The organism is Alteromonas marina (genome assembly GCF_000808575.1).
GTDB lineage: Bacteria > Pseudomonadota > Gammaproteobacteria > Enterobacterales > Alteromonadaceae > Alteromonas > Alteromonas marina_A.
The window spans coordinates 288358-346028 of the sequence record NZ_JWLW01000066.1 but is presented as its reverse complement, the minus strand read 5'-3'; the positions used below and the strand labels follow the sequence as shown (position 1 = coordinate 346028).

Annotated in this window: 52 protein-coding genes (1 of these 52 running past the window's edge); 23 read left to right on the top strand and 29 right to left on the bottom strand. The window is 44.7% G+C overall.

Translation table 11 applies throughout. The annotated features are described in order from the left end of the window. Positions 1 to 418, bottom strand: partial view of an ATP-dependent RNA helicase SrmB gene (gene srmB / locus RJ41_RS17220; protein WP_014997505.1) — the 5' end (the start) only. It extends 809 nt beyond the left edge of the window; only the first 418 of its 1227 coding nucleotides appear in the window; it begins with the start codon at positions 416 to 418; its stop codon lies beyond the left edge, outside the window. Between the two features lie 150 nt (positions 419 to 568). Then, a complete protein-coding gene (locus RJ41_RS17215; protein WP_039223352.1) occupies positions 569 to 1747 on the bottom strand; it encodes a tRNA nucleotidyltransferase/poly(A) polymerase-related protein in 1179 nt (392 codons plus the stop codon). Between the two features lie 219 nt (positions 1748 to 1966). On the opposite strand from RJ41_RS17215, the gene RJ41_RS17210 reads away from it, so the two are divergent. Beyond that, positions 1967 to 2878 (top strand): ExeA family protein, encoded by a 912-nt coding sequence (locus RJ41_RS17210; protein WP_039223349.1) that lies wholly within the window; start codon positions 1967 to 1969, stop codon positions 2876 to 2878. Further along, the gene (locus RJ41_RS17205) at positions 2871 to 4154 is read left to right on the top strand and encodes a general secretion pathway protein GspB (RefSeq protein WP_039223346.1); all 1284 of its coding nucleotides are present in this window, start codon (positions 2871 to 2873) and stop codon (positions 4152 to 4154) included. Before RJ41_RS17210 ends, RJ41_RS17205 begins: the two co-directional genes overlap by 8 nt. Before the next feature lie 90 nt (positions 4155 to 4244). Here the strand turns inward: RJ41_RS17205 and RJ41_RS17200 are convergent, their stop codons facing one another. The 9 genes from RJ41_RS17200 to mutS all read right to left on the bottom strand — a co-directional run bounded on the left by RJ41_RS17200 (position 4245) and on the right by mutS (position 17554). After that, positions 4245 to 5441 (bottom strand): HD-GYP domain-containing protein, encoded by a 1197-nt coding sequence (locus RJ41_RS17200; RefSeq protein WP_039223344.1) that lies wholly within the window; start codon positions 5439 to 5441, stop codon positions 4245 to 4247. A 346-nt stretch (positions 5442 to 5787) separates the two neighbouring features. Continuing rightward, a complete protein-coding gene (leuD, locus tag RJ41_RS17195) occupies positions 5788 to 6393 on the bottom strand; it encodes a 3-isopropylmalate dehydratase small subunit (protein WP_014948483.1) in 606 nt (201 codons plus the stop codon). Positions 6394 to 6396: 3 nt separating this feature from the next. Further along, positions 6397 to 7797, bottom strand: coding sequence for a 3-isopropylmalate dehydratase large subunit (gene leuC, locus RJ41_RS17190; protein WP_039223342.1), 1401 nt, complete (start codon positions 7795 to 7797; stop codon positions 6397 to 6399). Positions 7798 to 7806: 9 nt separating this feature from the next. Next, positions 7807 to 8904, bottom strand: a complete 1098-nt coding sequence (leuB, locus tag RJ41_RS17185; RefSeq protein ID WP_039223340.1) for a 3-isopropylmalate dehydrogenase — start codon at positions 8902 to 8904, stop codon at positions 7807 to 7809. After that, a complete protein-coding gene (gene leuA / locus RJ41_RS17180) occupies positions 8905 to 10464 on the bottom strand; it encodes a 2-isopropylmalate synthase (RefSeq protein ID WP_039223338.1) in 1560 nt (519 codons plus the stop codon). Positions 10465 to 10911: 447 nt separating this feature from the next. Beyond that, entirely contained in the window at positions 10912 to 11646 is a 735-nt protein-coding gene (locus RJ41_RS17175) for a hypothetical protein (protein WP_039223335.1), read from the bottom strand. Positions 11647 to 11793: 147 nt separating this feature from the next. Then, positions 11794 to 13086: a phosphopyruvate hydratase gene (eno, locus tag RJ41_RS17170; protein WP_014948502.1), complete on the bottom strand. Its 1293-nt coding sequence runs from the start codon at positions 13084 to 13086 to the stop codon at positions 11794 to 11796. 58 nt (positions 13087 to 13144) lie between these two features. Then, positions 13145 to 14776, bottom strand: a complete 1632-nt coding sequence (locus RJ41_RS17165; RefSeq protein WP_014975824.1) for a CTP synthase — start codon at positions 14774 to 14776, stop codon at positions 13145 to 13147. A 156-nt stretch (positions 14777 to 14932) separates the two neighbouring features. Next, positions 14933 to 17554, bottom strand: coding sequence for a DNA mismatch repair protein MutS (mutS, locus tag RJ41_RS17160; protein WP_039223329.1), 2622 nt, complete (start codon positions 17552 to 17554; stop codon positions 14933 to 14935). A gap of 143 nt (positions 17555 to 17697) precedes the next feature. Between mutS and RJ41_RS17155 the strand changes: the two genes are divergently transcribed. The 4 genes from RJ41_RS17155 to RJ41_RS17140 all read left to right on the top strand — a co-directional run bounded on the left by RJ41_RS17155 (position 17698) and on the right by RJ41_RS17140 (position 21723). Continuing rightward, complete coding sequence (locus RJ41_RS17155) at positions 17698 to 18237, top strand: CinA family protein (protein ID WP_039223327.1); 540 nt, start codon at positions 17698 to 17700, stop codon at positions 18235 to 18237. 120 nt (positions 18238 to 18357) lie between these two features. Next, complete coding sequence (recA, locus tag RJ41_RS17150; RefSeq protein ID WP_039223325.1) at positions 18358 to 19404, top strand: recombinase RecA; 1047 nt, start codon at positions 18358 to 18360, stop codon at positions 19402 to 19404. Positions 19405 to 19721: 317 nt separating this feature from the next. Next, complete coding sequence (locus RJ41_RS17145; RefSeq protein ID WP_039223322.1) at positions 19722 to 20543, top strand: ABC transporter ATP-binding protein; 822 nt, start codon at positions 19722 to 19724, stop codon at positions 20541 to 20543. Next, on the top strand, positions 20527 to 21723 hold the full coding sequence (locus tag RJ41_RS17140) for an ABC transporter permease (protein ID WP_014997519.1): 1197 nt from the start codon (positions 20527 to 20529) through the stop codon (positions 21721 to 21723). The genes RJ41_RS17145 and RJ41_RS17140 overlap by 17 nt, the downstream gene beginning before the upstream one ends. A gap of 135 nt (positions 21724 to 21858) precedes the next feature. Here RJ41_RS17140 and RJ41_RS17135 read toward each other — a convergent pair whose 3' ends face one another. Next, positions 21859 to 22176, bottom strand: a complete 318-nt coding sequence (locus tag RJ41_RS17135) for an EscU/YscU/HrcU family type III secretion system export apparatus switch protein (protein ID WP_014948509.1) — start codon at positions 22174 to 22176, stop codon at positions 21859 to 21861. A gap of 11 nt (positions 22177 to 22187) precedes the next feature. Continuing rightward, on the bottom strand, positions 22188 to 24770 hold the full coding sequence (locus RJ41_RS17130) for a flagellar hook-length control protein FliK (protein ID WP_205622719.1): 2583 nt from the start codon (positions 24768 to 24770) through the stop codon (positions 22188 to 22190). 280 nt (positions 24771 to 25050) lie between these two features. Here RJ41_RS17130 and ccmA point away from each other — a divergent pair, with 280 nt between their 5' ends. The 10 genes from ccmA (at position 25051) to RJ41_RS17080 (ending at position 33399) form a co-directional block, all read left to right on the top strand. Continuing rightward, positions 25051 to 25674: a cytochrome c biogenesis heme-transporting ATPase CcmA gene (ccmA, locus tag RJ41_RS17125; protein ID WP_039223320.1), complete on the top strand. Its 624-nt coding sequence runs from the start codon at positions 25051 to 25053 to the stop codon at positions 25672 to 25674. Beyond that, complete coding sequence (gene ccmB, locus RJ41_RS17120; protein ID WP_039223319.1) at positions 25674 to 26339, top strand: heme exporter protein CcmB; 666 nt, start codon at positions 25674 to 25676, stop codon at positions 26337 to 26339. Before ccmA ends, ccmB begins: the two co-directional genes overlap by 1 nt. Then, positions 26339 to 27130: a heme ABC transporter permease gene (locus tag RJ41_RS17115; protein WP_039223318.1), complete on the top strand. Its 792-nt coding sequence runs from the start codon at positions 26339 to 26341 to the stop codon at positions 27128 to 27130. Before ccmB ends, RJ41_RS17115 begins: the two co-directional genes overlap by 1 nt. Position 27131: 1 nt before the next feature. Next, positions 27132 to 27341, top strand: coding sequence for a heme exporter protein CcmD (ccmD, locus tag RJ41_RS17110; RefSeq protein ID WP_014975830.1), 210 nt, complete (start codon positions 27132 to 27134; stop codon positions 27339 to 27341). A gap of 74 nt (positions 27342 to 27415) precedes the next feature. Further along, complete coding sequence (gene ccmE / locus RJ41_RS17105) at positions 27416 to 27910, top strand: cytochrome c maturation protein CcmE (protein ID WP_039223316.1); 495 nt, start codon at positions 27416 to 27418, stop codon at positions 27908 to 27910. A gap of 3 nt (positions 27911 to 27913) precedes the next feature. Continuing rightward, the gene (locus RJ41_RS17100; protein WP_039223314.1) at positions 27914 to 29971 is read left to right on the top strand and encodes a heme lyase CcmF/NrfE family subunit; all 2058 of its coding nucleotides are present in this window, start codon (positions 27914 to 27916) and stop codon (positions 29969 to 29971) included. Beyond that, complete coding sequence (locus RJ41_RS17095; protein WP_039223313.1) at positions 29971 to 30672, top strand: redoxin family protein; 702 nt, start codon at positions 29971 to 29973, stop codon at positions 30670 to 30672. Before RJ41_RS17100 ends, RJ41_RS17095 begins: the two co-directional genes overlap by 1 nt. Continuing rightward, positions 30669 to 31166 carry a cytochrome c-type biogenesis protein gene (locus RJ41_RS17090; RefSeq protein ID WP_052235501.1) on the top strand — a complete coding sequence of 166 codons (498 nt, stop codon included), beginning with the start codon at positions 30669 to 30671 and terminating at the stop codon, positions 31164 to 31166. Before RJ41_RS17095 ends, RJ41_RS17090 begins: the two co-directional genes overlap by 4 nt. Next, entirely contained in the window at positions 31163 to 32452 is a 1290-nt protein-coding gene (gene ccmI, locus RJ41_RS17085) for a c-type cytochrome biogenesis protein CcmI (RefSeq protein ID WP_039223312.1), read from the top strand. The genes RJ41_RS17090 and ccmI overlap by 4 nt, the downstream gene beginning before the upstream one ends. Positions 32453 to 32454: 2 nt before the next feature. Beyond that, entirely contained in the window at positions 32455 to 33399 is a 945-nt protein-coding gene (locus RJ41_RS17080) for an MlaA family lipoprotein (RefSeq protein WP_039223311.1), read from the top strand. A 192-nt stretch (positions 33400 to 33591) separates the two neighbouring features. On the opposite strand, the gene galE is transcribed toward RJ41_RS17080, so the two are convergent. From galE to RJ41_RS17040, 8 genes are all read right to left on the bottom strand, one after another. Beyond that, the gene (galE, locus tag RJ41_RS17075; RefSeq protein ID WP_039223309.1) at positions 33592 to 34614 is read right to left on the bottom strand and encodes a UDP-glucose 4-epimerase GalE; all 1023 of its coding nucleotides are present in this window, start codon (positions 34612 to 34614) and stop codon (positions 33592 to 33594) included. After that, positions 34611 to 34913, bottom strand: a complete 303-nt coding sequence (locus RJ41_RS17070) for a DUF6170 family protein (protein ID WP_039223307.1) — start codon at positions 34911 to 34913, stop codon at positions 34611 to 34613. Before RJ41_RS17070 ends, galE begins: the two co-directional genes overlap by 4 nt. Positions 34914 to 35014: 101 nt before the next feature. After that, positions 35015 to 36535, bottom strand: coding sequence for a peptide MFS transporter (locus RJ41_RS17065; RefSeq protein ID WP_039223306.1), 1521 nt, complete (start codon positions 36533 to 36535; stop codon positions 35015 to 35017). 217 nt (positions 36536 to 36752) lie between these two features. Beyond that, the gene (locus RJ41_RS17060; RefSeq protein ID WP_039223304.1) at positions 36753 to 37871 is read right to left on the bottom strand and encodes a KpsE/RkpR family capsule polysaccharide export protein; all 1119 of its coding nucleotides are present in this window, start codon (positions 37869 to 37871) and stop codon (positions 36753 to 36755) included. 12 nt (positions 37872 to 37883) lie between these two features. After that, entirely contained in the window at positions 37884 to 38558 is a 675-nt protein-coding gene (locus tag RJ41_RS17055) for an ABC transporter ATP-binding protein (protein ID WP_039223302.1), read from the bottom strand. Next, complete coding sequence (locus tag RJ41_RS17050) at positions 38555 to 39334, bottom strand: ABC transporter permease (RefSeq protein ID WP_039223301.1); 780 nt, start codon at positions 39332 to 39334, stop codon at positions 38555 to 38557. The genes RJ41_RS17055 and RJ41_RS17050 overlap by 4 nt, the downstream gene beginning before the upstream one ends. 2 nt (positions 39335 to 39336) lie before the next feature. Then, the gene (locus RJ41_RS17045; RefSeq protein WP_039223299.1) at positions 39337 to 41166 is read right to left on the bottom strand and encodes a polysaccharide biosynthesis/export family protein; all 1830 of its coding nucleotides are present in this window, start codon (positions 41164 to 41166) and stop codon (positions 39337 to 39339) included. A 4-nt stretch (positions 41167 to 41170) separates the two neighbouring features. Then, complete coding sequence (locus tag RJ41_RS17040; protein ID WP_039223297.1) at positions 41171 to 41569, bottom strand: hypothetical protein; 399 nt, start codon at positions 41567 to 41569, stop codon at positions 41171 to 41173. 491 nt (positions 41570 to 42060) lie between these two features. Here RJ41_RS17040 and wecA point away from each other — a divergent pair, with 491 nt between their 5' ends. The 4 genes from wecA (at position 42061) to galU (ending at position 46180) form a co-directional block, all read left to right on the top strand. Next, positions 42061 to 43122: a UDP-N-acetylglucosamine--undecaprenyl-phosphate N-acetylglucosaminephosphotransferase gene (gene wecA, locus RJ41_RS17035; protein ID WP_039223295.1), complete on the top strand. Its 1062-nt coding sequence runs from the start codon at positions 42061 to 42063 to the stop codon at positions 43120 to 43122. A gap of 114 nt (positions 43123 to 43236) precedes the next feature. After that, complete coding sequence (locus RJ41_RS17030; RefSeq protein WP_039223293.1) at positions 43237 to 44124, top strand: glycosyltransferase; 888 nt, start codon at positions 43237 to 43239, stop codon at positions 44122 to 44124. Next, a complete protein-coding gene (locus RJ41_RS17025) occupies positions 44121 to 44993 on the top strand; it encodes a glycosyltransferase family 2 protein (RefSeq protein WP_039223291.1) in 873 nt (290 codons plus the stop codon). The genes RJ41_RS17030 and RJ41_RS17025 overlap by 4 nt, the downstream gene beginning before the upstream one ends. 293 nt (positions 44994 to 45286) lie before the next feature. After that, positions 45287 to 46180 (top strand): UTP--glucose-1-phosphate uridylyltransferase GalU, encoded by an 894-nt coding sequence (galU, locus tag RJ41_RS17020; protein ID WP_039223290.1) that lies wholly within the window; start codon positions 45287 to 45289, stop codon positions 46178 to 46180. 144 nt (positions 46181 to 46324) lie between these two features. Here the strand turns inward: galU and RJ41_RS17015 are convergent, their stop codons facing one another. From RJ41_RS17015 to queF, 7 genes are all read right to left on the bottom strand, one after another. Continuing rightward, positions 46325 to 46639, bottom strand: coding sequence for a ComEA family DNA-binding protein (locus RJ41_RS17015; protein WP_039223288.1), 315 nt, complete (start codon positions 46637 to 46639; stop codon positions 46325 to 46327). A gap of 328 nt (positions 46640 to 46967) precedes the next feature. Further along, positions 46968 to 47975, bottom strand: coding sequence for an isocitrate dehydrogenase (locus RJ41_RS17010; RefSeq protein WP_039223286.1), 1008 nt, complete (start codon positions 47973 to 47975; stop codon positions 46968 to 46970). Positions 47976 to 48233: 258 nt separating this feature from the next. Further along, positions 48234 to 49844 carry a hypothetical protein gene (locus RJ41_RS17005; RefSeq protein ID WP_039223285.1) on the bottom strand — a complete coding sequence of 537 codons (1611 nt, stop codon included), beginning with the start codon at positions 49842 to 49844 and terminating at the stop codon, positions 48234 to 48236. An 11-nt stretch (positions 49845 to 49855) separates the two neighbouring features. Next, on the bottom strand, positions 49856 to 50230 hold the full coding sequence (locus RJ41_RS17000; protein WP_039223283.1) for a DUF3192 domain-containing protein: 375 nt from the start codon (positions 50228 to 50230) through the stop codon (positions 49856 to 49858). A 195-nt stretch (positions 50231 to 50425) separates the two neighbouring features. Next, the gene (gene ppnN / locus RJ41_RS16995) at positions 50426 to 51787 is read right to left on the bottom strand and encodes a nucleotide 5'-monophosphate nucleosidase PpnN (RefSeq protein WP_039223281.1); all 1362 of its coding nucleotides are present in this window, start codon (positions 51785 to 51787) and stop codon (positions 50426 to 50428) included. 11 nt (positions 51788 to 51798) lie between these two features. Further along, on the bottom strand, positions 51799 to 53355 hold the full coding sequence (locus tag RJ41_RS16990; RefSeq protein WP_039223278.1) for a diguanylate cyclase: 1557 nt from the start codon (positions 53353 to 53355) through the stop codon (positions 51799 to 51801). Between the two features lie 72 nt (positions 53356 to 53427). Then, positions 53428 to 54288, bottom strand: a complete 861-nt coding sequence (queF, locus tag RJ41_RS16985) for an NADPH-dependent 7-cyano-7-deazaguanine reductase QueF (RefSeq protein ID WP_052235500.1) — start codon at positions 54286 to 54288, stop codon at positions 53428 to 53430. A 145-nt stretch (positions 54289 to 54433) separates the two neighbouring features. On the opposite strand from queF, the gene syd reads away from it, so the two are divergent. After that, positions 54434 to 54976, top strand: a complete 543-nt coding sequence (syd, locus tag RJ41_RS16980; RefSeq protein WP_039223276.1) for a SecY-interacting protein — start codon at positions 54434 to 54436, stop codon at positions 54974 to 54976. Between the two features lie 59 nt (positions 54977 to 55035). Here the strand turns inward: syd and RJ41_RS16975 are convergent, their stop codons facing one another. After that, the gene (locus RJ41_RS16975) at positions 55036 to 55371 is read right to left on the bottom strand and encodes a hypothetical protein (protein WP_039223273.1); all 336 of its coding nucleotides are present in this window, start codon (positions 55369 to 55371) and stop codon (positions 55036 to 55038) included. A gap of 274 nt (positions 55372 to 55645) precedes the next feature. Here RJ41_RS16975 and RJ41_RS16970 point away from each other — a divergent pair, with 274 nt between their 5' ends. Together RJ41_RS16970 and RJ41_RS16965 are read left to right on the top strand one after the other, a co-directional pair. Next, complete coding sequence (locus tag RJ41_RS16970; RefSeq protein ID WP_014948542.1) at positions 55646 to 56011, top strand: DUF3192 domain-containing protein; 366 nt, start codon at positions 55646 to 55648, stop codon at positions 56009 to 56011. A gap of 220 nt (positions 56012 to 56231) precedes the next feature. Next, positions 56232 to 56879, top strand: coding sequence for a GNAT family N-acetyltransferase (locus tag RJ41_RS16965; protein WP_039223267.1), 648 nt, complete (start codon positions 56232 to 56234; stop codon positions 56877 to 56879). Positions 56880 to 57671: the final 792 nt, after the last annotated feature.

Below are 57671 nucleotides of genomic sequence, written 5' to 3'. Positions count from 1 at the left end.
TTTCGATATGCTCAAGCAAACGACCTGGCGTGGCCACAAGAATATCGAGATTCTTGCTTAAGGTTTCTTTATCGGTACCATAGTTAATACCACCGGTTATTACGCCGCACACAATTTGTGTATGCTTGGTAATAGCAAGCGCTTGTTCGTATACCTGTAACGCTAACTCGCGGGTAGGCGTTAGGATCAAAATGCGTGTGGCACCAGGCTGTCTACGCGGGTAATCAAGTAAAAACTGGCACGCAGGCAATAAGAATGCGGCAGTTTTACCGGTACCCGTAGGAGCAGAGGCCAAGATATCTCGTCCATCCAACGCATGCGGGATAACCAGTTCTTGAATGCTAGTTGGAGTATCAAACCCCATGTCGGCAACTGCGTGACACAGTGCTTCGTCTAATTCGAGTTCTTCGAAAGTCATAGTATAAAAAACGCTCTAAATGAATGGGGCGTATTGTAGCATTGCTATACCAAAACATTGAGAAAAACTGGCGTTAAATTCACACACCGTAGGTAAATACACATTGTGGTATGGAGTTACCTACCATATCAGGGAAAGAGGACGTCTAATCTAATCAGTAATCGAGGCAATAGCGGATAGTTTTGCCCGGTTAAGCGCGTCTTTTATTTCGGGGCCTTTAACGCCGGTGGCAATGATGTCTTGCACGTTCACTTGTTTGGCGGCGGCTAATGCATTTTCGATGCGCTTTTGTTGTTCTTGCCAATCTACGCCTTTGCTATGAGCATAAGGCGCAAAAGCGCTAAGTAATAATGTAAAACGCTCTTCTCTTCTCCATGCATCACAGCCATTGAATAAGGCGAGGAGGTCGGCGGGAGAGTTCTGCATAGTCAATAGAAAATCTTTGAATTTGCAGGCAAGGATGACAATTTCACTAACTTGGTTCTGCACTTTGAGTCGGCTACATAATTGCTTCGCATCTTCCTCACCAAGGTGAGAGAGCAGAGCAGTAAATCTTGTTATCAGCCTAGCGGTTTCTGAATCGCTGCTTTCAGGTAATGGGGTTTCTGAACTGGTGTCTTTAACAAAGCTCTCGTTTTCAGCCTTTTCTAGATCTACCGCCGTTTTTAATGATGCCAAAGCAGTATCTAAGTTACTTTCAAGCTCAGTAAACCAGTCATTAAGACCGTGGGCTTGGTTTAATACAGTGAAAAAAACATGCGGTGTTTTCTCTAAAAGACTACGCTTTGTTTCTTGCCATACCCGCTCAGCACTTAGCGTGCTTAACTCGCCGCTTTCGGCCATGGATTGCATAAGTGCCATGGTTTCAGTGGCGATAGTAAACCCTAAATAAGCATAGCGGGTTGCAAACCGAGCAACGCGAAATACGCGCAGAGGGTCTTCACTAAAGGCTTCAGATACGTGGCGAAGTACGCGGTTTTCTAAATCTTTTTTACCACCATAGGGGTCGATGAGTTTTCCATAGTTGTCTTGCGCTATCGCGTTAACGGTAAGGTCCCGTCTTAACAAATCTTCTTCTAACGTCACCGAGCTTGACGCATCGCATACAAAACCAGTGTAACCTTTTCCTGACTTACGTTCTGTACGTGCAAGTGCGTATTCTTCCTGTGTTTTAGGGTGTAAAAAAACAGGGAAGTCTTTGCCTACTTGGGTAAAACCCTGGCTGAGCATTTTTTCTGGCGTGGCGCCCACCACGACATAGTCGCGTTCAACAACTTTTCTGTTTAACAGTGCGTCACGCACTGCGCCACCAACGAGATATACTTGCATGCTCTTCCAACGATTTATTAGTCAGTAATACTTTTTAGATTGGGAATGCATCGACTTTTGACGTGTAACGAAAATCAACCTTCCCAAGGTAACAGAGGCGCAGTATAGCAATGTTACAAATAAAATTCGTAGCCACATCGTTATGCGCTTTCACTTCAAGGTTGCGTCTGGTAGTTTATTCGTCGTTAAAAATTAAAACAGATAGGCGCTTCAGCAACCATGTATTTGAACTACTTCGGGTTAAATGACAATCCTTTTTCGATTGCGCCTAACCCCGATTATTTGTATATGAGCCCTAGGCACAAAGAGGCCTTGGCCCATTTGACCTTTGGCCTCAGAGAAAGCGGTGGTTTTGTAATGCTCACCGGAGAAGTGGGCACGGGAAAAACAACGGTATCGAGAAAACTGTTGCAGCAGCTACCCGATAATACGCAGGTAGCCATGATTTTGAATCCTACCTTATCCGCCCTCGAGCTATTAGCAACGGTTTGTGATGAGCTAGGCTTGGCTTATACACCTGAAAAAGCAAGCCTTAAGTACTTCACCGATTTGATTTTGTCTAAGTTAGCAGAGAATCATCAGTCAGGCATGAATACGGTACTAATGGTTGATGAAGCGCAGCATCTGTTGCCCGAAGTACTAGAACAACTTCGTTTATTGACCAACCTAGAAACGAATCGTGAAAAACTGTTAAAGGTAGTATTGATAGGTCAGCCTGAATTACAGCAGTTGTTAAAGCGTAACGAATTACGTCAGCTGGCTCAACGCATTACCGCTCGTTACCACCTGCTGCCCTTAACTGCGCCAGAAGTTAGTGCTTACATAGCACACCGCTTAAGTGTGGCTGGAGGTGATATCAGCATTTTCAGTAAGTCTACATTGCGTGCGGTGCATCAAATTACCGGCGGAATTCCAAGAGTGATTAACTTGCTGTGCGACCGAGCGTTAACCTTATCTTTTACTAAGCAGCATGCGGTTGTGCAAAAGCCTATATTCTTGGCTGCGGCAGAGCAAATTCTAGGTGAAGATGTTGTCAGTCAGCGCGTGCAAAGCCAGCGTAAATGGTATCTAGCATCGGCGTTTGTTTTGGCCATTATATTCGGTTACGGTTTAGGGAGTTTGTATGTCTAATATCGTTGCCACTGACCATTTAAAACCCGGTATGGTGATTGTTCAAATTACCAAGCAGAACGGGCCTGTTAAAATTAGAAAGTCGGGTTTAGTGACAAGTGACGCTATGGTGCAGGGCTTGTCTGAAATGGGCGTGCAAGAGGTCGAAATAGACCCTGAGCAAACCGTGGAAATAGCGCCGGCAGTTCATCATAGAACACAGACCCAAGCTTTGCTTCGGGGCGAGCACGACACTACCGCCAAATTTGATAAATCCCTCAACGAGCAGTTTAATCGAAGCTTGTTTTTACCCACAGTTGAAGGGCTTCCGTCAGCATGGAAGCTGTACACCAAACAAGTTGCCCTTTTTGCCGTCGTTATTCTTGGCGGCTTATGCATTGGCTTTTCCGCCGCCACGGCAAAGCGCTGGTGGCCAATGTTAACTGCACCCGCTTCTGTACCGGTGGCAGACTCTGAAAGCTCAGTTTCACAGGTTGAAACAAGCGGAGGCGCTTCAGCGCTTACGACCACGCAAAGTAGTAATGAAACACCAGGCACTTCCAGCAACAAAAGTGAACAGGTGTCTTCTAACATTCAGGGAAGCGGGCAAAACGCAGGTTTAAATGAAACTGCTAACACAGCGGTAAATGCCAACGTTAGTAACGGCGGTGCATCCCAGCAAGGCACGCAACCGAACGCTATGGTAAATAACCAGTCTGTTGGCAACTTAGCTGCAACGCAAAATACTGATTCAGGTGCAGTTCCAAATACAAACCCAAACACAACAGGTACTCAGAATCGCTACAATAACGATGTGTCCCAACGTTCTGGCGCCGAGCCGAGTAATGGATATGAGCGTAGCTCTTCAATGGATACAAGACAAACTGAGACTTCAGGGAATTATGAAGGGAAAGTATTAAATGAAGCTACGTCTCAATCTGACGTATCCGTGTCGCCAGAGCTCATGGCCCGTTTTAATGCTGCCGTTGAAGCGCTAGACTCAAAGGCACAAGATAATACACCCGCTGAAGAGCAAACAAGGGTGACGGTTAAAGACGAACTACCCCGTGTAGATCAGTTACCCGTTCGCTTGTTAACACGACTTCCTACCATGAACTTTAGCGCGCATATGTATGCGTCTCGTCCTGCCGATAGATGGGTGAGAGTCAATGGCCGTCAAATAGGTGAGGGCGACTGGATTGCTGATAGAGTGCAAATCGTCAATATTGAAGCGCAACGTGTGGTGCTTGCTTTCGAAGATGAGATTTTTACTATGGCAGCATTAACCGATTGGTAATTACTATCTGTTAATTCCAGAAAACACTAACAAGAAATACAAAAATGGCCCTTTCAAATAAGGGCCTTTTCGCTGGTTATACTTTGTTTTCTAAAGCGGCATCTGATTGATGAAAACGTCTTTAAAGAACTTCGGTAAGTTCAAACTAAACTCTTCGGGGCGAACGCCTGACACAATCTCATCGTCGTACTGACTCAAATCAACGCGCTTAACTTCGTTGAAATGCTGCGACGTAACGCTGTAAAAGGTCATAACGTGAGGGCTTACGGGGTCTTTAGGGTTAATCTTGCTCACAATACCTAATTTACCGCTCTTTAACCTCACCAAGGAGCCAACAGGGTGCACGCCAATACACTGAATAAATTGTTTTACCAATTCTTGGTCTAAGTTCTCTGTCGCAGTTAGTCGCTTTAGCGCCTGAGTAGGCGTGATACTGTTTTTGTGCGTACGATTAGATGTCATGGCATCGTATGCATCCACAATGGCAGCAATACGCGCGAACTCTGAGATTTCGCCACCAACCAATCCTCTCGGGTAGCCGCTTCCATCGACGCGCTCGTGGTGCTCTTCAATGATGCGTAGCGATAGGTCAGAAATATCGCCACACTGTTCAACTAGGTCAGCACCAATTTCAACGTGAGTTTTCATCACTTCCCAATCATCACTGGAAAATTCGCCTGTATTATTGCGAATTTCATCTGGCAGGGAAGACATGCCGATATCCATCAATAGGGCACCTAAACTCACTTGCTCTGTGGTATCTCTGTCATAGCCAAGAAACTCACAGAAAATGCCGCTTAGTACGCTGCAATTTATACTGTGCTCAAGAAGATACTGGTCGGTATCTTTAATCATAGTTAGGCAGCTCAGCGCATCTTTATTGTCAAATACACTTTCGATGAGGCTGTGCGACAGCGACTCCATGGGAGACAAATCTTTTACCGCCCCGTCTTTAAGCGACTTCAAAAAGCTGCTTTGAATGGCAATTGCGCTGCTGTAAAGCTCGTTGGCTTCGTTAATTGAATCACGGCCCACTGGCTTAACAACCGGTTTAGTCACTTCAGGCTCTTTTTCTTTAGCTGGCTCGGGTGGCACAGCTGGCTCGGGCAGCTTAGATTTCGCAAGATCTACTTCGACGCTTAAAATACCTTTCGATTTTAGACTATCAATAATGGCTTGGGTTTTCACAATGCCTTTAGAGCGCATTTTAAGTGAACCTGTTTGTTCAAGTACTTGATTGACGTACATTCCTGGCTGCAAATCATCAATGGGTACCTGTTCTAGCATTATCTCTCCTGTGAAGCACAACGTTGCCATAGCCTTCAATTACAATAGAAACGAATAGTACGATATTCCAGTGAAAAAAGTGAGGAGTTTATTAGTCTTTAGTATAGCTAGAGTCGGCGAATGTAGGATGACCGAATTCGTGAGAAAACGCGTGACGTGTAAATGTGCCGAGAAGTTGCTTATAGCTCAAATCAGGTGAACTGATATTTTTAATGCGGATTGGTATTAGGCGTTTTGATGCGAAGTTAAGGTGGAGACATAGATGAGAGAAATAAACAGGGTACCATCTCGAGACAGTACCCATGTGTCATGCTAGGGCGTTGTTAAGCGCTAAAGCCCCACGCTTTTACAACCACGCGGGCTGTTTATCTTCGAAGGCTTCTATAGCACTTGTGAGTTCAAGCGTTTGACCGATAGCATCTAAGCCTTTAATAAGGTTGTTTTTGTGATGCTCAGCAATATCGAAGCTGAAGCTTGTATCGTTAAAACTTACTGTTTGCGCTGGAAGATCAACGGTGATCTTAGTTGCCGGGTCTGCCTTCACTGCAGCAAACAAAGCGTCCATTTGCTCGCTTGATAATGCCACAGGCACTAGCTGATTATTAATGCAGTTGCCGTAAAAAATATCAGCAAAGCTGGTGGCAATAACCGTTTTAAATCCAAAGTCGGCAAGTGCCCACGGCGCGTGTTCTCGGCTTGAACCACAGCCAAAATTTTCGCGAGCTAGCAACAGACTCGCACCTTTGTGCTCAGGCTTATTCAGCGCGAACGCTGGGTTTGGCTCTTTCTCTTCTAAATCCAAATAACGCCAGTCGTGAAACAAATGTTTGCCGTAGCCAGCACGTGTTACGCCAGTTAGAAACTGTTTTGGAATAATTTGGTCGGTATCGACATTGGCCTGATCAAGCGGCGCAGCAATGCCTGTGTGTTGTGTAAAACCTTGTTCAGACATAACTTACTCCTGATAATCTCTAACGTCAGCAAAGCGACCGGTAATTGCAGCAGCGGCAGCCATTGCTGGGCTTACCAAGTGAGTGCGCGCACCACGGCCTTGACGGCCTTCAAAGTTACGGTTACTGGTAGAGGCACATCTATCGCCTGCCACTAGCTTGTCGTCATTCATACCAAGGCACATAGAGCAGCCCGGCAAGCGCCATTCAAAACCCGCATCGATAAATATTTTATCTAAGCCTTCTGCCTCTGCTTGCCGCTTAACATTACCCGACCCTGGAACCACAATGGCAGTTACTGAATCGGCGACTTTACCGCGCTTGGCAATTTGTGCGGCGGCGCGCATATCTTCAATACGCCCGTTGGTACATGAGCCGATAAATACGTGGTTTACTGCAACGTCGGCAAGCTTTTCACCGGGTTTTAAACCCATATACTCAAGCGCTTTTACTGCGCTCTCTTTTTCAATCGGGTCACTGAAGTCTTCAGGGGCAGGTACCGGTGTGTTTACGCCAATAACCTGGCCTGGGTTGGTACCCCACGTAACCTGAGGAGCGATATCCGCCGCTTCAAGTTCAACCACAGTGTCAAAGATAGCGCCTTCTTCGGTATAAAGGGTTTTCCAATAAGCGACAGCATCTTCCCAGTCTTGACCCTTAGGTGCGTATTCGCGGCCTTCAAGGTAGGCAAAGGTTTTCTCGTCTGGCGCAACAAGACCAGCCTTCGCGCCAGCTTCAATACTCATGTTACACACCGTCATGCGCTCTTCCATGCTTAAGCCGCGGATAGCTTCACCTGCGTATTCGATAACATGGCCAGTAGCGCCAGCGTGGCCAATTTTGCCGATAATGGCAAGAATAATGTCTTTTGCGGTAATACCGACAGGGAGCTTGCCATTTACGTTGATAAGCATGCTCTTCGCGCGGCTTTGTTTCAACGTTTGCGTGGCCAATACATGCTCTACCTGAGAGGTACCAATACCAAATGCCAGCGCACCAAATGCACCGTGGGTTGCAGTGTGTGAGTCACCACACACCACCGTCATACCAGGCTGAATTAGACCTAATTCAGGGCCCATAACGTGCACAATACCTTGCTTCTGGTGGCCCACTGGAAATAGCTGAATGCCGTGTTCTTCACAGTTTTTTGCCAAGGTTTGTAGCTGAAGCGCATTCGCCGGACCACAGGCATCAATTGCCAATGAACGGGTTGAAATGCTGTGATCCATAGTACCAACAGTGCGATCAGGACGTCGTACTTTACGGCCTTTTTCATTAAGGCCAGCAAATGCCTGAGGTGACGTCACTTCATGAATTAAGTGACGGTCAATATAAATTAAGCTGTCTTCACCGATTTGGTCGATAATGTGGGCTTGCCACACTTTGTCATATAAGGTCTTGGCCATGAGGTTGTTTTACTCCTGCGCCATTAATTGTTTAACGATTTCATCGCCTACTTGCGACGTGCTTGCCGCTTGGCTGCGTTTATCTGCAGGTAATAACTCGCCCGTAAGTACACCTGCTTCTAGCGTTGCCACTACTGCCTTTTCAATTGCGTCGGCAGCATCATTCAAGTTCATGCTGAAACGCAGCATCATGGCGGCTGATAAAATTTGTGCGATAGGGTTAGCAATGCCTTGGCCTGCAATATCTGGAGCCGAACCGCCTGCAGGCTCATAAAGGCCAAAGCCTTCTTCGTTCATACTTGCCGATGGCAACAAGCCCATAGAGCCCGTCATCATCGCACATTCATCAGAAACGATATCGCCAAAAAGATTTGAACACAGCATCACATCGAACTGCGCCGGATTCTTCATTATTTGCATAGTGGCATTGTCGATGTAGATATGGTCAAGCTCTACATCTGGATAGTCTTTTGCGACTTCTTCAGCAATTTCACGCCATAAGCGGCTGGTTACCAGTACGTTGGCTTTGTCCACCGACGTCACTTTGCCGCGACGCTTCTGTGCTGCTTCAAATGCCGCAATAGCAATACGGCGAATTTCACGTTTGCTATAGCGCATGGTGTCATACGCGAACTCTTCTTCGCCTTCACCTTCTCGGCCCTTAGGCTGACCAAAGTAAATACCGCTGGTTAGCTCACGCACAACTAAAACGTCTACGCCAGATTTGGCGATGTCTTCACGAAGAGGAGACAGGCTTTCAAGGCCCGGGTAAATGCGAGCTGGGCGCAGGTTGCTAAACAGGTCGAAATGGCTGCGAAGGGTAAGCAGTGCGGCACGTTCTGGACGTTGTTCTAACGGCAAGGTGTCCCACTTAGGGCCACCGATACTGCCAAACAAAATTGCATCGGCTTGCTCACAGCCCAATAGCGTTTTTGAGGGTAGCGCTTCGCCTTCAGTATCAATGGCGTAGCCACCCACAGGATATGCAGTGCGGTTCAGGGTGACGTTAAACTTCTTTTCAACAGCATCTAAAACCTTATTGGCTTCCTGCATAACTTCTGGGCCGATACCGTCTCCGGCTAATACGGCAATTGAATACTGGCTCATTTATACTCCTGCAACGCGTTCTTGTTGATTTTTTTGCTGATCAATTTGATCGGCCAAATATGTGTTGTTTAATACAAAGATAAGGGCTTTAACGCCGGCTTCCACAATATCTGTAGCCAAGCCGATTCCATGGAAACGACGGCCTTTATATGTAGCGATAACGCTCACTTGTGCCAAAGCGTCGGCACCTTCACCTTTTGAATCTAGTTTAAAGTCGACAACTTCTAAATCTTCGTGACCTAGTATAGACATAATGGCCTTATAAGCCGCATCTACCGGGCCGTTTCCAATGCTAGACTGGGTAATTTCTTCAGTGCCCACTTTCATTTTAACGGTAGCACTTGGAATGATTTCACGCCCTGAATTAGCTTGAAGATAAAGCAACTGGAAGTGTGCTTGGTCGTGCTTTTGCTTATCGAAGAACAACAAGGCTTCAAGGTCGTAATCGTATACTTGGCCTTTTTTATCCGCTAACTTTAAGAATGCGTCATACACCGCTTCTAAGTCATAGTCTTCGGTTTTATAGCCAAGTTCGGTTAAGCGATGTTTAATCACATGACGGCCAGAGCGTGACGTTAAGTTTAGGTTGTTCTTATTAATGCCCACACTTTCTGGGGTCATAATTTCATAGGTATTTTGCGCTTTTAAGACACCGTCTTGGTGAATACCTGATGAGTGACTAAACGCATTAGCGCCAACAATGGCTTTGTTGGCTTGAACAGGCATATTACAAAGCTGACTGACCAGCTTCGATGTACGTGAAATCTCAGTAGAATTAATGTTTGTGTCAAAACCTAGCATGTTCTTACGGGTTTGTAAGATCATCGCAATTTCTTCAAGCGATGCATTACCGGCACGCTCGCCAATACCGTTAATCGTACATTCTACCTGTCTGGCGCCTTGCTCAACGGCTGCCAATGAATTTGCTACCGCTAAACCCAAGTCGTTGTGACAGTGAACGGAGATTGTCGCTTTGTCGATGTTGGGAACGCGATTGAATAATTGCTGGATAATACCGCCGAACTCTGTGGGTGTAGTGTAGCCCACTGTATCTGGGATATTAACGGTAGTTGCACCTGCATTAATTGCAGCTTCTACCATGCGGCATAGATAGTCGATGTGAGTACGACCGGCGTCTTCGCACGAAAACTCAACGTCGTCAGTGTACTTACGAGCATGTTTCACTGCAGCCACTGCCATATCAACAATTTCATCTTGTGATTTACGTAGCTTGGCACCTACGTGAATTTCCGACGTTGCGATGAACGTGTGAATTCGGAACTGCTCGGCAACGCTTAATGCTTGTCCGCATGTATCAATATCACCCGGCAATGCGCGAGATAGGCCACAAACAATCGAGTTCTTAACTTCTTTGGCAATCATTTGTACAGAGCGAAAATCGCCGGGTGACGATACGGGAAAGCCTGCCTCAATGATGTCAACGCCTAACCGTTCGAGCGCTAGCGCGATCTGCAATTTCTCTTTGGCACTTAGGCTTGCAGGTAAGGCCTGCTCGCCGTCTCGCAATGTGGTATCAAAGATCTTCACTTGATTTGTCATGACGCTCTCTCAGTTGAATAGTTAAAAAAAAACCCGTGCTTGGCACGGGTTTTTGTGAAATTAAATCGCTGGTCGCAATCTACCCGTGCAGTCTGGCTGCCATAAGGAGTAGAGATAGAAGAAGGAAACGAATACGCATTTGTTGTTTCTTTGCTGACCAAGTTGATAGCGACAATGTACCCATGTGGCATGAAGAGGTCAACCATTGTTTACAATAATGAGTATATTTTTCGTGTATAAATACTTTCTTTTAATTATTTAGGATATGTGTCCTAACGATCTTAGTCTGATAGCAACGTGACAGTAGCTGCAGTCATTTGTGAGGGGGTTAATTTACTATAGATGATGTTGGTTAGGATGTTTGTACTAAATTTGGCTGTGGAAGTGCAAAAGAGATTGTGGTTTTTTATGCGGATATACTGGTTTTTTATTCTTTTCGGGGCTTTGTTACCTATTAAGCAGCGTAAAGTTCTTCCAGTTGATTTGAGTCGATAAGCGCATTTCGCGAAGGGATAAGGCACGTGGTGAACGCTTGGATTTAAAGCTCCATGTGTGGCCACAGCATGCAGCGGTCATTATCGCCTTTGAAGGCCGTAGCAGTATTTTGTTTTGAACTGAAAGTGCCGTGGCCGCTTCCATTTCATCGCGTAGTGGAGTTGAAGAAATGCACTCCCCTGTATTGGCAAACCATCCATTTTTGTTCAGATGGAGCTGGGTATTGTCTTGGTTTACCATATCAATGGAATCAAGCTCAATGTGAGAACCTTCCATATTTAAAATTAAAACAGGTACAACAAGACCATACCTAGCGTTTTTCATATACCACGCTTCTCGCTTCTCTACATCGTCTAAATGATTAATGCCGGGGCACTTTGCAGATTGCTTGGCATACCAACTTCCATTATGTGTGTCTGTTTTTAGCGGGGATGGATTGTTTGCGATGCCATCACTAATCATATACCGAGCAATAGCTTTCACATGATAGGGAAGCCCGCCCATTCGACGCTTAAGCAGCGATAGGTTTTTTATCTCGCTATGAGCTAGAGAAACGATTTCTCTTTCATACAGAGCAGTACATATTTCATTGAATTGAGGGTGGCTTCCGCCAAGTTCACCAGCTTCACTGAAAAAGCCAACTTGGGAGTTGGGTATAGAGTGGGAAAGTTTGTCGCCTGAAGCCATCGGGATTATCAAATACCTGTCTAAAGTTATTTAACCCTAGCAAGATTAAGCGCTTGTTGCTACACGGTTTCATTAAACAATGCGAAAAAATAGACACAAAAAAAGCCGCTATAGAAAGCGGCTTTTCATCATAATCTCAGGCGTCAATTATTGACCTTTGATTTCGCTACGGCCTTTGTAAGTTGCAGCGTCACCTAGTGCTTCTTCAATACGAAGTAATTGGTTGTACTTAGCAACGCGGTCAGAACGGCATAGTGAACCCGTCTTGATTTGGCCCGCTGCTGTACCTACTGCAAGGTCAGCAATAGTGGCGTCTTCAGTTTCACCTGAACGGTGAGAGATAACCGCTGTGAAGCCCGCATCTTTCGCCATCTTAATAGCGTTAAGGGTTTCAGTTAGTGAACCGATTTGGTTGAACTTGATAAGGATTGAGTTACCAATACCGTTATCAATACCGCGCTTAAGAATTTTAGTGTTAGTTACAAACAAGTCGTCACCAACTAGCTGTACTTTGTCGCCAATCTTCTTAGTTAGGCTTGCCCAGCCGTCCCAGTCGCTTTCGTCCAGGCCGTCTTCAATAGATACAATTGGGTATTGTGAAGAAAGGTCAGCAAGGTAGTCGCCAAACGCTTCTGAATCGAAGCTCTTATCTTCACCAGATAGTACATATTTGCCTTCTTTATAGAATTCAGACGCCGCGCAGTCTAATGCAAGGGTGATGTCTTCATTCATTTTGTAGCCAGCGTTTTCAACGGCTTCTACGATTACTGCAAGCGCTTCAGCGTTTGAGCTAAGGTTAGGGGCAAAACCACCTTCGTCACCAACTGCTGTGTTAAGACCTTTAGCAGACAGTACTTTCTTAAGAGCGTGGAAGATTTCAGCACCCATACGTAGTGCTTCTTTAAAGCTCTTCGCGCCAACTGGCTGTACCATGAACTCTTGAATGTCTACGTTGTTATCAGCGTGCTCACCACCGTTGATGATGTTCATCATTGGTACTGGCATAGAGAATTGACCAGATGTACCGTTTAGGTCTGCAATGTGCTCGTAAAGTGCTACGCCTTTCTCTGCTGCCGCTGCTTTCGCTACTGCAAGTGAAACCGCTAGGATTGCGTTCGCACCAAGGGTTTCTTTGTTTTCTGTGCCATCAAGGTCAATCATGATGCCGTCGATATCAGCTTGCGCTAGTGCGTCTTTGCCGATAAGTGCAGGCGCGATAGTATCGTTAACTGCTGCAACTGCCTTTGTTACACCTTTACCTAGGTAACGAGACTTGTCGCCGTCGCGTAGCTCTAGTGCTTCGCGGCTACCAGTAGAGGCACCAGATGGTGCTGCAGCTCGGCCCATTACGCCTGATTCTAGGTATACATCTGCTTCTACGGTAGGGTTTCCGCGTGAATCTAAAATCTCGCGTCCGATAATGCGACTAATTTTCGCCATGTTTTTTCCTCAACAATTGATTGGGGCACAACGGGAGAGAGCGCCCCTTTATTAGAAATTAGTGATTTTCTTTCTGGTATTTGCCAGCCGCAGCTACAAAACCAGTAAATAATGGGTGTCCATCCCGAGGGGTTGAAGTGAACTCAGGGTGGAATTGGCCCGCAATGAACCATGGATGATCAGGGATTTCGACAACTTCTACAAGTCGCTTATCAGTGGACAAACCACTTACTTTTAAACCTGCAGCTTCAATTTGGTCACGCAAATTGTTATTGACTTCGTAACGATGGCGGTGACGTTCGTAAATTTCAGCACTGCCATACATTTCGTGTACTTTGGTGCCTTCAATAAGGTGACATAGCTGACTACCTAGACGCATGGTACCGCCAAGATCTGAGTTTTCTGTGCGAGTTTCAGTTGTTCCTGCAGCATCTAACCACTCAGTGATAAGGCCGACTACAGGGTAAGGGGTTTCAGAGTCGAACTCTGTGCTGTTCGCGTTTTCCATACCCGCAACATTGCGCGCGTACTCGATAAGTGCTACCTGCATACCCAGGCAAATACCAAGGTAAGGTACTTTGTTTTCGCGCGCATAACGTGCAGCGGCAATTTTGCCTTCAATGCCGCGTTCACCAAAGCCACCCGGTACTAGAATGGCATCCAGTTTTTCTAAAATCTGAGTACCTTTGCTTTCTACATCTTGTGAATCTACATAGTGGATGTTCACAGTCAGACGGTTTTTTAGGCCTGCGTGCTTCAGCGCTTCGTTAACTGACTTATAGGCGTCTGGTAACTCAACGTATTTACCAACCATACCGATGTTTACTTCGGCTGTTGGGTTAGACTCTGCATACAGCACTTGTTCCCATTCAGATAGATCTGCTTCTTTGCAGTCAAGGCCAAAACGGTCTACTACTAGCTGATCCATACCTTGTGCTTTAAGTGCCGCTGGAATGCGGTAGATACTGTCTACATCTTTCAGTGAAATAACGGCTTTGTCAGCAACATTAGTGAAAAGTGCAATTTTAGAACGCTCGCTGGCGGGCAACGCACCCACTGAGCGACATACTAAGATGTCTGGCTGAATACCAATCGAGCGAAGCTCTTTTACCGAGTGCTGCGTAGGCTTAGTTTTTACTTCGCCTGATGCTGGCATATAAGGTACTAGCGTTAAGTGCATGAACATTGCGCGTTCACGGCCTACTTCGGTACCTAGCTGACGAATAGCTTCTAAGAAAGGTTGTGACTCGATATCACCAACGGTTCCGCCCACTTCAACAATAGCTACATCGTGACCTTCAGCACCTTCAATTACGCGGCGCTTAATTTCATTGGTGATATGAGGGATAACCTGAATAGTTGCACCAAGGTAATCACCGCGACGCTCGCGCTTTAACACTTCTTCATATACACGGCCGGTAGTGAAGTTGTTGCGCTTGGTCATGCGGGTGCGAATAAAACGCTCATAGTGACCAAGATCAAGGTCGGTCTCAGCGCCGTCATCGGTAACAAATACTTCACCATGCTGGATAGGGCTCATAGTGCCCGGGTCGACATTGATGTAAGGGTCGAGTTTTAACATGGTTACGGTGAGACCGCGAGCTTCCAGAATTGCGGCCAACGATGCTGCAGCAATACCTTTACCTAGCGATGAAACTACACCACCGGTGACGAAAATATAATTTGTCATGCGAAACCTAGAACGTTTGGGTTGTATGGTAAATATAGGCTGAGTTTAGAACAAAACCAGCTACACTTTGGACGGGGCGATAGTATACGCAAATTCATGTGGGCAGACAATCAATTTGCCCACATGATGCGCAATTTATACGCGCCTAAGCTTGCTTTAAGACTGGCTCAGGCGCTTAAGTGTGTAGATAAGGTCTAGCGCTTGGCGCGGTGATAGCTCATCGGGTGACAAGTTTTCAAGGGCTTCTACTACCGGGTGCGGCTTATCAGGGAACAGCATTTCAGCTTGGCCTTTGGTATTTGATGTAGCTTTACCTGAACCGCTTGTCTTATTTCCACCTTTTACCGAGCTCTTCACTACAAAAGCCTCATCGTTGGCGTTCTCTGATCCATTTTCCGTGCTGGTCATAAGGTGTGATGATTCCAACACCGCAAGCTTCTGTTGCGCCGCTTTTATTACCGCCTTAGGTACGCCTGCAAGTTGGGCAACTTGTAAACCAAAGCTTTTGCTCGCCGCGCCTTCTGACACGGTATGCATGAAGCGTATGGTATCTTCAAACTCCATCGCGTCTAAGTGCACATTCACTACGCCACTTTGCGTTTCTGGAAGTTCAGTAAGTTCGAAATAATGCGTGGCAAAAAGCGTATAAGCATTTAGCTGTTTTGCCAAATAACTCGCGCATGCCCACGCCAGAGACAATCCATCATAGGTACTGGTGCCACGGCCTATTTCATCCATCAATACCAGCGAGTTTTCTGTGGCATTATTTAGAATGTTCGCCGTCTCTGTCATCTCAACCATAAAGGTAGAACGACCTGAGGCTAAGTCATCTGATGCGCCTATACGGGTAAAGATGCGATCAAGCTTTCCTATGTGGGCGTTTTCAGCAGGTACAAAGCTACCAATACAGGCTAGTAACGCAATCAGCGCTGTTTGGCGCATGTAAGTTGATTTACCGCCCATGTTCGGGCCAGTAATAATTAGCATGCGGCGCTCGGTATCTAGCTGTAGCGGGTTGGCAATGAAGGGGTCTTTCATTACATTCTCAACCACAGGGTGGCGGCCGGCATCATAAGTAAGCGCACATTCTTGACTCAAATGAGGTCGATACCAATCAAGTGACACGGCACGTTCAGCAAAACAGCACAGTACATCAAGCTTAGCAAGCGCAGAGGCTGTTTCAATTAACTTGTTAAGGTACGGAGCAAAATTGTCGAACAGTGCTTCATAAAGCTGCTTTTCAAGAGCAAGCGCAGCGCCCTGACTGCTTAGCACTTTATCTTCGTGCTCTTTCAGTTCTGGCGTTATATAACGTTCAGTGTTTTTAAGGGTTTGTCTTCGAATATATTCAGCAGGCGCTAATGCACTGTTCGCCCGGCTAATTTCAATAAAGAACCCGTGAACTTTGTTATAGCCCACTTTTAGCGTAGAAATGCCGGTGCGCTCGCGCTCACGCTGTTCCATAGCGTCTAAGTAGTCGGTAGCACCTTGTGATAGCTTGCGCAACTCATCAAGTTCGGCGTTATAGCCCTCGGCAATCACGCCGCCATCCCGTATTACCACTGGCGGGTTATCGATAATGGCGTCGTTTAACAGGGCTTGAAGCTCAGGGTAAGTGCCAATGGTTTCGCTGATACTTCTGATTTGCCCTGTGTCGAATCGAGCTAGGGCATCTTGTAAATCAGGCAGCGCATTAAAGGCATTTTTTAGGCGAGCAAAGTCTCGAGGCCTGGCTGAACGAAGGGCTAATCGCGCCATAATACGTTCTATATCACCAATGTGTTTTAACGCGGTGCGAATATCTTCAGGGTCATCATTAATAAACGTTTCAACAGCATCTAGGCGGCTGTGAAGTTCATGCTGGTCGGTTAAAGGCGAATGAATAACACGCTGTAACATGCGGCTACCCATGGCCGTAGTGGTGGTATCCATCACGCTAAACAGCGTATTTTCCTGTCCTCCCGACAAGTTATGAGTAAGTTCTAGGTTCCTGCGGGTGGCTGCATCAAGCTGTACGCGACTGTCTTGCTGTTCTGTTTGAATGCGGCGAATGTGAGGCAGAGCAGTGCGCTGGGTATCCTTTACATATTGTAAAACGCAGCCCGCTGCGCCTAAGCCTTTAGTGACGCCTTTTATTCCAAAGCCATCTAATGTTTTGGTTTCAAACTGTGCGTTTAATTGCTCTGTGGCGGTATCAATGTCGAATTCCCATTCAGGACGGCGTCTAAGTCCTTTGCGGTTTTCAACCAATGCTAAGCTTTCAAATCCTTCAGGATAGAGCAGTTCAGCTGGATTAATGCGCTGAATTTCAGCAAGTAAGCTTTCATCGCTGTCACATTCAAACACAACGAAACGCCCGCTTGTAACATCTAGGGTTGCCAGACCATAGTGCATACTGTGACCACAAACGGCGGCCAGAATATTGTCGCGACGTTCTTCTAACAGCGCTTCGTCAGTGACTGTACCAGGCGTAACAATACGTTGTACCGCGCGTTCAACAGGGCCTTTACTGGTGGCTGGGTCTCCAACCTGTTCGCAAATGGCTACTGACTCACCCATTTTCACTAAGCGTGACAGGTAGCTTTCTACCGCATGATAAGGCACACCCGCCATAGGAATAGGTTCACCACCCGATTTTCCTCTGGCTGTTAATGAGATATCCAGTAATTCAGCAGCTTTTTTGGCATCGTCGTAAAACAACTCATAAAAGTCGCCCATGCGATAAAACAGTAAAATATTCGGATGCTGCGCCTTAATAGTCAGGTATTGGCGCATCATAGGAGTATGTGATTCCAAAAAATGCCTCTGCGAATTTGTTGCTGGGTTTAATGCCTGTTGAGGGGAATAAATGATAAACTCACGCCCACTAAGATCAAGCGAAGATCTGATAAAGCACAACAGGTGTAATTAGGTATATCCAAATGAGCACAACATTTTCAACTGATTCGACAGCAAACGCCACCCCTTTAACGCTTGATAGCGCATTATCTGCGCAAGTTCAGGTGTTAGGCGACGCACTAAGGGAAAAAGGTTGGACTGTATCAAGCGCTGAGTCGTGTACAGGCGGTGGAGTCGCTTTTGCTTTTACCAGCGTAGCTGGCAGTTCTGATTGGTTTAACCAATCCTGGGTGACGTACTCAAACGACGCAAAGCAAAGCATACTGGGCGTAACAGAGCAGACGCTAAAAGAGTACGGCGCGGTGTCGAAGCAAACGGTGAAAGAAATGGCTGAAGGCGTGCGCCGTAATAGCGGTGCGCAACTTGTTGTAACGGTTAGTGGCATTGCCGGCCCTGGCGGTGGCAGCGAAGAAAAACCGGTGGGCACAGTGTGGTTTGGCTTTTTATGTGGGGAGCACGAAGCGCAAATCAAACAGGTGTTTAGCGGCAATCGCGACGAGGTTCGTCAACACGCTATTAGCTTTGCCATTACTCAGTTAATTAAAATGTTGAGTGAAAATTAAAAACACGGGTTGAAACTGTATGCTTGTACAGTATAGAATGTGATCATTATTTGGTAATTTCATACAAGACATGGAAAACACCAATGCAGAATTTAACCGCAAATCCTAGAGGATACATACGTGGACGATAACAAATCAAAAGCTTTAACCGCCGCAGTTGGCCAAATTGAAAAGCAATTTGGTAAAGGCGCAATCATGCGCTTAGGCGATAACCAGGCCATGGATATTGAAGCGATTTCTACTGGCTCACTTACCATTGATATCGCTCTAGGTATAGGCGGTTTGCCATGTGGACGTGTTGTTGAAATCTACGGACCAGAATCATCAGGTAAAACCACGCTAACACTTCAAGTTATTGCTGAAGCGCAGCGCAAAGGTAAAACCTGTGCTTTCGTTGATGCTGAACATGCCCTAGACCCTGTATACGCTGAGAAACTAGGCGTAAACATTGACGAGCTATTGGTATCTCAGCCTGATACTGGTGAGCAAGCGCTAGAAATTTGCGACATGCTAGTACGTTCAGGTGCGGTAGATGTTGTTATTGTTGACTCGGTAGCGGCGCTTACACCTAAAGCTGAAATTGAAGGTGACATGGGTGATTCTCACGTTGGTCTTCAGGCACGTCTAATGTCGCAAGCATTGCGTAAGCTAACTGCAAACATTAAGCGTTCAAATACACTGTGTATCTTCATTAACCAAATTCGTATGAAGATTGGTGTTATGTTTGGTAACCCAGAAACTACAACCGGTGGTAACGCGCTTAAGTTCTACTCTTCTGTTCGTCTAGACATTCGCCGAATTGGTGCAGTTAAAGAAGGCGACGAGGTAGTCGGTAACGAAACTCGCGTTAAGGTAGTGAAGAACAAAGTTGCACCTCCGTTTAAGCAAGCTGAATTTATGATCCGCTACGGTGAAGGTATCAGCAAAGAAGCTGAGCTTATCGACCTTGGTGTTAAGCAAAAGCTAGTTGATAAAGCGGGTGCTTGGTATAGCTACAAGGGCGACCGCATTGGTCAAGGTAAAGCGAACGTAATGAAGTTCTTGAAAGAGAACCCTGAGATCGCAAACGAGATTGAAACCAAGATCCGCCAAGAACTTTTGCTTTCTAAAACAATGAAAGCAGAGGAAGCGATACCTCAGCAAGAAGACGATGTGCTCCCTGAGTAAAATTAACGCTTAACTGCATACTAAGAACCCACCGCTAGGTGGGTTTTTTTATGGCTTCATCAAGGGGTATATTAAGAAATATTTACTAACACTTAATGTGTGGCTGAAACTTGTACAACAAATAAAAACAAGGAATGCTGTAATAAATTTTTGTAAATACAGACTACTAGGATGCAATGGCTATCGCAGCCTAAGCTGGTTAAGTACGCTAAAACAATTTTAAACAATTAAAACGGCATAATTTGCGGCTACAGCAAAGCAAGCCTACAGCAATAATGAACGGTGCTACTGTTCACACGTGAGAAGAGGGAAGGGAAATGATTGAAATATCAGGCCTTGCTAAGCGCTTTGAGGTGGAGAACCCGAAAAAGCTTAGCGAACAGGAAAAAAAGGACCCGCGACTAAAAGGACGCTATTTCCAATCGGTAAGAGATGTGTCGTTTACTTGCGAAAAAGGCCAAGTACTTGGGCTGTTAGGGCCAAATGGAGCAGGCAAAACAACCACACTTCGCATGCTTTCAACAGCACTAAAGCCTGATAGCGGGAAAGTTATTATTGGTGGTGAGGATGTGCTTTCTAACCCTAATATTGCACGTAAAAAAATTGGCTTTTTATCCAGCTCAACGGGCCTTTACGGTCGTTTGAGTGGCCGAGAGAATATTAGCTACTTCGGTGAGTTGCATGGTATTCCAAAAAATGTGATTAACGCGCGTATTGAAGAGTTAGCTGATTTACTCGATATGCAAACCTTCCTTGATAGACGAGCCGAGAATTTCTCATCAGGGATGAAGCAAAAAGTTTCTATTGCTCGCGCTGTTATACACGAGCCTGAACTAGTGGTACTTGATGAACCTACTACCGGCCTTGATATTATGGCAACCAGTACCGTGATGGAATTTATTCAACGCCTTAAAGATAAAGGTACCCCGGTTATTTTCTCTACTCACCATCTTGATGAGGTGCAAACCCTTTGTGACAAGGTGACCGTGATTAACCAAGGTGAAACGGTATTTAACGACTCGCTAGCTGCCTTTAGCGCTTTGTCTGGTAATGACGGGGCTGGCGGGCAAATGCATAAGAGCTTCCTAAAAACACTATCAATGGATTCTGCGGAGATGGGCAATGTGGTTAATCTTTAAAAAAGAATTCAAAGAGCTATTACGGGATAAGAAAACCATCATATTCATGATTGGTTTGCCGCTTTTGTTATTCCCAGCGATTTTTGGTGTCGCGTTCTTTTTCATGAGTTCAGCGGCGGATAAAGCGGAAAACAAAGTACTTAAATACGCGATAGTGGGTGAAGCTTACGCGCCTGCAATTGTGCAGTCTTTTAATGACGCATCTGATAAGTTCGAATCGGTTGCGATTGGCGATGAGACTGACTACGCCAAACTCATCAAAAACGAAACACTAGATTTTGTTTTGGTTATTCCCGAAACCTTTGATAGCGATGTTTTGCGTTCAGGTCAGCATAAGATTGAGCTTTATCTCAACGATGCTGGTCTTAATAAGGTGATGGGGCGTGTATCCGACATCATTGATGAATATACCGATGCTTTCCAGCAGACTGCCTTTGCGCAGCTTAATCTAGATGAAACTCAGCAAGAGGCCTTGCTAAAGCCAATCAAGATAGAAAAGCAAAATGTCGCCGACGATCGCGAAGTTTGGGGTGAACGCTTAGGCGGTATGCTGCCATATTTCATCTTCATCTTGTGCCTTCAAGGCGCCATGGCCCCAGCGGCTGACTTAGGTGCCGGTGAAAAAGAGCGGGGTACATTAGAAACGCTACTTATATCGCCGATGGACCGTCATAAGCTGGTACTGGGTAAATTCTTTACTATCGCTACTGCGGGGATAATTACTGCGCTTATTACCGTTTCTTCCATGGCTATATGGGGGCTGGTGTTATCGCAAGGCATGGCCGTTGAGTTTGTGGTTAAGATCATGTCGATGATTGGTCTTGTAGACTTCTTGCTGATCTTCTTAATGTTGGTGCCGGTAGTAGCAGTTTTCGCCGCTATCCTGCTATCACTTTCAATTTATGCTCGCTCGTTTAAAGAAGCGCAAAGCTATATGGGATCACTGATTATGGTGGTTATTTTCCCTGTAATTATAGCCATGATGCCGGGTGTAGAGCTTAAAGGTGGCTGGGTTTGGGTACCGCTGACTAACGTTGCCCTAGCGATGAAAGAGCTGTTCAAAGGTACCATGGACTACTTTGCGCTCTTTGGCATATTTACGTCTACCGCAGTGATTGCAACCGGATTGATTTTTTTCTGTATCCATTGGTTTAACAAAGAAAAGGTTCTGTTTAGATAACAAAGCTGCTTACCTAGCATTCTTGTAACAAGCCCGCTAAAAGCGGGCTTATTCTTTATGTCAGCAAGGTTTTTTATGTGGTGGACAAAATTGATACTCGAAGTGCAGGCTCAATACGCTTTAGTTTTGTGTTTACTACACTTCAAAGTCGATACGCTTGATAATTCCCTCCCAACCAGGAGGGATTTTTCCTTGAAGGACATAAGAATAGGCGAGTAACTCGGCAATCACATAATACAGCGATTCAGGGATATCTTGCCCCACATCAAGGGTAGCAAGGACTTCGCTTAAGTAAGGGTCTTCATGAATTAATATCCCGGTTTCTTCAGCCATGGCTATAATGGCTTCCGCCAAATCTCCGTAGCCTTTTGCTACCACTTTAGGTGCGTTTTTCTTATCGCCGCCGTCATATTTTAGGCCGATGGCGCGTTTTGTCTTTTGCGAATCAGTCATAAACGCTTTACCTAAACCCTAGTTTCAAAAATTTGATGAGGGCGCGAATTTAATGTGTCCGGTATGTGGCCTCGCTGGTAGCTGGTGTTTTCAACAACCAGGCCGAGGGCAGTAAGGCGTTTATGTAAATAGGGTAGGGTATCGCCAATACGCTTAAGTACTTCATCGTTGGATGCATATAAGTCTAAAGTAATGGTGCTTTTATCAATTTTTGATTTTGCCAACACTTGTCCGCTGTCACCAATATCCAGTTTCATCGTGATATTCCAAAGAGAACGCTGGCCTGCTGGTGCGTGCTTGTTGTTCTGCCCACCTTGCTCTCGTTTTATCAAGAGCTCTGGCGGACTGTGCTGCTGTGAAAGTGATGGCAAAATGTAATAAAAACTATCTTGTCCTTGAATACGGCTGTCCACATTAGCAATTTTGTTTTGCTGGTGGCTACTTAACAGTGTCTTAAGTTGAGAAAGCAGCTGTTGTCGGCCGTCTAGTTGGTTCATGTCTTGGCTAACGCGACTTGGTTGAGTCGTTACCCCCATATTCGCTAACGTTTTTGAAACGATAGAGTCAGGCGCATCTATTTGCGTTTTTAAGCCAGGCTGACGCTGCATGGCACGCCCCGCTAGTGCTAATTGAACTAAGGCGACCAGCCCTTGAACGAAGTTGGAAGCGTTTACGGGAGAGGTTAAGTTTATTGGTGTGGTAACTAACGCCTGTGTGGATATCAGCTGCTGCAAGCGTTGCGACAATCCTTGTTCATTCATATCGGGCGCTAGTTTTTTCGCGCCGTTTTTTAATTCGCCGACAGCGCCTACGTTCTCACCAGCTACACTTTCGTTTGTTTTTGAGCCGGCTAGACTGGTGGGGCTATCTGAAATCACAGATGACATCTCTGCGCCTTTACTTTGTGTAGCCGCAAGTTGCGCAGCGATATTACTCAGTAAGCTATTTGATAAGCCTTTGGCCTGTGTGCTTAATGCTTGCGCGAGAGAGGTAAATGACACAAGTGAAGGCTTACTTCCACTGTCTTTTCCTTGCATGCCAATAGTCTCGGATGACATGGTATCTTTTCCGTCAGTCAGAGAAGTTTTTGCCTTTGCTAGCAGTTGTTCACTGGAAGGCTTAGGCGGGCCGACAAACTCTCCATTAGATATTTTAACTTGCGAAGGTTTCGCGTTGAGTGCATCAAGACCTTTTAGGAGCTGCAAAATTTTATCGAAATGCTGGGCTCCATGTGCTTGAGTAGCGCCGCTGCCGGGCGGTAACTTTCCATTCTCAACAATAGCAACGAGTTGGCTTAATGCTTGGCTGGTACTGCCTGTTTGGCTCAGTAATACCCGAGAAAGTGTACTAATCGCGTTGTGTACGTCCGTTCCTTTAAGCGATGTGGGAGCCGCTGCTTTTAGGTTTGTAATGGATGAAGAGGCTTCGAGCGAGCGATTTCCCGTGACGGCATCGAGCCCTTTCGCCGTCACTTTTGGTAATTGTGAAAGGTTAAGTTTATTTACCTGCTCCAGATTCAAAGTTGGAGCTGAAAGGGAAGGGGCCTTGCTCTGCGGTAAACTTATTTGTAATAACGCACTTTGTTGCGCAGTGCGAATTGAGAGTTTGCTACCCATTAAGGTTAACGCAGAAAGCACTTTTAACGCGTTAGTGTCAGTACCTGAACTTTCTAACAGCGCGCTTAGGCGAGGCGGGTTGCTCAAGTTATGCTCTACGGCTATGCCACCTTGCGTAAGAGCGCTGGAAATAAGCTGTTGCTGTAAGTTGGTACTTACGTTTTTATGGGTTATAACGGCGAAGTTATTGTGGTTGGCCCTTGGAGTGGCGCTTTCATTGGAAAAACCTTGAGAGATTTGCAGCGCGATTCCACCGTTGCTAGCTCGGCTTAGTCCTATAACGACCTGCTGGCCGACCAGCTTTTGAAGCGCTGCTTTCGCCGTGCTATCCAGCTTTTCAGTGTTTATGTCTGTAAGAGCAACAACCTCGTTTTTAGCCGTAGTGAGCAAGAGCTGCCCGAAGCTTTCATTTTTTGTAGAAATAGAAAGTTGACCTTTCAGGGTAACGGCGGCGTTATTTGCAGCAAGCGCTTGTGCCACAGCTTTCAGTAATTCAGCTTTATCAGGCGCAGACAATGACGCGCCTTGTTGAGACAAACTTGTAGAAAGGAGTATTGCAGATTGAGCGCTTAACTGACTTTGAGAAGCATTTTGAACACTTTTCGTTTCTGGGTTTGAAATCTGGTCTGAAGTTTGGGGCAGAAGAGCAATTTGCGCATTATGAATAGCGTGTTTGGAGAGTTTAGCGCTAACTTCTGCGGGTAAGACAACGTTAAGTACTTGAGCTGCTGACGATATATTATTTGGTGTAACCGTTATCGAAAGCACTCGTTCAGGCAAGCGTTCAACTATCACTTTCGCCGCATTGTCTAAAGCGGTAGCCTGCGAAAGCGCAGCGTTGGCAATCACAGGCGTTGCTCCTCGACTAGATCCTTGAGTAGCGGCATCTGTAGACGATAAAGCGGCCGAGACAGGCGACGTCGGGCCAGTTGTTTGATTTAGAGCGGCTGCCAATAGAGATGATAGTGGTGTTGTCATAATTGAGATATCGGCAATGTCGCGCTTTTCCTTACTTATTTAAGTATAGCAAAGCTCTGTTTGGCAGTTTTGTTATTGACCAGTTGATAAGATGAAGCAAAAGAATTCATCCTTAAGGCGGAGGGATAACACTTACTCACGACGGATGGCTCTTAGGAAAAATACCTTTGTCATTGAAGTAAATCATATTTAATTGGAATTCGCGACTGCGAAAAAGCGTTCATGTGGTAGACTAGCGCCATTTTTTAGAACCTCTTTTTAAGGTTGGAGTAGCCAGGTAGTGTTAGAGGCGCGCGAATTAACCTGCAGCAAACGAGACAGAACCCTTTTTGAAGGGCTTTCACTGGTTGTCGAACCCGGTGAGTTGCTGTATTTACGCGGTCCTAACGGTGCAGGGAAAACCAGCTTGCTGCGCATTTTAACAGGACTGAGTTCGCCTGATTCAGGTGCAGTATTGTACAACGGCATGGACATTTCAGCGGACAAGACAGGTTATTACCAAGACCTTTTTTATCTTGGCCATAAAAGCGGAACTAACGGCAGTCTCTCTGCCCTAGACAATCTATCGTTCTGGCTAGCTCAACATAATGTATCGGTGCCTGTTAACACGCTTTTTGATGTATTAGAGAAAGTGGGATTAGTTGGACTTGAAGATGTGCCCGTAAGGTATTTATCGGCCGGTCAACAACGTCGCGTTGCACTATCGAGACTGTGGCTAAAGCCAGCAAAGGTGTGGATACTGGACGAACCGTTTACAGCGCTTGATGTGAAAGGGATTCACATGCTTGAAAAAAGTATGAAAGAGCACGTTGGTCGCGGCGGTCTCATCATTACTACTTCGCATCAACCACTGTCAGAACAGGCTGGGGAACACCGCGTATTTGACCTGGAGTACCGCTTTTAATGTCACTTTATCAAGGAATTTTTAAACGCGACATGCACATTGCGTTCAAGCAAAAAGCGGAATTGGTGCAACCTCTGATGTTTTTGCTAATGGTGGTGACCTTATTTCCCTTAGGCGTTAGTCCGTCTCCCGACACCCTTCAGCGCATTGGGCCAGGGGTAATATGGATTGCGGCAATTTTGTCATCGCTTATGGCGATGGAAAGGCTTTTTCGCGATGACTTTCAAGACGGGTCGTTAGAGCAGTACATGTTATCTGGTATGCCATTACCAGCGGTGAGTGCGGTAAAAGTGGTTACCCACTGGCTGGTTAGCTTTGTACCATTATTACTGTTGTCTCCGCTACTAGCCATGTTTTTGAATTTAACGGTCGATATGTATATCGCCCTTGTCTTAACTTTGTTATTGGGCACGCCATTACTGTCCTTAATTGGTGCCATCGCAGTAGGGCTTACCGTTGGATTGCAAAAAGGCGGAGTGCTGTTGGCACTGCTACTTATCCCTGTCTTTATTCCGTTACTGATATTTGCCACGTCGGCTGTGGATTCTGCCGCACTGCAATTACCTTATCATGCGCAACTTGCTATTATTGCCGCCATGCTTTTATTGGCTGCGGCATTGGCACCGTTTGCCATCGCATATTCTTTAAAAGTGAGTCAAAACTAATGTGGAAGTGGTTACATCCCTACGCAAAAACAGAGCGAGCCTATCAGCTTTGTTTAACTTTACAGCCTTGGTTTTGGGTTGGCGCTCTAGCGTGTTTAAGCGTAGGCACCGTGTGGGGGCTGGCCTTTGCGCCTCAAGATTATCAGCAGGGCGATTCATTTAGAATCATCTATATCCACGTACCTAGCGCCATTTTGTCTATGGGCACCTATGTGGCCATGGCGATTGCGGCCTTGGTGGGTATGGTTTGGCAGTGGCGCACCGCTTATATGAGCATGATTGCTATGGCGCCTATCGGCGCAGTAATGACGTTTATCGCTTTGTTCACCGGCGCCGCTTGGGGCAAGCCAATGTGGGGCGCTTGGTGGGTGTGGGATGCACGCCTGACGTCCGAGCTTATTCTGCTTTTCTTGTACATGGGCGTGATTGCGCTCTACGGTGCGTTTGAAGATAAGCAACAGGCGGGCAAAGCCGCAGGCGTAATGGCGCTTGTAGGTGTAGTAAATATCCCCATTATTCACTACTCGGTAGAGTGGTGGAATACGTTGCATCAAGGGGCGACTATCAGTAAATTCGACAACCCTTCAATTGCCCCTGAAATGCTGTGGCCGTTGTTAATTAACCTGCTGGGCTTCGCTTTTTTTATTGGGGCTGTGATCACTGTACGATTACGTAATGAGATTGTGCTTAGAGAAATGCACCGACCTTGGGTACAAGCGCTAGCAATGAATAAAGCATTAAATCAACAACCTGGTGATGCGGCTACTGCTAGTTTAAAAGAGGGCAGTTAAGATGCAGTTTGAATCCTTTGCCGATTTTTTAAATATGGGAGGCTATGCATTTTATGTATGGCTGTCGTTTGGCGTTACGTTCTTAGCAATGGGCATTATCGCTATTCAGAGTTTTAGTAAACATCGCGACCTTTTAAAGCAGGTAGTGGTGGAAAAAGAACGAAAAGCGCGTATTAAAAAAGCGCGACAGCAACAGCAAGACAACACCTAGTGTTAATGTGAAAAGTGAACTTAGCATTCATTCGCGTTTTTATTGTTTATTAGTTTTTTCGAAGTGAGAGTTGCATGAACCCGAGACGAAAGCAGCGACTAGCCGTAGTGGGAATTATCGGTTTTTTAATAGTAAGTGCAATTGGACTGATGCTTTACGCGCTTAACGACAGTATTGACCTTTTCTATACGCCAAGCGAAATCATTGAAGGTAAAAACGGCCAGAAACCGCAGGTTGGCCAGCGTCTTCGTATAGGCGGTATGGTAGTGCCTGGTAGTGTGAAAAGGGATCAAGAAAGCTTAGCCGTCAGCTTTGACCTTATCGATACTGGCCCAACGGTTACCGTGACTTATACCGGTATCCTTCCTGATTTATTCCGCGAAGGTCAGGGCATTGTAGCAACGGGTGTACTCACTGGCGCGAGCAACATTAAAGCGCAGGAAGTGCTGGCTAAGCACGATGAAGAATACATGCCGCCTGAGCTAGCTGAAAAAATGAAGGGCATTAAGCACGTTAAACCTGAAAATATGCCATCCTACGAGTCGACTACCGGCAGCGGAGGCAAGTAAATAATGGTGCCAGAAATTGGAAATATTGCGCTGACGCTTGCGCTAGTGCTCTCTATATTATTGGCAGTTTATCCGCTTTGGGGGGCTCACCGTCAGCACGAGGCGTTAATGGCAACGGCCAAACCACTGGCAATTGGCTTATTTACCTTCACGCTTATTGCCTATCTATGCTTAACCTACGCCTTTGTGACTGACGATTTCAGTGTGGCCTATGTTGCCCAGCACTCAAATAGTCGACTTCCCATTTATTATAAAATTACCGCTGTGTGGGGAGGCCACGAAGGCTCATTTCTGCTTTGGGTGCTGATGCTTTCCATATGGACAGTAGCAGTGGCGATATTCAGCAAGGGTATTCCTCTTGCTATGGTTGCAAGGGTGCTGTCGGTATTGGGAATGGTGGGCATCGGTTTTTACTTATTCATGCTGCTTACCTCAAACCCGTTTAACAGCATGCTGCCATTTTTCCCGGTCGATGGGCGAGATCTTAATCCGCTGCTGCAAGATTTTGGCATGATCATTCACCCGCCTATGCTTTACATGGGTTATGTTGGCTTTTCTGTCGCGTTTGCTTTTGCAATTTCAGCACTAATTTCAGGGCAGCTAGACTCAACCTGGGCACGCTGGTCAAGGCCTTGGGTCATTTCAGCTTGGGCGTTTCTTACCGTGGGTATTGCGCTGGGTAGCTGGTGGGCGTATTACGAACTTGGCTGGGGTGGCTGGTGGTTCTGGGATCCAGTCGAAAACGCCTCTTTCATGCCTTGGCTGGTCGGTACTGCCTTAATGCACTCGCTAGCCGTAACCGAAAAGCGAAAGGCGTTTAAGTCGTGGACCGTACTGCTTGCTATTGCCGCATTTAGTTTGAGTTTACTTGGCACCTTCTTAGTACGTTCTGGAGTGATTGTTTCGGTACACTCGTTTGCAAGCGATCCAACCCGAGGCTTATTTATACTGGGAATATTGATTGTACTTAGTGGCTTTGGCTTGCTGCTTTACGCTATGCGTGCTGCTTCACTTAAAAGCCCTGGCCGCTATCAAGCGTTTTCCCGTGAAGTGTTGTTAATGGGTAACAATGTATTTTTGTGCGCAGCAACACTGGTTGTATTGTTGGGTACACTACTGCCTCTTGTACATAAAGAGTTAGGTCTAGGCAGTATTTCGGTAGGCGCTCCGTTCTTCAATCAAATGTTCACGTTATTGATTGTGCCATTCGTACTAATGCTCGGTCTTGGCCCGCTTACGCGCTGGAAACAGCAAAAAGCCAGTGAATTACAAAAACAGCTATTAATCGCTGGCGGTATTGCGCTAAGTGCCGGTGTACTAGTTAACTTTGCCTATGATGAACCAACCTATATGGGCGTTTTAGGCATGATATTAGTGTTTTGGATCCTCGTTACTACGGTGCAAGAGGTGATGCAGCGCTTATCGGCTATGCCATCAGGTAACAGTGATAATGCATCGGTGCTAGTTAAACTTCGCAAGCTTACGCCAAGTCACTGGGGAATGGTGCTGGGCCATGTGGGTTTTGCTATCTGCATTATCGGTATTACCCTTGTTTCAAACTACGAAATGGAGCGGGATGTGCGCATGGACATCGGCGATACCGTTTCTCTTGGCGGCTATGACTTTAGCTTTAGAGACGTCGTCAAAGTCCAAGGCCCGAACTTTAACGCGGACAAGGGCGTATTCGACGTTTATCAAGACGGTGAATTGATCGCGCATCTAGAGCCAGAAAAGCGTTTGTATATCGTACAGCGTATGCCGATGACTGAAGCCGCTATTCACTCAAATCCTATAAGAGATTTATTTATCGCTATGGGCGAGCCTTTAGACAATGGCGCATGGGCCATCCGTATTTATATTAAGCCATTTGTGATCTGGCTATGGGCGGGCGCAGTGGTTATGGCTATAGGCGGTATCTTCTCTATTAGCGACAAACGTTACCGTATGGCTAAAGTAAAAAAGATAAAACGTGTATTTGGTGGGAAAGGTGAAAGCGACGCTGAGCAATCTCATGGTCAAGTATCCACTCCATCAAATGCGTCAGTGAAAGGAGGCGCATAATGAAAAAAGCACCACTCGTTGCTATTCCGTTAGTGTTGTTTTCTTTGCTGGTCATTTTTCTGTTTAAAGGGCTTTTTTCTGACCCCAGAGAGTTAGATTCTCAGGTTCAGGATAAGACTTTACCTGCATTCTCACTGCCAGACCTGATGAAGCCAGAGGTGACCTATACACCTGAAGATTTAAAGGGCAAGGTCACCATATTAAATGTATGGGGTGTATGGTGCGTGACCTGCGCTGTTGAGATGCCGTACCTAACTCAGCTAAAGAACGAACAAAACGTCCACATTGTAGGATTGTATTTTGATCAGGACTTAGACCCAGACTTTGGCACAAAAACACTGAGCCGCGTTCAGCAAGAAGTTACCGACATGCTCAGCCGTTACGGTAACCCTTACGCGTATAATATTTTTGATGTCTATCGCGATACGTCGCTCGACCTTGGCGTAACAGGAGCGCCAGAACACTTTGTTATCGACGCTGATGGCATCATTCGCATGCACCACATAGGCGATATTAACGAGCGTGTTTGGAACTCCAAAGTTGGCCCGCTATATAACAAGCTGGTGGCAGAAGCATCTGGCAAAACAGGCAATGGCAAAAAGTTAGATGTAGATGCAGTTATGGCCTCAGAGCCTACATTGTCGAACACGCTTAATGAAAAGAATAATCAGAGCTCCGCAAGTGCACAGGGAGGGAAATGATTATGTTGTTGACGACCTCTATCCACAGATTCGCAAACGCTAGAGCCATTGCGCTTAACGTTTTCGCACTGCTGTTTGTGTTTAGCGCTTTTTCAGTAAGTGCGGCTGAAGATAAGTTTTCTTTCGACACGCCAGCTCAGCGTGAAAGCTTTTTAAAGCTTACCGCCGAATTACGTTGCCCTATGTGTCAAAACCAGAATATTGCTGATAGCGACGCCATGATTGCCCATGACATGCGCCGAAAAGTTTACGCGTTACTAAAGCAAGGCAAAACAGAGCAGGAGGTGATTGATTTTATGAAGTCGCGCTATGGCGATTTTGTGCATTATCAACCGCCAGTTACAGCTGCGACCTTGTGGCTTTGGGCTGGCCCTGTTTTGTTTATTTTTATTGCCCTAATTGTGGTGATTCGCCGCAAATCGGTAACACCACCAGAAGATATGGCCGCTAAGTTAGCTAAAGCAGATGAAATGTTGGAGCGAGAGAAAGAATGAGTTGGTCTGAGTTTTATATTATTGTTTCAGGCTTAATTACGCTTGTTCTACTAATTGTCGCTTTCCCATGGCTGCGTAATAAAAATCACGCAAAACAAGACAGTTTAAGCAATACGCAAATTGTTAAGCAGCGCCTTGCCGAACTTGATCGTGAAGTGCAAGAAGGGCTCATTAGTGAGCATGACAAACGACAAGCCGTTGACGAACTAAAACTAGCGCTGGTAGATGAAAGCGCATTTCAATCTCATAAAACGGGTAATGCAAAACTTCCGCTCGCGATTGGCGCCGTGCTTGCGATAGCCTGCGGAGTAATTGTATATGCGCAGGTAAACCAAATGGGTCGTGTTACCCAGGCAAGCCAAGCCATTGAAGCGTTGCCCGAATTGAGTCAACAGCTTGCCAGCGGTAATGCAAACAACCTGACCCAACAAGACATTGCTAGCCTTGCTCTTGCTATACGCCAGCGTTTGAGAGAAGAGCCCGAAGATGACACGGGATGGATGTATTTTGGCAGATTGATGCTGAGTATTGGTCAAGAAGTACAGGCCATTGAAGCTATTGATAAAGCGGTGAGTTTGGCGCCATCTAACTCTGCTAATCGCATTACGCTTGCTCAAGCCTTGATGACCACAGGGGATGTAAATAACTTAGAACGTGCACAATCTATCTTATTGGGCTTGCTAAACGACAATCCAGCGAATGATAATCTTGCGCTGATGATGGCGGTGGTCTCCGCTCAGCTTGGCGATCTTGAAAATACTCAGCGTTTTTATCAACAAGTAGAAGGTAAGTTGCCAGCTGATAGCGATATGGCGCAGCGTTTAGTTGCGCGTATAAAAGAGCTAAAAGGGAATACCAATGAAATGGCAGCGCTACAAAATACGGGAATTGAGCCTGCGAATGTGTCAACAGCTCAAAGTGATAGCAGCGAAGCACAAACCGGCTTTAATATTACGGTGAGGCTGTCTGACGACGCTAATACAAAAGCGCCTAAAGAGGGTTTTCTAATAGTTTTCGCTCAAGACGCAAACTCTGACAACAAAATGCCCGCTGCTGTAGTTAAACTGCCCATAGAAGACTTCCCTGTTTCCGTTACTCTAACCACAGAGAACGCAATGATGCCACAATTCACGCTAGCAACACTTTCTGATGTGGTGGTTACCGCAAGACTATCTAAAGACGGTAATGTGGCAGTTGCAAAAGGCGAATGGCAAGGCAGTGTGAGCGCAAGCGTTGCTGCCAACGAAATATCTTCACTAAGCGTTATTATTGATAAGGAATTATAAGTATGGAACTGTCTAAATCACTCGCCACTGGGTTGATTATTGCCGCAAGTCTTTTAGGTGGCTGTGCGAGTAACCATACTCAAGATCAGGCTCAAGCGTATTCTCAAGACACTGGGGCGAGCGCGGCTGTAGTAGATACTTCAGACCCCCGCGACCCGTTCGAGCCGGTTAACCGTGAAATCTGGGATTTTAACTGGGATGTGTTGGATGCCTATATCTTACGCCCAATAACGGTTACCTACGTGACGGTAATGCCTCAGCCTGCGCGAACTGGTTTGGTGAACATCACGGACAACCTACAAGAGCCTGCTAACTTTTTGAATAATATGTTTCAAGGCAAAGTTGACGATGGTTTAGATAGCCTGGCTCGTTTTTTAATTAACACCACGGTAGGGTTAGTTGGCACCTTTGATGTTGCGTCTAAAATTGGTATTGAGCGTAAACGGGAGCAGTTTGGTGAAACTCTGGCTGTGTGGGGATTAGATACCGGGCCTTTCTTAATGCTGCCGTTTTTAGGCCCAAGTGATCCGCGAAGCTTTACCGGTGATTATGTCGACGGTTTTGCATTTCCAATGTCGTTACTTGAAGGTTCTGTAAACTTAGCGCGTATTGGTATTTCGGTACTTGAAACAAGAGCCCAATTACTTGATCAAGAAGCGCAGCTAGAGCAGTCTGTTGATGACTATGCTTTTGTAAAAAATGCTTACTTTGAAAACTTGGAGTTTCGCGTTACCGACGGTAAAAGCGGCGATAAAGCCATTGATGATGAGCAGCTAGATGACTTTGCTGATTTTGAAGCAATGCTGGAAGGCAATGACTTTGATAGCTATGAAGAAACGTCGGAAGAAGGTGTTGATGAGTCGACAGATTCAGAAGATGCGTCAGTTGATGACAGTGAGAAAGCTAAGCTAAAAGAAAAAGACGCCAAGTCGAAAGACGGCAAATAGAGAAAGAGTGATAAATAAAAACGATGTTGGATGAAATTCGGGGCAGGGTTTAGTTACTACTATCTAATTTCAACCTCAACTTCAACGTCACTCCAGCCATATATGCGCCGCACAAAAAAAGCCATGCTCAACAGCATGGCTTTTTAGTTCTAGGTATGTGAACAAGCCTATTGGCAGCGCTCAAACGACAAGCTAATCCTTTGGATAGCCCATCGGGTTTTGTGACTGCCAGTTCCATGTGTCGGCACACATGTCTTCCAAGCCTTTTTCTGCATGCCAGTTAAGCTCTGTAGCAGCTTTTGTTGGATCGGCATAACAGGCTGCCACATCGCCACTTCTACGCGGTGCAATCTTATAGGATACGGTTCTACCCGAACCTTTTTCAAATGCTTTGATCATTTCGATGACTGAATAGCCCTGACCTGTACCTAGGTTGTATTTGTCTAAGCCCATGTTAAGGTTTAAACGATCAAGTGCTTTCAAGTGACCATTGGCAAGATCAACAACATGGATATAGTCGCGAACGCCTGTGCCATCAGCGGTATCGTAGTCGTCACCGAACACGCTTAGCTGCTCTAGCTTACCGGTAGCAACCTGAGAGATATAAGGCATTAAGTTGTTCGGAATGCCGTTCGGATCTTCACCGATTTGGCCAGACTCGTGTGCGCCAACGGGATTGAAGTAACGAAGTAATACTATATTCCACTCGTTATCCGACACGTAAAGATCGCTAAGCATATGTTCAACCATAAGCTTCGACATACCGTAAGGGTTTGTCGGGTGGCCTGTCGCCATATCTTCACGTAGAGGTAGCGATGCAGGATCGCCGTAAACCGTTGCAGATGAGCTAAACACGATATTCTTTACGTTGTGCTTCTGCATAGCTTTACATAGTGTCAGCGTACCGTAAACGTTGTTTTCATAGTATGAAAGGGGCTTTTGCACAGACTCGCCAACGGCTTTTAAACCCGCAAAGTGAATAACGGCATAAATGTTATGCTCGCTGAATATGTCATCTAACACGGCGGTATCGCGAATGTCGCCCTGCACAAACGTAACCGACTTGCCTGTTAACGCTTCTACACGACGAAGTGATTCAGCACTTGCGTTTGCAAGGTTATCCAGCACTACAACACCGTAGTTTTGTTCAAGTAACTGTAAAACTGTGTGACTACCTATATAGCCTGCACCACCAGTGACTAAGATGGTCTTCATGCATTCTCCTTGCTAGACGGTTGCGCAATGTATTTAGCGCAGATGGAATATTGAATAGGTTTTATAACCAATGGATAAATTAAAAATACCACAAAAGCCCACAGTAACGAGGTCCAATTTGACGCGGTTTGAAGAATAAATGCGAATACCGGAACAATGACGAGTAACTTTAGCACATTCAGTAAAGTCTTCTCTGGGACAGATAGCCGCTTTGCGGCCTGGTCGAGCAATTTAACGCGCTCTGTCAATGGAAGACCTTTTAAGGCAGGAATATCTCTGGTAGAAAAATAAAACTTCATAGGTTTATCCAAAAGCCCTTAATAAAAAAACCGCCGGAACGTTACGTTGCGGCGGTTATTGTAGGGTAATTAGTTAGCACTTAAAACATGCTAACAATAAATTACGCCTTTTCTTCAATGCCTGCTTTTTCCCAGAAACGAGATTTAAAGCTCATTAAACCAATCACGATGGCAATGGCGATGCTAAATAGGGCAATTTGAAGATACAGATCTGGCATTTGCTCTACATTCTCAGGGTCGAAGTTGCCTGAAAGTAAGCCAGCAATGATGTTACCGATGGAGTAGGTAAGTACAAACACCCCCATCATTTGCCCTGCGAAACGCTTAGGCGATAGCTTACTTACTGCACTTAGTGCAACAGGGCTCAGGCACAGCTCACCAACAGTGTGTAAGAAGTAAGTGGTAACAAGCCACATAGGCGCAACTTTAAGGCCTTGTGCAGCATATTGAGATGCCATAAACATTACCAAGAAGCCCGACGCCATAATAACGATACCAATTGCACACTTTATAGTGTACGACGGGTCAATCATTCGCTTCGCAAGATTGATCCAGAGGGCAGCAAAGAAAGGTGACAAAATAATGATAAATAGCGAGTTTGAAAGCTGGAACCATACCGTTGGGATAGCGTCCATCCCAAACCAAGAGGTAAGTAGCGAGCCGCTTTCAAGTACGCGGTCGGTGTAGTTCTGAGCGAATAAGTTGAGTGAAGAGCCAGCTTGTTCGAAACCAGACCAGAAACACGCTGAAGCAACACACACTAAGAACAACGCCCACATGCGCTTCTTCTCGTTGTCGCTTAGCTGACCTTTGAAATAAATAAAACCAAAGTAAGCGAAGAAAATAATGGTAAATACAACGGCAACTTGTTGAGCAAGGGCAACTGGCTCAATAACGATAGTGCCCATGTGTGCAAGCACAATTACCACAACAGCAAGTGCAATCACTGCCCATACGCCCATCCATGCGCGCTGTTTAGCTGCACCTTGATATGGGTTTGCAGGAGCAACAGAATCCGCCGATAACGAACGGTTGCTGAAGTAATATTGAATTAGGCCGATTGCCATACCAATGGCAGCTGCACCAAATGCATAGTGCCAGCCCCAGTTTTCCTGTAAATAACCGGTAACTAGGTAGGCGATGAGTGAACCTATGTTAATACCCATGTAATACAGCGCATAACCACTGTCGCGACGGCCATCGTCGTCGCCATACTGCTGGCCAACCATTGCTGAAATGTTAGGTTTAAGTAAGCCAGTACCAGAAGCAACAAGAATAAGGCCAACAAAGAAAAGGTTTTGCAAGTCTATGGCCAGTACCACGTGGCCTGCGAAGATGATAATACCGCCATACCATACGGCGTTTTTACCACCGATTAAGCGGTCCGCTAACCACCCGCCCGGTAAGCCAAGAAAATATACCGCACCTGTGTATAGGCCGTAGATAGCGCCAGCGGTTGCAACGGTAAAGCCCAAGCCCTGCGTTTGTAAGCTCGCGGTCATGAAAAGAACAAGTAGCGCGCGCATACCGTAGTAACTCATGCGCTCCCACATTTCTGTAAAGAATAGCGTTCTTAGGCCCCCTGGATGGCCGAAAAAGCTAGTATCGTTAGATGGTTTCATAATTCTATTTTAATTCCATATTGCTTATGGTTGTTATTGTAGAGCACTTATAGGATAGGCTCTTTGATAGTCGTCCGTAAGGCGGATAGCTTCTTATACTAGAGCTTGCTTAAAGACACAAGATTTGGGCGACAAACTTCATCAAAGCGGTGTCAATCGGCTAAGTCTTGTACGACTTAGCCGATTGAAGAGTTGGCTTGCTAAATAGATGGAGGCACTAAAGCTCGCGGATAGTAGCTACTACAATTCGCACTATTCCGTAAATAAGCAGCAATGACACACCAAAAAGAACAAGGTTATAGATAACCGTGGGGTAAGCATTATCATCCGGAAGGGTAGGTGATTCTACGGTGACCAAGTGTTGTAGCTTTTGATATGCCTCTACGCGCGCATTTTCAAGTGTAATCAGCGATGAAGAGTACGCTTGAATAGCCAATTGAAGCTGCACCTGAAGGTTACTGTATTGCGCCATTAACTCACTCACTGACAGGGCTTCACTTTCTCCTTCAGCAGTACTAATGCGCTCCTTCTGCTTTTCTACTTCTTTCTGTAGTGCGGCTATTTCTCGCTTAATGTTAATCACTTCAGGTGCGACGTTAGACATCATGGTCGACATGGTGCTTAGCTCAGCTTTTTTCTGCGCAAGGGTTGCCTCTAATGAAAAAGCAATCTGCTGAAACGCTGCACCTTCAGCAGTAGGGTCGAGCACGTTGTACTTGGATTGGAAGCCTAAAATTTCAGTTTTTGCTTGTTGCAGCTTTTGTTCAACAATCTCGTGTTCACCCTTGGCAAACGTAAGCTTAGACTTTGCTAAGTTATTGTTGATGTTATTAATAAACTCTTCCGCTTTATCAACAATAGCTTGGTTGATTATTTGGGCATATTCAGCGTCGAATGCGCGGGTTCGCAAACTAATTACAGAAGATGCCGAGTCAACGCTAACGTCAATATGATCCAAGTAAAACTGGTAGAAATCTTCTTGTTTGTGTGAAGACGATAGGCCGCTAAACAAATCGGCTTTGTCTGACATGTAATGTTCTCGAAGGCCAATAGTCTCATCGAGATACTTAATCATATCTGCAGACTGAATATACGCTTCTACAAGCTGACTTTCTGTACCGCCTGAAGCACCAGAAACTCCAGCTGCCATCAGAAGAGATGACGGGTCGAAACTACTGCCGCCATCGCTAGATTTTACAATTAACTGACTTTTACTCTCGTATTGAGGCGCAGCCCATAAAACCAGATAGGCGGCGTAAAGAACCCATGGAAGTACAAGCAACAGCATTTTGTGTTTGCTGAGAAGGGCATTGAGCTGTGTAAGAGATTTTTCCACTGTGATTTGAACCTATTTAAGTGATTTCTTATTGTCTGCATCCTGCGTATAAACGTCGATGCCTTCTTCGAGATCGTGATAATAAGTGAGTTTACCTTCATCAATAATAACGGCGGAGGTACAGAATTCGCGAATTTGGTCGAGTTCGTGACTAACCATAATAACGCCCGCTTGTTCACTTTTTTCTTTTAGCGATAAACGCGCTTTTTTTCTGAACAGCGGATCGCCTACTGATGTCGCTTCATCGATAAGATAAATATCAAAATTGATATTCATGCAGCACGCAAACACGAGTTTTGCGCGCATGCCCGACGAGTAGGTGCGCACGGGAAGATCGAAGCGTTTACCTAACTCGGCAAACTTTTGCACTTTTTCTTCGTATTCTGGGAGCGACTTGACGTTATTAATTCTTCCCACGAAACGCGTATTTTCACGCCCTGTCATTTGCGGGTGTACACCTGTTTGAAGGGCAACCGGCCACGACATTGATTTATTCGTTAAAACTCGGCCTTTGTCTGGGTATTCGCTTTTGGCTAGCATCCGGAAAAGAGTCGACTTACCAGCGCCATTTTTACCTAAAATTGCGACGTTATTTTCCGTAGGAAAATCAAAATTCAAATTTTTGAAAATATATTGAGGGCCCATTTTACTGGGGTAACTCTTTGTTAGATTCTCAATTCTTATCATCGAGACAACACCTTCTTCCATGTGATGTGATACATCGCGAGGCTGAGGAATACTGAGATGATTGTTATTTCGTAAAGAAAAGTCAATGATACGCCCTTTGTGCCATAAGACTCAAAGCATGCGTAGCGGGCAAGTTCGTTGAAATGTACTAGTGGATTCCACGTCAGATACGGCCAATATTCCTCAGGAAGGTCTTGTAGACTGAAAAATACGCACGAAATAAACATTAGTGGACGAGTAAGTACAGATTTAATCTTGTCTACCTCTGGAATAAAAGCTGCCCCAATCGCAAATATGAGACCTATAGATATTGAGAAAATCCATAACAAAAGAAATAGAGAAATTAATAGCAGGGGGTCATTCACGGTAAATGTTTCGCCCATCAAATATAAAGCTAGGATTAAAAGTATTACTACCAGAACTTTGATCGAAAATTCTAGAAAGCCTGCAGTGAGTACTGATGAAATTGGCTGAACTTGACGAAATGCATATAGAGGTTTGTTCCTTCGAATTGAAGTTGAAACTGATTGCAAACATGATGTAAGAGACTGCAAGCCCACCATTCCAATCATCATGAACAGAAAAAGAGGTATAGAATGTATAACGCTCCCGCTTATCAAACCCCGTAGATATGACATTAAAAATATGAACGTAAAAGGCTCTAAAAACGCCCAGCCCAAGCCAAATTTATCGTTAAATTTACTTTGAAGCTCACGCAGGAAAAGCGCGAATATCACGCCTCTCCATGCGTAGAGCTGGTCTTTAAAGGTTACCATGCTTAATTAGTAGCTACGTTAGCTGCAATAGCAATTTGATAGACGATTTGAGTGATATCTTTGACAGCTTGCAGTACTTTGGTATCAATTGCAGGCAGAACGATAATCTGGTCCCCTGGCTCAAGCTTGCTTTTGTCACTTGAAAGGAATGAGTCGTTCACGCTTGAAAAAGTAACGTTACCGTTTTTGCGAACAATTAGTATACGTTCGTCTTCAGCGCGTTCAGTGAAACCGCCAGCCCATGCAACGTAATCTTCGGTAGTTGCATCTGGGTTAAACACCACAGACTGAGGCAGCAATACTTCCCCGCCAACGTGAATCAAGTCAGTTACTTCAGGAATGACGATGGTATCGTTGGGTTCTAACAAAATATTAGCTATGTCGCCGTTTTCAGAGACAACGACACGGCCTTGCGGTTCTACTTGCCTTGCTCGCGCAATAAAGTCTGCGACAAGCTGCGCCTCTTGAGCTCGAATCGCACCTTCACCAGTAGAGCTTATTGGGGCGGTATACATGCTTCTTTCAAGACGCTGTAAACCCTCTTCAATAATTTGCTTTTGCTTTATTGCTACACTTTCTCTCAGTAAATAAATGTTTTGCGTATCAGAGAGCGTGGTATCAGCTTCAATATGGTCTAGCACGTCAAGTAAGCGCGCACCTTTATCAACCATAATTTGTGATGCGCCTGCGAAGGCTCCTGCAACATTGATGCGATATATTTGCGGTTCGTGATCTGCAATGTACTCTACCGTATCGCCCGCGCTTAGTTCTAAAGAAGCGAACGCTTTTAAATCTAAGTAACGTGCGAACTGTTTATTATTGCGAACACCCGATACTGAGGCATGAGAAGCGAATTCACCGGGGCGTGCAAAGTAGTTAACTACGCCGCCATTTAATTCTTCATTTAGAAATTCAAAGGTAAAGCTATTACGGGCTCCGGTTTCAACAACAATTGTGTTGCCAATTGGGTGCACTAAAATAGTGTCGCCGTCTTTGAAGGATACAGCTGGAAGCTTTCCACTTCTAAAAAAAGCATACAAGTCTGCAGTGGCTACTGTCTTGCCGTTGCGAACGACATCTATTTGCCTAAAACTGCCACGCTGGAAGTCGATACCGCCTGCACGTTTTAGATAATAAAGTACGCTATCTGAAGCAAGGCCGGCGTATTGACCGGGGCGCAAAACTGGCCCTGATACAAATATAGACACTGGGGTCGATGTAAGAAGGTTTACGTAAACATTCACATCGTTGGTATACACCTGCCTAATTTTAGCTGTAACTGTTTGGTTTACCGTGCCTGCAGGTGTGTTTGCTACTCGAATAGGACCGATATTAGGAATAAAAATATTGCCTTGGTTGTCAACGGTTACTACGTCTGAAAAATTCACTGCCCCCCAAAGCCAAATATTTATTTTGTCGCCAGGTGCTACTAAGTAATTGTCGTTTAACCCTGAACTGCGTTCGGATTCAAAACCACCAATAAAGAGGTTTGCAGCAAATGGCGGGTTCTCCATAGGCGCTTGTGCTGGAAACACGGTGTCAATTGTGGGCTCACCAGGGAGATTAACCCCATTTCTTGGTTGGGTTGAGAATTGCCCCATCGTGTTTGCAGAGCTTGATGCGCCTGGCAACGTTCGCTGTGTTGATACGCTCAACGGAGATACCGACTGGGCCGAAATGCCGCTTTGAGATTGCTGAGCTCTTTCACGTAACTGCTGCAGTTGCTCCATGCTTTGAGCAAAAACCGGTTGTAACATCATGCTGCCAATGACTGCTGTACATGCTATTTTTGACAGCGCTTTTAATGTGTCTTTCATATCCATAAACTTCATTGTTTTATTCACCTAGCACGGCTGCTGAAACAACGAGAGGAGATACGACTCTCCACTGCCCATCTCGCTGACAAGTTGTTAATTTGCGCTGCGCTCCATTTTGAACCGAGTCACTATCTTGTAAAGAAAAGCGGATACATTTATTGCCGGTAGCTGAAACATAGTGCTTGGATGCTTCGTAATCGTAACCATCAAAGCGTATCTTGAAAGATTCCTTTGTATCAAAATAGATATTGGCTTTTGGAATGTTTATTGCAAGCTCTTTGTCCGGCGCTAAAGAATATGCAAGAGAAGAGTGTACCAAAGGGATGTCAGCTTCAGTAACTGTAGGTGAGTTAGTACACCCTGTTGCGCCCACTATTAGTGCGAACGGCAATAAAAAACGTTTGAATTGTTTGAACATTAGCTTTCATATCCATATAGCAATTTGGCGCTAGGATAACATAAGTTTTAAAAAAAGCATGTTTGCTATCGCTCTGGCGCTAGGGTCTGGCGAAGCAAGAAGACCGCTTTTTTACTAGCAAGTTCAAAAGTGTTGAAAAAATTTACTATTCATCGGAATAAAAGATGATGAAATTCGTTAATAAAAAATTAAGCATTATTCTAAATGCTAAAGGCAGCTTGGCTCGTTGAGATGGGCTCTAAGCGTATTGTATGAAATTTTTTTGAAACGTTATTTTTTTGATTGGGGTGGTTACTTAAACAAATGTTTTATATCATATGGCGGTTTTCTACCCGCACAGTTATAACAACAAGCCCTCACCGCGCTGGAAGAAATGGAAGTTGTATGTAAATGGAATCAACATTGAGTTTTATAGACAAATTTAAAAGTGCATTGGTTATGTTCGAAAATCCAAATATTTCGCTGTCCGATGACGAGAGGTTGTGTGTTCTATGCTAGCGTACTTGCAGTTCGTCCCGCTTTTCACTGCATTTTTCGTAGCCCTAATACTTTTAGTGGTGATGACGCCATTAGCGCATCAGTTCGGCTTAGTTGACCAACCTACTGCGCGCAAACGCCATGCAGGAATCGTCCCGTTAACCGGGGGGGTAGCGATATTCATGGCTGTTCTTGTAGCAAGTGTCGCTACAGATGTATGGATGAAGAATGATCCCCTTTTCTTTACTGCGTCCGCTTTTGTCGTCTTGCTTGGTATGCTTGACGACCGTTTCGATTTAAGTGCTAAAGGGCGCCTTATGTGCCAATTTGGTGTGGCTGCTATCATGGCATGGAGCGCACAAAATTATATTACTTCATTAGGCAACATCTTTGGCACTGGCGAAGTGCTGCTCGACCTCGGCGGGTATTTTTTCACTATCATTTGTGTCGTTGGTGTTATCAATGCATTTAATATGATCGACGGTATTGATGGTCTAGCAGGTGGTATGAGCTTGGTTATATTGCTTACCGTTGCAGGCTTTTTGATTTTTACCGGTAATGGCGCGTCGATTATGGAGCCGCTTATCATCGTTGCCGCAATCGTTCCTTTTCTTGCTTTCAATTTAAGTTGGAAAGGATTTAAAGGTAATAAAATATTCATGGGCGATGCTGGTAGTATGTTCGTTGGGCTTACGATAGTGTGGCTGCTTGTTGATCATACACAAGGTGGCTCCGCTGCGTTTAGACCTATAACAGCGGTGTGGCTGGTAGGGCTTCCTCTAATGGACATGGCGGCAATTATGTATCGCCGTGCTCGAAAGGGGCAATCAATGTTAAAGCCAGACAGGCAGCACCTTCACAATATATTTATGCGGGCCGGACTAAGTAGTAGGAAGTCATTGGTCGCTATACTATGCCTTGGTGCGTGTTACTGCTTGATTGGTATATTAGGTGAAGTATATCAAGTGCCAGAAGCTGTAATGTTTTATAGTTTTATTGGTCTTTTGATTATTTACAGTTTAGTGATCCAACATATATGGAGCGTCCTTCGCTTTATCAAGCGGTTCTCGTCGTAAATTTGGTGAGCCCCATAGCAGGTTGCGCGAAATAGTTGTAACATACCTTCCTAAATAAAGGCGCGTAAGAGCGCTTTTATTTTCTCTGTTTCTTTTAGGCTGGTAAAAATATTCTTGATAAATCAATTCTCTATTCTTCACAACGAAAATAAAAAAAAGCACGTTGAATCGATTGTCGCAATGGCGGTTTATCAAGCAGACAATGCTAAGTGGCTCGAGGAGTCTATTGAGAGCATAACCAGCCAAAGTTATACCGATTTCCTTTTTATTATAGTTATTGATGGGCCTGTACCAGGCTCGATAACTCAAGTCCTCAACACTGCAACTATGAGTGATAATAGGATTGTTCTAGCGCAAAATAGTCACAATATGGGACTTGCAAGCAGTATGAATTCAGCCATCGATTTTGGTTTAGCGTTTGAACCGTCTTTTTTTGTTAGGATGGACGCAGACGATATCTCTGAACAGCACCGCCTTTCGCGCCAAATCACTTACCTTAAAAAGCACAGCAACATCTCTGTGCTAGGCTCAGCGCTGACTGAAATCAACGAAAGTGGTAAGAAGGTGGGAGCACGTGTAATGCCGGCATCTCACAAGCAGATCACGCGCATATTACCAAGGCGTTGTTCTCTCAATCACCCTACCGTAATTATTCGGTACAATGTGTTTCTCGATGGGCACAGATACAATGATGACTTACTTAACACTCAAGATTATTTTTTCTGGATTACTCTTGCTTCACAAGGGTATATTTTCAGGAATTTAAAGGACCGTTTGTTAAAATTTAGGAGAGTGAATAACTTCTATAAGCGCCGAGGACTGAGCAAGTCCCTTAATGAATTCAAAGCGCGAATTTACGCGATAACCAAGCTAAAGCAATATTCTCCCTATAATTTTTTCTATGCATGCGGAGTATTGTCGTTGCGTTTAATGCCCGGTAAAGTTGTGAAACTAGCGTATAAACTCGACCGTCACTTGCTAGAGAGGTTTGGTAAGCATTGAAAACAGGCGTTGTCGTAATACTCTATAATCCGGATTTTAGTCACGTCGCTGAGGTCATTAAGGCTTTCAGTGCGCCTGAGTGGGATTTAGTGGTCGTTGATAACACGGCCGGTGCTGACGACCGCCTTAGTGATCCCCGTTTCAAGTACATTCATTGTGGTACCAATGTGGGCATTGCTAAAGCTCAAAATATTGGCTTGAAAACGCTTTTTGATAGAGGCGTTGAATATGCGTTTTTGCTAGACCAAGATAGTCTATTTACGCCCACTATTGCCGTTGAGTTATTGCAGCAGTTTAAAACTATGGAGAAAAGCTCTTCCATTGCTGCCATAGGCCCCTCTATTTACTGTCAATTTTCAGATTGCGTTGACCAAGGTGTTTTACAAAAAGGCAAAAAAATCTCTGAGAGCTTAAAAGAAGTAAAACAAATAATAGCTTCAGGCATGCTCCTTTCTCGCCACGCTTTTGAACGGGTAGGAGAAAAAGAGAATGGCCTATTTATTGACGGCGTCGATCACGAATGGTGCTGGCGTGCACGAGCCAAGGGCATGACTATTTATCAGTCGCTTAGCGCCTGCATGCCTCATCGGCAGGGCGATGACAGAATAAAGGTGTGTGGAATTACCTTTAAGCAAGGGGCACCCATTAGGCTCTACTACCAATTTCGGAATGTGTTAATTCTAGCAAGACGTCGTTATGTTCCACTTTATTGGAAGCTTCGTCATGTTTGTGCAATACCCGTAAGGTACATTGTTAATAGATTTTGTTTTGGTCAGGGACATGAGAGAGGCAAATACATGCGTTTTGGGCTAAAAGATGGCCTCAAACATCGCAGTGGCCCGATTCAACCCGATAAAGTTGTTAAATAGCGTCGGCATTTAGCAACGTGTCGCTAGTTAACGAGCAGATACAGTGAAAAATCTTCGCGTCCCCCTTTCACTAATTTGGTGCATTAGATATTATTTATCCCAAATTTTGTGCGTTCAACGGTGATTAAAAGCTGTAATGCCCACTTTCAAGACATTAATGCTCTAAAAAGGTAATTGGAACATCGATTGCATTACTCTAGATAACAGCATCGAATATAACCAGCTTAAGGAAGAATTGACGACGTGATGTCGACTTGAGCGTGTAATTAGGATTTTAAGAAGGATATTAACTAATGAGTCAGGTTAAAAAAGCGGTAATCCCTGTAGCAGGTCTAGGGACCAGAATGCTTCCAGCAACAAAGGCCATCCCTAAAGAGATGTTACCAGTGGTTGATAAGCCGCTAATTCAATATGTAGTAAGTGAGTGTGTTGCCGCAGGGCTAAAAGAAATTATCCTAGTAACACACGCGAGTAAAAACAGCATTGAAAACCACTTTGACACCTCTTTTGAGCTAGAAGCCACGCTAGAAAAGCGTGTAAAACGCCAACTGTTAGAAGAAGTACAGTCAATCTGTCCAAAAGATGTAACTATCATGCACATTCGCCAAGGCGTTGCGAATGGGCTTGGTCACGCAGTACTTTGCGCTCGACCTCTGATTGGCGATGCGCCATTTGCGGTAGTACTACCTGACGTTATTATTGATGATGCAGCAAGTAATCCTAAGAAAGATAACCTTGCAGACATGGTTGCCAAATTTAACACCAGCCGAGTAAGTCAGGTTATGGTTGAGCAGGTCCCAGACGAAGATATTTCTAAATTCGGTATCGCAGATCTAGACGGCGCGGCTATTGCCCCAGGTCAGTCAGCGAAGATACACAAAATGGTGGAGAAGCCGCCTCGCGACGAAGCACCTTCTGACCTTGCTGTGGTAGGTCGATACGTTCTGTCAGAAAAAATCTGGGATCTGTTAGAGTTTACTCCTCCAGGAGCGGGTGGTGAAGTACAGCTGACTGATGCTATTGATGCACTGATGAAACTTGAACAAGTTGATGCCTACTACATGAAAGGTAAGAGTCACGACTGTGGCAGTAAGTTAGGTTACATGAAAGCTAACGTTGAATACGCGTTACGTCACCCGTCGTTAGGCGACGAATTTAAAGAGTACTTAGCTTCTGTTTTAAAATAGTATTATTAGAGTTTGTTGATCGGCACTATATATCAAGATACAACAGACTAGGGCAATCAAATAGCTTAAAAAGATAAAAAATGCGCCTTTACGGCGCATTTTTTACGCGAGGAGCCAGCGTACCGCTTATTCGCTTTAGCTCGTCTATCTTACCTGTACATAGCCTTCAATTTTGTTAAGCATTTTTTCGCCAATACCTTTGACCTGGGTTAGCTGTGCGACTTCAAGAAACGGTCCCACTTCTTCTCGGTATTTAATAATTGCTTTCGCTTTAGATTGTCCAACGCCGGGTAGGGTGATCAATTGCTCTACGGTCGCTGAGTTTAAATCGATACGTTGTTGCTGGTCCGTACCTTGATTAAACCGAGCATTTTCGCTATCCGCTGGTTGAGCACAAACCGCTGGCGCTTGAATGGCTAGTGCAGATAGTACGAGTAAACCTGAGATTAATTTTTTCATCATCTTTCCTTGTATGTGGCTAAACGCGCCATAAACGTTATCGGCGCTGCTATTTAGCTAATTGAGATTAAAAGGTGTACCTGAAGCACACAGATTTTCTAATTCTTAACAACAAATAGGCTAAGTCGAGACGGCATACGCCTCACATAATTACCTAGTTACAGAATTCGGCATACTTCAGCGTGTACACATAAGATGATAAAGACGGGTTGAAAAAGCGGTAGTCCAGTTTTAGTACAGTTTTAATTAAAAAAAGCGGGGAAAATAAATAAAAAAACGGGCTTAAAAGCCCGTTTTGAATTAATGTCTGCGTGAACGCATATGAAGCCTATAGGCGGTCAAGAAGCGCTTGTGTGAATTCTGTTGTACCAGCCTCACCACCAAGGTCACGAGTTGTGCGGTCGCCAGATTCGATCACATCTTTCAGTGCTGCGCGAATTTTCTCTGCTTTATCGCCCATGTTTAGGTACTCAAGCATTTGTGCCGCAGCCAAGATTACTGACGTCGGGTTAGCAAGGTTCTTACCTGCGATGTCTGGTGCAGAGCCGTGAACCGCTTCAAAGATTGCACAATCTTCACCGATGTTCGCGCCAGGTGCCATACCAAGACCACCGACAAGACCGGCACACAGGTCAGATAGGATGTCACCGAAAAGATTCGTTGTAACAATAACGTCAAACTGGTGCGGATTCATAACAAGCTGCATACAACAGTTATCAACAATCATTTCCGCTGATTCGATGTCTGGGTAACGCTCACCAACTTCACGAGCAACTTTTAGGAATAAGCCTGAAGTTGATTTAAGAATGTTAGCTTTATGAACAGCAGTGACTTTCTTGCGGCCTTCGCGGCGGGCGAGTTCGTAAGCAAAAGTTACGATTTTTTCAGCGCCGTCACGAGTAATCTTACTCATTGCTTCAGCTTCATTACCGTCTTCTGAAACAACTTGGCCAAGGCCAGAATACATACCCTGCGTGTTTTCACGAACGGTAATAATGTCGATATCTTCGTAACGTGCCTTAGTGCCTTTGAAAGACATTACTGGACGAAGGTTTGCGTAAAGCTTGAACTGCTTACGAAGACTTACGTTGATAGATGTGAAGCCTTCACCAACGGGGGTGGTTAAAGGGCCTTTTAGGGCAACTTTGTTTTTAGCGATCAGGTCTAATGTTTCTTGAGGTAGTAGCTCGCCATGTTCTTCCAGTGCAACTAAGCCCGCATCGGCATAGTCATAGGCAAAGTCACAGCCAACCTTATCTAGAATTTTTGTGGTTGCATCGATAATGTCCGGGCCAATGCCGTCACCGCGAATGACTGTAATACGTTGCTGAGTCATGTGGAGGGATCCTCTGGTAATTCTGTTGTCAAAATCGTTAGGTTTATTCAATTTTTAGGGTGACGCTTAAAGCGTCAAATTCTGCCTGCTTACTTATTATAATGGAAAATGTAGGGAAAAAGGGTAAAGCACTGCAAAAGTTGCCATATTTTATATGATAGCCGGCGCAAGTTATAGCCATTCGTAAAGATTAATTGAAGCGGTGAGGGATAAATATTGATATCTGGGAGTAATGCGGGTGATAAAGGTCCAAAAGCGCTAGACGGCCAGAGGGCAAAAAAGCAAGTGTCCATTGGACTCGAGTGCTGCAGATATATCTTCGTGCTTGATACCAAGAATATTTAAAAGCGTTTTTACCTTTGTATCTTGAAGGAGAGAGTAAATATTTTGATCAAACAAACAGGCTTTTGTCAGGGCAAAACTTAACACCAAAATCGCTTGTTCTTTTTGGATTGATTTTGGAACGTCAGAGCTCAACTTCCCGCATTGGTGTATAACAGCACGCCATGTCGAGCTCTGATGCCAACTTCCGGCAAGTTCAGAAGCTATTGCGAGCCACGTCGTGTCGGTTTTTACCTTAAATGCGTTGTTGATTGAAACGGTTTTGGTTAGGTCGACAGGCAAGGACTGAGACACCTTAAAGCCGGGAAGTGTGAACAGCGGTGTGCAAATAAACGTCATTGTTAATGCCGCTGATTGTGGCGTAAATTTTGAATCTGCAACTTGAGCAAAATGACTTGCAAATGAACACGCAAGAAGCGTGATTTGTTTGCACATTCCCATCAAAGGGAATTGATTTTGCGTAAGCCGTTCTAACAGAGCAAACTGGATGAGCATATCGCCCACGCGCTCTATACCATACGTTAATACCGCCTGTTTTATGCTCTTAACCGGCAATTGTAATCTGTTGTCTTGGCTCGCAGTATGGATTAAAAAGTGATTAAAAGTGGGCACTTTTTGAATCTTCTCACACAACTCATCAATAACAACATCTCGCTTCTGCAACTCATCAATAATAGTAATGAGAGCTTTTGGTGGGTGCTGTATTGCAAATGTGGACGGTAGAAATGGTGATCCGCCTTGGTTTACTCTGGCGTGGGCCGTGTCTGTATATAGCGCAACGAAGTGTTCAAAAGGTAGCGAGAGAGAAACGGGAGCGCTAATAGACGATAAAGGTAGCCACTTACCATCTTCATCATCCTTACTCAGCATGAAAACAAATCCATGATTTTGCTGAATATCTACCAAAGCGCCCGGTACTCCTTCAGCATAAACTTTTGCGCCGGGAAGTAAGCCGTTGAAAAGAGGGATAAGATGAGATAAATGATGTCTATGGTGCGCGGGTAGGCGAACTGCTACGCGTGAGAACACTATTTTGTAGTCAGCTTTCTTCTTTCCATTGGCGAAAACACCTGCCAGAAGACAAAGTCTTTGCGCTAAGTTGAGCCGGCTGTCGGCGATATATTGACTATGTTTCTCACCCCGAAACGCTTTTTGTAACTTTATTGTATCTAACCAAACAGCCAGATTGTGCTTACGCAAAAAGCGAAGTACATCTGGTATCGTATCGCGCGGCGTGTTGCTATCTGATAGCCAAAGGGTGGCGAGTATAGATGCGAGAACGTGCTGTAAATAATGATCGTTAAATCGACACAGCTTGCCGAATAGTGCGAGTAATAAAAGTTGCTGTGTGCCTTTAGGCAAGTCATTATCGATGTGAAGGGTGGCTGCAGATAGCGCTGGATTGGCGTTAACCAAGGTTAATATTCGCTTTGCGTTTTTTAACCAATGATTAATACGCTGCTCGACCGATAAATCAGCCTCGCCTACATGTATCAGGCGTTTAAGTGTGGAAATGATGCCTGTCATTCCCCATCCTTTTAACTTTTCTGGTAGCTGGAGTAAGCCCCTTCACCCCATGCAATGAGTTTGTCATTCTCAAACAATAAAGGCGTGCATTCGTCTTGTGTCGTTAATCCATCTGCGCGCACATGTTGAGTTCTAAAAAACATAACCTGAATTGCTGTAGTACCTTGTCGCTTGGCTTCTGTAATATCAGGTGAGCCTAGCAAAGCAAGCACTTCTTCTCGGGTACTGCCCAATTTTAATTTTGTGATTTGAACGCGGTTGTATTCTTCACGGTCTTTCCAATCCATATTTTCAGGCTTATCGGGATAAAAAGCGATAATCATAAAAACAAACACCGCATATAAAGCGACGCCAGCTAAAATTAGACGAATAACCTTGGTATTCATGACCGTTACTTCTCGTTTTCTATACTCAAATGTTAGTGAGGGATATCAATGTCAAAAGCATAAGCATTAGACAAAGGAAGTTCGCTGCATGTAACATTTTTTCGTTTAAATACACTCTAGGTAAGTGTACCTTAAAACGCCCACTAAACATAAGTAGTAAACGTAAGCAAATGCGTCGCCAATGATTTTGCTTTTTTAGCCATTTTTCACAACATAGCAAGGTTCGTAAGCACTGCCAGGTAGCTTCATTCTATGTTGTTTTACAAACGACTCAAGTAGCGTATCAACCTTCCCCATCAGTGTACTATCACCGGTGAGCTCAAACGGACCATGTTTTTTGATCTGAGCAATGCCTTCCGCTTTAACGTTACCCGCAACAATGCCTGAAAACGCTTTGCGCAAATTGGCCGCTAGATCACTTTTGCTCTGGTCTAAGTGCAGCTGAAGCGCAGCCATACTTTCATGGGTAGGAATAAAGGGCTGTTGGAAATCCTGCTCAATCTTTAATGACCAATTAAAGCTAAATGCATCACCCATTGCACCTCTGAATTTCTTTACTTTTTCAAGCTGTTTACTCATGGTACGTGCTACTTCTTCAGGGTCATCTACAATGATTTGATATTTTGATTGTGCTTCTGGACCCAGTGTTGCACCAACAAAAGCGTCTATGGCTTCAAAGTATTCTTCGCTACCAGCAGGCCCTGTTAGAATGAAAGGAAAAGGTTGCTGCGCATTGCGTTCATTCATCAAAATGCCAAGCAGATAAAGTAATTCTTCGGCAGTGCCTACACCGCCTGGAAACACGATAATGCCATGTCCGAGTCTAACAAACGCCTCTAAACGCTTTTCAATATCAGGCATGATAATGAGCTCGTTGACAATGGCGTTGGGCGGCTCGGCGGCAATAATACTCGGCTCAGAAATGCCAATGTAACGGCCTGTCTTGTGACGTTGCTTTGCATGGCCAATGGTAGCGCCCTTCATGGGGCCCTTCATCGCTCCAGGTCCGCATCCTGTGCAAATATTCATGTCACGCAAGCCGAGCTGATAGCCCACTTCTTTCGTATATTTGTACTCAACTTGATTAATGGAATGGCCGCCCCAGCAGACAATTGTGTTTACGCCATCGTTCCCTTCAAGCGCTTTAGCGTGGCGTAGCATGTCGAACACCATGTCTGTGATGTCGTTACCTTCAGCCGGTGTGGTTTGATGAAGAAATGCGTACTTATTACCCATGTAAAGCAAATCGCGTAGGACCGCAAATAGATGTTCGTGCACTCCTCGAACGAGTTTTTCGTCAACGAAAGCCACTTCAGGAGGGTTCACTAGTTCAATTTTTACGCCTCGCTCACGACGAATGAGTTTTATTTCAAAATTCTCATATGGGGCAAAAAGTGCTTCGAAATTGTCTTCGTCAACGCCGCTGTTCAATACTGCTAAGCAGCAGTTTCTGAACATAGCAAAGAGTTCGCTGTTGGTGGCGTCTTGAAGGCGAGAAACTTCTACTTGTGATAGCTGGCTCATCCAGCCAACAGGGTTAAGCTGCACTTTCTTCATGGTTTTACTTCCTATAAGTCAGTGCTTAAATCAGTGACTACGAGGTTGCGGCCGTTTCGTTTTGCTCTATAGAGGTATTCATCGGCGCGTTCAAACACAGTTTCGGTAGTATCATTGTCATTGAAACAGGTTGCGCCAAAAGATGCGGTGATTTTTACTTTTTCTTGCTTGAATTTAAACGGCATTGCAGCAAGTTTAGTTCTAACTTCATTAAGCTTTTTATCTATATCTGCCATCTGCGCCTGAGGCAGTAGCATTACGAACTCTTCTCCTCCCCACCTGGCAATAAAATCATTTTCGGACAAACTTTGCTTTAAGAATTTACTCACTACCTGAAGGGTTTTATCGCCTGCTGCGTGCCCGAATCTATCGTTGATTGACTTGAAATGATCAATATCCACAACGGCGACCGCAAGCAAGTCACCATTTTCTTTAAATTTAGTGAAAGCAGCTTCTAGTCTCTCATTATACGCCTGCCTGTTTGGAAGCCGAGTGAGCGGGTCGGTGCGGCTTTGCATTGCTTGTTCGGCCAGCTTCTTTTTATAGACGCTGGTTTGCTGCTGAAGTGTATCTATTCGCGATTGCATAGAAGAGAGCAGTGCCATTAGCGCTTCTTGACCTTGCTGATCGTTGCTTTGTTGCTCGCTTAATGTAGTCACAAGCTTTTCTACGCGAAACTGTGTCTGCTCTTTAAGTGCTTCTAGAGAACTGCTTTCCGATACGGCTTCTTCGATGTGAATAATGTCGCGTTTAAGTTGCTCATTACCAGCTTGGCGCTGCTGGAACTGGGCTTGGCTGCCTTGGATCGTATTGCTGACGTCGCTACTCACTTCACCTAATGAACGGTGCAGACTCTGAATCACTTTTCCTGTTAAGCTCGCCTCTGACATAGCGTCTTGAACGATCATGCGCAAAATTACAACGCAGCTTTTAAGCAGCTGGTCTTCATCCATGCCTTCATCAAGACGTTGTTTTATATCATTGAGTTGTTGATCGTTAGGTTTTTTTTGCGCATAAGAAGCAATAAGGTGATTAAGCTCAACCAAAATAGAACGGTAGTGAGGGTTATCATCTTTAATCGAACGAGCCGATGTGCTTTCATTGTTAGTGGACTTAGTTTCTGTGGTTTCAGATGGCTCTAGTCCAACCATTTCCTTGTTGAGCGCAATGCGGTGAAGCGCAATGGCTTTTGAATAGAGTTTGTAAATACTGAAGATATCATCTACAGGTTGATTTAGCTTAATCAATTCCTGCGTGGTTAACCCTTTTAATTCAGTATCTTCAAATACTATTTTCTGTAGTTGTTTCATTGCATCTTCTAGCGATGAAACAGTATCAACACTGTATTTTCTAAGCGTTATTTCTTGATGCTGAAGTAATTTGTTGAGTTTCTCTATGCTCACAGCGGCAAGACTAAAATTAGGTGTGCCTGAAAGGTGGCCTCGTAACACCTTAAGTTCAGTATCGATCTTATCCGAGAAGCCCTCATAAAATGCTGAGAGTTTCACAATAAACTGACAAAGAAGCGCGTTATTTTGTTTTAGGGTTTGTAGTTGTTTTGCTTCCATAATCTCGTCTTTGTTCTAATTCGCTATTACTGCCGCGGCTTAGGTAGCGTTGGTAGGTACTTCACCGTTATATTACTGACGTGCTTGACGATGATTAGCATAAGGCGCTTCGTAATTTGAACGGAAAGGGTTGATATCTAAACCTCCTCGTCGTGTGTAACGCGCACAAACGGTTAACTTATCTGGCTGACAATGCTGCATGATGTCGTTGTAAATGCGCTCAACGCATTGCTCATGAAATTCGTTGTGTTGCCTAAAGCTAATTAGATATTTCAAAAGCCCTTCGTGTTCAATCGCATTTCCCTTGTACCTTATTTGAATACTAGCCCAATCTGGCTGACTTGTGATTAAACAATTAGATTTAAGCAAATGTGACACAAGTGTTTCTTCAACTCCTGTTTCATTTTTCGCAACCGTCAAATATTGAGTATTAGGGGAATATTGATCGATTTCTACATCCAGACTATCTAACAAGGTTCCGTTAAATTCTTGGAATTGTAGCGAAGAAAACTGCTCTGGAAGAATTAGCTTTACCTCGACAGGCTCTCCTGCGCACGCTGACAAATCCGCTTGAAGCACTTGTCGTACGTCCTCTGCTGAAGCGAATTTTGTTTGGTTGAAGCTATTCAAATATAGCTTAAATGATTTTGATTCGATTAGGTTCTTTGAGGTAATAGGAACGTGGCATTCTAAAATTGCCACATTAGGTTTACCCTTTAAATTAAGCCAAGAAAGTTCGTACCCTGTCCAAGTGTCAATACCATCAAAAGGTAAACCTGAGCCAGCCAAGTTCAACGTATCACGACTTAAACTGCGCGGCACGCCTTGCAACAAATCAGGATTATATTCAAATTCATAGTCAACCTGTTTACCCAAAGAGAGGTCATCAGGTGCAGAGATAGTAATTTTTTGAGGTGAGTTGTCCGTCGACATAAGAACCTTTTATGTATCTACGCGGGATTTAAATTGTTGAACTGCACTGTGGCACAGAGTCTTACGGCGCAGTAGAATTAACCCCAGTATTGACTTAACTGTTTAGTTGTATAGTGTACCCCAAAAATACGCAGGTAACGTCATAATGGCTCTAACAATTTCAGCACAATTAGATAAATTTGTATCATCTTATGTCGAACAGGCCGAGGGCGAGGGACTCAAGATAGCATATGATAGCGAGTGGCCTTCGCCGTGCTATGAGACGACGGCGCAAGACGGTGAACTTGTTAGATGGTCTCCTACGCTTCAATCGCCTGTGCAGTCTTTCAGTAATGTTGAAGAGGCATTATCGCTAAAACTAAATCCTGACTACTGCGAGTATTTTACTCGTTACTACAGCGATAATTTAAAGGCTAACGCCCCGCAAGGTCGCTGTGAATTGCTTCAAGTTTTCAATTTTGAAGATTTCGAGCGACTTCAGCAAAACTTGATTGGGCATTTGTTGATGAAGCAAAGACTTAGGCAAGCGCCAACATTGTTTTTTGGTTTAACTGACGAAGAAGATTTTATTTTAACCGTTGTCAACGAAAGTGGCGAAGTGGCACTCGAGCAGGTTGGCAGAGAGCCTGCCAAAATTCTTGCGCCATCTCTTGCGGTGTTTATTGAGCAACTTACACCTGCTATATGATGTTAACGCTTTGACTGACGTCAATCAGACCTAAAATTACCGGCCTGCAAGACTAAAAGCTATTGGGCGTTAATAATTTGTTGTAGCGCCCGCTTCAACTCCGCCACTTCTTTTTCTAACAATTCTATCCGTGCATGCAAATTGCCCGGCTCATCAGTTGTGGCGACAGGATTTTGTTGTGCTACGTTTTCGTCGTTAGATACCTCTAGCTTAGGTTTGTGTGCGTTAAATCGCTTAATCGCTTCAATAGCTTCGGTTACCGATACCTTAAAGGGAGCTTTTGCACGTAAAATGCCTACGGACGGTGTTTTTCCTTCTTTATGCATTTGAAGGCACAAAACGTGAAGTTGCTGCAGGTTAGCGTTACTCATAATACGAAAATGGTTCAAAGTCATGAATAGTCGCAGTGTAGCCTGTCTACGTAGTCAATTTCACTAATAAGTTACTGATTTCACTATTTTTCAAAGCCTTCGTAGATTGGTGTTATTAAGATTGTTATAAAAATCAATGGTTTAATTTTTGGCCTTAATCTTGTTTATCAAACATAAATTACATTATCACGCATAAACGCAGTGGTGCTTACGTTAGCGTATTTATGTCTATTCAGTGTCGGTTCACAAAGTAGGCGTAGTATCGAATAAAAACAACACACATAAATAAGGAATTCACATGAAAACGGTTCTTCTTTCAGTAGCTTTGGCATCTTCAGTTTTGCTTTCAGGTTGCGTCGTGTCAGTAGGTGGCGGTTCAGACAGTCACTATGGTGCTGATTGGGAAGACAGAGAGTTTAACAATCGTAAACACATTGCGAATCTTGAAACAGGGACAACTTATGAAAGTGTATTGAGAAAAATGGGCGTAGCGGATTTTAACGAACTGTTCGAAAAGCAAGACGGCACATATCGCGTACTTTACTACCGAACTCAAAAAACGATGGGCGATGGTATCACCACAAAAGACGAGTGTACGCCGTTGGTTTTCAGAAATGGAAACTTAGTTGGCTGGGGTGACAGTGCTTATAGCTTAATGCACTAATAATCGTTAGTTGGTAATTGATTACGAAAGTAGGCATTACTTACTACCCTTAAATGTTAATAAAAAGTTAACATTTAGGGGTTTTTCGCGTAGGCTAAAGTTTAATCAGTTTAAGTGGGTGGTTGGCGCAATGATAAAAGTTGTGCGGTAGTGTCCACTTCTCCCATTTTATTTAAGTGGGTAAAAGCAGCTGTATAACTTTGCGTACAAGGAGCCCCTGATGAATACTGATGTTATTAATAATGCAATAGCCCCCTTGCAAGACACGGTTAAAGCCATCTATCTATCTGTAGATGATCTCAAAGTTGCCGCCTCTATTCTTTACAATGCGTATGTAGATGACCCATTGTTCATTGACATTTTCCAAGCAGAAAAAGAAGGTTATGAGAGCCGTCTACGGTCAGCTATCCGTGAAGAGCTCAATGCATTTTGGGTTGCAGAGCAGCCGATGATTGGCCTGTTCGATGATGAGCGGCTTGTTGCCGTTGCATGCTTGACCGCGCCCGATGCAGCATTTGGCTCAGGACGTTACTGGCACTGGAGACTGCGGATGCTTTTGACGGCAGGTTTGTTCGGTACAAAGCAAATGCTAGAAAAAGAAGAAAAAGTGCGAACATTAGTTCCCGCCGATAACTTCCACATGCTGAGTTTCATTGCAGTACATCCAGATTATCAACATCATGGGCTTGGGCATATTTTACTTGGCGCTATTGATAGCGTGGTAGAGGAAGATGAAAAAAGTGAGGGTGTTTCGGTATTCGTGACCATAGAAAAACATCGGGCTTTCTTTAACGATGACAATTATCAGGTTGTAGGACAATTAAGCCTCTCTCATGTGAACGGTGAGGTAATGTTCAGATTAAAATGATGCTTTTTTATTCGATGTGATACTCCTACCAAAACCTCACCAGTGGCAGTTCTAATTTTTACACCAAATTTACTACAGCGTTTGTAAGACATTTCCTACAAACGCTGTGAGTGATCTTACCTAAATGATGAAAGATTAATTTATACTAAAGTATAAAGTCATTGATTATATTGAAGTTTCTAAAAATTAGTCAAAAGTCGTACAAGAATCTTTCTTAAATCTCTGTAATTCAATATGGCGGTAATAATTGGAAGGGATACTATGAACATGTCACAAGGAAACACGACGAGTCACGGATTGAGTCAAGGATCATCAACGGAATAAGTTAGGACAACTTAAGGATGAGACTCCCACAAGGCAGTGGGGAAAGGGAAAGGAAAGCAGATAGGACACTGCATTAACAGGATGTTAGAAACGGATTCTAAAGGATATAAAGGGATTCAGGGACGTAAAACGTGAAAGGACTTCGCATACAGGATGTAGCAGGGAAAAATGGACGAGAGCTAGCAAGGAGCTAGAGGCAAGGAGCCAACGGCAGGATAGCCTTTAAGGAATTTCTAGTTTGCATGGACGAGCAAACCAAGGACGAAAGAGGGACATGCTAAGGGATTGGCAAAGCTGTAGCAGGATGTGCAGCAAATAATGGAATGAGGGAAGGGAACGTCAGCGGAGTCTGACAAGGACAGCCTCAGGAAGAGGAACACTGTATGAAGGATGTACAGTAAATTAGGATAAAAGGAAAGGGACCTACGCATGGATGTGTAGCTCGCGCAGGAAGGCGCGAGAGTAGAT

What these genes read in the sequence shown, in the direction of transcription:
- RJ41_RS17215 (WP_039223352.1), bottom strand. Translation starts at nt 1,747, where the DNA reads ATGCAAGTATATCTCGTTGGTGGCGCAGTGCGTGACGCACTGTTAAAC.
- RJ41_RS17210 (WP_039223349.1), top strand. Translation starts at nt 1,967, where the DNA reads ATGTATTTGAACTACTTCGGGTTAAATGACAATCCTTTTTCGATTGCG.
- RJ41_RS17205 (WP_039223346.1), top strand. Translation starts at nt 2,871, where the DNA reads ATGTCTAATATCGTTGCCACTGACCATTTAAAACCCGGTATGGTGATT.
- RJ41_RS17200 (WP_039223344.1), bottom strand. Translation starts at nt 5,441, where the DNA reads ATGCTAGAACAGGTACCCATTGATGATTTGCAGCCAGGAATGTACGTC.
- leuD (WP_014948483.1), bottom strand. Translation starts at nt 6,393, where the DNA reads ATGTCTGAACAAGGTTTTACACAACACACAGGCATTGCTGCGCCGCTT.
- leuC (WP_039223342.1), bottom strand. Translation starts at nt 7,797, where the DNA reads ATGGCCAAGACCTTATATGACAAAGTGTGGCAAGCCCACATTATCGAC.
- leuB (WP_039223340.1), bottom strand. Translation starts at nt 8,904, where the DNA reads ATGAGCCAGTATTCAATTGCCGTATTAGCCGGAGACGGTATCGGCCCA.
- leuA (WP_039223338.1), bottom strand. Translation starts at nt 10,464, where the DNA reads ATGACAAATCAAGTGAAGATCTTTGATACCACATTGCGAGACGGCGAG.
- RJ41_RS17175 (WP_039223335.1), bottom strand. Translation starts at nt 11,646, where the DNA reads ATGGCTTCAGGCGACAAACTTTCCCACTCTATACCCAACTCCCAAGTT.
- eno (WP_014948502.1), bottom strand. Translation starts at nt 13,086, where the DNA reads ATGGCGAAAATTAGTCGCATTATCGGACGCGAGATTTTAGATTCACGC.
- RJ41_RS17165 (WP_014975824.1), bottom strand. Translation starts at nt 14,776, where the DNA reads ATGACAAATTATATTTTCGTCACCGGTGGTGTAGTTTCATCGCTAGGT.
- mutS (WP_039223329.1), bottom strand. Translation starts at nt 17,554, where the DNA reads ATGATGCGCCAATACCTGACTATTAAGGCGCAGCATCCGAATATTTTA.
- RJ41_RS17155 (WP_039223327.1), top strand. Translation starts at nt 17,698, where the DNA reads ATGAGCACAACATTTTCAACTGATTCGACAGCAAACGCCACCCCTTTA.
- RJ41_RS17145 (WP_039223322.1), top strand. Translation starts at nt 19,722, where the DNA reads ATGATTGAAATATCAGGCCTTGCTAAGCGCTTTGAGGTGGAGAACCCG.
- RJ41_RS17140 (WP_014997519.1), top strand. Translation starts at nt 20,527, where the DNA reads ATGTGGTTAATCTTTAAAAAAGAATTCAAAGAGCTATTACGGGATAAG.
- RJ41_RS17135 (WP_014948509.1), bottom strand. Translation starts at nt 22,176, where the DNA reads ATGACTGATTCGCAAAAGACAAAACGCGCCATCGGCCTAAAATATGAC.
- RJ41_RS17130 (WP_205622719.1), bottom strand. Translation starts at nt 24,770, where the DNA reads ATGACAACACCACTATCATCTCTATTGGCAGCCGCTCTAAATCAAACA.
- ccmB (WP_039223319.1), top strand. Translation starts at nt 25,674, where the DNA reads ATGTCACTTTATCAAGGAATTTTTAAACGCGACATGCACATTGCGTTC.
- RJ41_RS17115 (WP_039223318.1), top strand. Translation starts at nt 26,339, where the DNA reads ATGTGGAAGTGGTTACATCCCTACGCAAAAACAGAGCGAGCCTATCAG.
- ccmD (WP_014975830.1), top strand. Translation starts at nt 27,132, where the DNA reads ATGCAGTTTGAATCCTTTGCCGATTTTTTAAATATGGGAGGCTATGCA.
- ccmE (WP_039223316.1), top strand. Translation starts at nt 27,416, where the DNA reads ATGAACCCGAGACGAAAGCAGCGACTAGCCGTAGTGGGAATTATCGGT.
- RJ41_RS17100 (WP_039223314.1), top strand. Translation starts at nt 27,914, where the DNA reads ATGGTGCCAGAAATTGGAAATATTGCGCTGACGCTTGCGCTAGTGCTC.
- RJ41_RS17095 (WP_039223313.1), top strand. Translation starts at nt 29,971, where the DNA reads ATGAAAAAAGCACCACTCGTTGCTATTCCGTTAGTGTTGTTTTCTTTG.
- RJ41_RS17090 (WP_052235501.1), top strand. Translation starts at nt 30,669, where the DNA reads ATGATTATGTTGTTGACGACCTCTATCCACAGATTCGCAAACGCTAGA.
- ccmI (WP_039223312.1), top strand. Translation starts at nt 31,163, where the DNA reads ATGAGTTGGTCTGAGTTTTATATTATTGTTTCAGGCTTAATTACGCTT.
- RJ41_RS17080 (WP_039223311.1), top strand. Translation starts at nt 32,455, where the DNA reads ATGGAACTGTCTAAATCACTCGCCACTGGGTTGATTATTGCCGCAAGT.
- galE (WP_039223309.1), bottom strand. Translation starts at nt 34,614, where the DNA reads ATGAAGACCATCTTAGTCACTGGTGGTGCAGGCTATATAGGTAGTCAC.
- RJ41_RS17070 (WP_039223307.1), bottom strand. Translation starts at nt 34,913, where the DNA reads ATGAAGTTTTATTTTTCTACCAGAGATATTCCTGCCTTAAAAGGTCTT.
- RJ41_RS17065 (WP_039223306.1), bottom strand. Translation starts at nt 36,535, where the DNA reads ATGAAACCATCTAACGATACTAGCTTTTTCGGCCATCCAGGGGGCCTA.
- RJ41_RS17055 (WP_039223302.1), bottom strand. Translation starts at nt 38,558, where the DNA reads ATGATAAGAATTGAGAATCTAACAAAGAGTTACCCCAGTAAAATGGGC.
- RJ41_RS17050 (WP_039223301.1), bottom strand. Translation starts at nt 39,334, where the DNA reads ATGGTAACCTTTAAAGACCAGCTCTACGCATGGAGAGGCGTGATATTC.
- RJ41_RS17045 (WP_039223299.1), bottom strand. Translation starts at nt 41,166, where the DNA reads ATGAAGTTTATGGATATGAAAGACACATTAAAAGCGCTGTCAAAAATA.
- RJ41_RS17040 (WP_039223297.1), bottom strand. Translation starts at nt 41,569, where the DNA reads ATGTTCAAACAATTCAAACGTTTTTTATTGCCGTTCGCACTAATAGTG.
- wecA (WP_039223295.1), top strand. Translation starts at nt 42,061, where the DNA reads ATGCTAGCGTACTTGCAGTTCGTCCCGCTTTTCACTGCATTTTTCGTA.
- galU (WP_039223290.1), top strand. Translation starts at nt 45,287, where the DNA reads ATGAGTCAGGTTAAAAAAGCGGTAATCCCTGTAGCAGGTCTAGGGACC.
- RJ41_RS17015 (WP_039223288.1), bottom strand. Translation starts at nt 46,639, where the DNA reads ATGAAAAAATTAATCTCAGGTTTACTCGTACTATCTGCACTAGCCATT.
- RJ41_RS17010 (WP_039223286.1), bottom strand. Translation starts at nt 47,975, where the DNA reads ATGACTCAGCAACGTATTACAGTCATTCGCGGTGACGGCATTGGCCCG.
- RJ41_RS17005 (WP_039223285.1), bottom strand. Translation starts at nt 49,844, where the DNA reads ATGACAGGCATCATTTCCACACTTAAACGCCTGATACATGTAGGCGAG.
- RJ41_RS17000 (WP_039223283.1), bottom strand. Translation starts at nt 50,230, where the DNA reads ATGAATACCAAGGTTATTCGTCTAATTTTAGCTGGCGTCGCTTTATAT.
- ppnN (WP_039223281.1), bottom strand. Translation starts at nt 51,787, where the DNA reads ATGAAGAAAGTGCAGCTTAACCCTGTTGGCTGGATGAGCCAGCTATCA.
- RJ41_RS16990 (WP_039223278.1), bottom strand. Translation starts at nt 53,355, where the DNA reads ATGGAAGCAAAACAACTACAAACCCTAAAACAAAATAACGCGCTTCTT.
- queF (WP_052235500.1), bottom strand. Translation starts at nt 54,288, where the DNA reads ATGTCGACGGACAACTCACCTCAAAAAATTACTATCTCTGCACCTGAT.
- syd (WP_039223276.1), top strand. Translation starts at nt 54,434, where the DNA reads ATGGCTCTAACAATTTCAGCACAATTAGATAAATTTGTATCATCTTAT.
- RJ41_RS16975 (WP_039223273.1), bottom strand. Translation starts at nt 55,371, where the DNA reads ATGACTTTGAACCATTTTCGTATTATGAGTAACGCTAACCTGCAGCAA.
- RJ41_RS16970 (WP_014948542.1), top strand. Translation starts at nt 55,646, where the DNA reads ATGAAAACGGTTCTTCTTTCAGTAGCTTTGGCATCTTCAGTTTTGCTT.
- RJ41_RS16965 (WP_039223267.1), top strand. Translation starts at nt 56,232, where the DNA reads ATGAATACTGATGTTATTAATAATGCAATAGCCCCCTTGCAAGACACG.